Below are 56,586 nucleotides of genomic sequence, written 5' to 3'. Positions count from 1 at the left end.
TCCGGATCGTCGAGGTGACCACGCTGTCGCCGTCGCCGTTCGCCCGGTCGTTGCTGTTCGGCTACGTCGCGCAGTTCCTCTACGAGGGTGATTCGCCGCTCGCCGAGCGGCGGGCCGCGGCGCTGACCGTCGACCCCGCGCTGCTCGCCGAGCTGCTCGGCGGCGGTGACGGGCTGTCGCTCCGGGATCTGCTCGACCCGCAGGCGCTGGCGAGCACCGAGGCGGACCTGCAGCGGCTCAGCGAGAATCGGCGGGCTCGATCTGCCGATGAGATCGCCGACCTGCTGAGGATTCTCGGGCCGCTGACCACCGCCGAGGTGGTGGCCAGATCGGTGGATCTCGACGCCGGCGCCGCGCTCGCAGGACTGGAGGCGACCCGGCGGGCCATCCTGGTGCGGATCGGCGGGGTGGAGCGGTGGGCCGATCCGGCGGATGCCCCGCTGCTGCGTGACGCGCTCGGTACCGCCCTGCCGCCGGGGATCGCGCCGTCCCTGCTCGAGCCGATCGCCGACCCGCTCGGACGGCTGCTGGGCCGGTTCGCGCGCACCAGGGGCCCGTTCGTGCCGCGGGAGGCGGCGGTGGCCTTCGGCCTGGGCGTCGCGGTGGTCACCGATGCCCTTCGCCGACTGGCCGGTTCGGGCCGCGTCGCCGAAGGGGAATTCCGACCGCTGGGACGGTCCGTCGAGGTCGGCCTGGCCGAAGACGCGGGTCCGGGTGGTTATCTGGAGCACGGGTCAGCCGAGGGCACGCGGGAGTTCGTCGACGCCGAGGTGCTGCGGTTGCTCCGCCGCCGTTCGCTGGCGGCCCTGCGCGCCGAGGTCGAGCCGGTGCCGGCCGACGCGCTCGGGCGGTTCCTGCCGGCGTGGAACGGGATCGTGGCTCCGCCGCCGCCGAATCCCCACCAGGGCAACGGATCCAGTGCCGGTAACGCCGGTCGCAACAACACCTATAGCGGTAGCGCCCCGAATCGGCGGCCGCCGGGCGGGATCGACGCCCTGGTGCGGGCCGTCGAGCAACTCGCCGGCGCCGTCCTGCCTGCGTCGGCGATCGAGACCCTCGTTCTCCCGGCCCGCGTCCGCGACTATTCGCCGTCGATGCTCGACGAGCTCACCTCGGCGGGCGAGGTGTTGTGGACCGGGCACGGCGCGCTCGGCGGTGACGACGGCTGGGTCTCGCTGCACCTGGCCGACACCGCCGCCCTGACGATGCCGCTGCCCACCGACGGTCTACTGGGCGGATTGCCGCCGGGTGGTCCGGCCGGCGGCCGGGGTGAGGGCGCCGCCGACTCGCCCGACGGTGAGCTGCACCGGGCGGTGCTGGGTGTGCTGTCCCGTGGTGGGGCGTTCTTCTTCCGGGCGCTGACCGACGCGGTGGCCGACGAGACGGGCAGCTTCCGCGGCGACGACGTGGTGGCAGAAGTGCTGTGGGGCCTGGTGTTCGCCGGGCTGGTCACCGGCGACACGCTCGCGCCGCTGCGGGCCAGGCTGACCGGTGGACGCACCACCCACAAGGCGAAGGCACCGGCCCCGCGGCTGCGTCAGCGCGGCTCGTCAGGACTGGCGCTGCTGTCCGCGGGACGTCAGCAGCGGGTGGGGCCGACAGTGCGGCGCGGCGGGCCGCCGATGGTGGCCGGACGCTGGTCATTGATCCCGGAGGTGGAGACCGACCCCACCATTCGTGCCCACGCAGCGGCCGAGGTGCTGCTCGACCGGTACGGGATCGTCACCCGTGGCTCGGTCGTGGCCGAGGAGACGCCCGGTGGGTTCGCCGCGGTCTACAAGGTGATGTCGGCGTTCGAGGAGTCCGGCCGGGTCCGCCGTGGGTACTTCGTCGAGGGTCTGGGCGCGGCGCAGTTCGCGACGGCGGGTGCCGTCGACCGGGTCCGGGCTTTCGTCAGTTCCGATGCCGAGCGCGTTCCCGGCGGGGGGCTGGTGCTGGCCGCCGCCGACCCGGCCAACCCGTTCGGCGCTGCGCTGCCGTGGCCCGATCGCGGTGGTGACGAGAAGCATCGGCCGGCCCGGCGGGCGGGAGCCCTGGTGGTGCTCGTCGACGGGGCCCCGGTTCTCTTCGCCGAGCGGGGCGGGCGCACGCTGATCTCGTTCTCCGGTGAGGAGAGCGAGTTGCGGGAGGCAGGGCGGGTACTCGCCGAGAAGGTCACCACCGGCGTGATCGGCTCGCTGACGGTGACCAAGGTGGACGGCGTCGATGCGGTGTCGAGTGCCGGGCCGGTGGTCGAAGCGTTGGTGGGCAACGGTTTTGCGCTGACCCCGCAGGGCCTTCGGTTGCGATCTGCCGGGGGTCGTCGTGCCTGAGGGAGATACCGTCCTGCGCACCGCGCGTCGGATGGATGCCGCGTTGGCCGGGCGGCCCCTGGTCCGCGCCGAGTTGCGCTGGCCCGATCTCGGTGACGTCGACCTGGTGGGACTGACGGTCCACGAGGTGACGGCCCACGGCAAACATCTGCTGGTCCGGTTCGAGGAAGGGGCCGGCTCGGTGCCGCTCACCCTGCACTCGCACTTCAAGATGGAGGGTAAGTGGACCATCGCCCCACCGGGGCCCGCGCACTGGCCGCGGGCGACGGGGGTGGCAGTGCGGGCGGTGCTGGCCAATCAGGACTGGACCGCCATCGGGACCTGGCTCGGCCAGCTCGATCTGGTGCCGACCGCGGCCGAGGAGCAGTTGATCGGCCACCTCGGGCCGGACGTCATGAGCGACTCCTTCCCCGAGGTCGGACGCCCGGAGTCCATCGCGCGGTTGCTGAAGGCTCCGGCCCGGGCCATCGGTGCCGGGCTGCTCGATCAGACCGCGGTCGCCGGCATCGGCACCATGTACATGGCCGAAACCCTGTTCGTGTCACGTCTCTCGCCGTGGATGCCGACCTCGGAGGTCGACGTCGGTACCGTGCTGGACACAGCCCGCCGGCTCATGCTGCGCGGTGTCACCTCGGCGGTGCAGAGCACCACCGGGAACACCCGCCAGGGAATGACCAACTACGTCCACGCACGCTCGGGCAAGTCCTGCACCCGGTGTGGCGCCACCGTTCGGGTCGCCATGATCGGCCCGGCGGACAAGGAGCGCACCGCGTTCTACTGCCCGGTCTGCCAGCCGGGTCCGACCCCCACGGACGACGGTCGACGTCAATCCCCGCTCGGTTCCACTGCCGGCACTTCCAAGAACCGGAGGCCGGCGGGTTACCGACGACGGTGACGCCCTCCTGTCCCCGGTCAGCCCTGGCGCCGGGATTCCTTGCGCAGTTGGGAAACCCTGATCCAGCCGATGACGGTGCCCAGCAGCAGCAGGGCGGTGACCGCGACCAGCAGACCGCCTGCTACCCCGGCCGGGGCCACTGCTGCGGCGAGGAGCAGCAACAGGCAGAGCGCGTGGGAGCCCATGGCCACGCTCAGCATCCCGTCGGACCGCACGGCGACCAGCAGCACCTTGAACCCACTGGGGCGCTTGCGCAGCTGGTAGGCCCACGCCGCCAATGTCAGCAAGACCGACACTGGCGCCACGATGTGCGCCAGGCTGCCCGTCGACGGGGTGTTCGACAGGACGGTGAACCGGCCGAGCACGAGGAACGACAGCCACAGCACGATGTGCGCGATCCGGAAAGCATTCCAGGCCGCGGCCAGCAGGTTGTGCCGGGCGACCAAGTCCGTCGGGTCGGCCCGGACCGCCGCCGCGAAGCCCGCCGCAGCGCTGGCCGACCGGCCCTTGGCGATGTCGATGCGAGCGAGTTCGCTGGCCACCGCGCTGTCGGCCGGGTTGAGCGCGGCAGCCTGTCCGAGGACGGCCGTGGCCTCGTCGTAGCGGCGGAGTTCGATCAGGGTGCTGCCGAGCACCCGGTGGGCCACCGGGTCGTGGGGCGCGAGGGCCACGGCGCGGCGGGCCAGGTGCTCGGTCCGGGGCGTGGCGCGGTGACCCTGCAGGTCGAGGGCCGCGGCGATCCGGTATGGCTCGGAATGGTCCGGAGCCAACCTGATCGCGGTGTCGATCGCTTCGGCCGACGCCCCGACCTCCCGCCGCCGTCCGTGAACCACAGCCAGCAGGAGGTGGGCAGCCGGCTGTTCGGGGGCCAGGCTGGTCAGCCGGGCTGCGCAGTAGAGGGCCGGACCGAGTTCGTCGAGTTCGTAGTGGCACCAACCGGCCAGCCGGAGCGCCGTCAGGTCGTTGGGGTAGGACGCCAGGTGGGGGGCGAGCAGCGCGAGCGCCTGACCGGGTCTTCCCGAATCCTTGAGCAGGGCGGCGCGTTCGATCACCGCGGCCTGTTCCGACATGAGAACCAGCGTGCCACGGCCCGTCGCGTTTGATGCGGCCGCATCCCGGGCAACTCGCGTGCAGGACAGGGCGACCGGCGGTGACCGGTCGCGGGAGAGGTGGCGATGACGTGGCAGCACGGGCGAAGAAGGCCGATCCGGGTCCGAGCATCAAGACTGTTCCCAGCATCAAGGACAGGGAGCTCTACGAGACGCTCCGCGAGGAGGGCAACTCCAAGGAGAAGTCCGCGCGCATCGCCAATGCGGCGGCCGCCACCTCCCGGCACGAGGTGGGGCACCGGGGCGGGACCTCACCGTCCTACGAGGAGTGGACGGTCGAGAGGCTCCGCCACCGGGCGGCCGAGATCGGCATCCCCGGCCGGTCCGGCATGAAGAAGGCCGACCTGATCGAGGCGCTGCGCACGCACTGAATTCGTGGCGCGGTAGGTTTCTGGCCATGGCCCGCGCCGCAGTTCCCGCCGTCGAGCTCGAGGTTGCCGGTCGCACGGTGCGGATCAGCAGCCCGACGAAGGTCTACTTCGCCGAGCGCGGCCTCACGAAACTCGATGTGGTGCAGTACTTCCTGTCCGTCGGGGACGGCATCATGCGGGCGCTCCGTGACCGGCCCACCACGCTGGAACGGTGGCCCGGTGGCTTTTTCGATGGTGCCAAGCTGTCCACCCGCGCCGACAACCGCGGCGATGCGTTCTATTCCAAGCGGGTACCCCAGGGCGCGCCGGACTACGTCGAGTCGGTGTCGATCACCTTTCCCAGCGGGCGTCCGGCCGACGAGGTGTGCCCGACGGAACTGGCTGTGGTGGCCTGGGCAGCGAACCTGGGCACGTTGCGTTTCCACCCCTGGCCGGTGACCTCAGCGGACGTCGACCATCCTGATCAGCTCCGGATCGACCTCGACCCCCAGCCCGGCACCGACTTCTCCGACGCCGCGGCGGTCGCGCCGCGGTTGCGAGAGGTGTTGCAGGAGTTGGGCATGGACGGCCATCCGAAGACCTCCGGCGGCCGCGGCCTGCACGTCTACGTGCCGATCGAGCCGACTGCGACGTTCATCGAGGCGAGGCGGGCGGTCATCGCGCTGGGCCGGGAGCTGGAACGCCGGATGCCGGATGCGGTCACCACGAGTTGGTGGAAGGAGGAGCGCGGCGAGCGCATCTTCGTCGACTTCAACCAGATGGCCCGGGATCGGACGATGGCCAGCGCCTACTCCGTCCGGCCGAACGCCAGGGCCACCGTGTCCGCGCCGCTCACCTGGGACGAGGTGCCAGAGGTCGGTCCCGAGGACTTCGACGTCCTGTCCATGCCGGCCCGGTTCGCAGACGTCGGCGACCTGCATGCCGGGCTCGATGCCAAGCAGTACGACATCGCGCCCCTGCTGGAGATGTCGGAGCGGGACGAGCGGGACCACGGTCTGGGCGACATGCCCTATCCCCCTGAGTATCCCAAGATGCCGGGCGAGCCCAAGCGCGTACAACCCAGCCGCGACACCGATCGGCCCCAGACCGCCGACTGAAGGTGGCGGCAGTGATCACGAGGCGTCGGCGACGATCCGGCGGAGCCACCCGGCGATGCTCAGCGTCACCAGGCCGAGTGACAGGGTCGTGATCGTTCGACCTGCTGCTCGACCAATCAATGGCGCGGCTTCAGTAATTCTGGCTCGGTCGCACGGAGATGGCGTAGTCGACGGTGTCGCTTCCGAACTGTGAGAAGGACAGGTTGTAGCTCGCGCCATGGTGGTTCTCTCGGTGCTGGTAGCCGACCTTCGCTGCCGCGAACTGGCCCTGGATCCAGCTTGCGGTGTCGGTTCCGGCCCCGGAGATCGGCAGGGACGCGCAGAAGGCGAGAATCGGATTACCGGACACGGTGAGCGGCGCAGTGGGAGAAGTGCTGGCGCTGCAGGAGACCGAGGTCACGGCGTCGTCGCTCAGCTGGGAGTTGACGATGATCGAACCCCTGCTCCCGGCGCCGTTCGGGAGCTGGATCGTGAAATAGGCCGAACGCCGACCTGAGGACACGGTCGGGTCTAGTTTCGCACCTGGCGAAAGGGTGAGTACAAAGGCTTCGACCGTCGAGCCCTTCAGTCCGGGAATGGTGTTGGAATAACTGCTCGAGGGACTGACCTGCCGGCCCGTCGCGGTGAGCGAATACGCACACGTCAAGGCGACCAGGATCAGGATCCAGCTGTCCCAGTGCAGTGGCCGGCGACTCGACGACGACCGGACGACTCGTCCCGCCATCACGATTCCTCTCCCAGGATCTTCTCGTTGATCGAGCCGACCTCGTCGACCCCGCGGAGCCGGGCCCGGATCTCGTCGACGGCGTCGGACAGCCGCGCCGAGACGTCGGCCCGGACCGAATCCCCGGCGATCACGTGCTCGGCGGCGTCACGTGCCTTGGCCAGATCAGATCGGTGCAGCTGCCGGAGCTGATCCTGCTCGATCGGCTCCCAGGCGGTCTGGAGGTTGGAAGCCGCGGTGCTCAGGTCACGGACGATGGCGCCCTGCCGCTTCTCAAGTTCCCGGGTGTGGTCCTGCAGTTCCTGCCAATCCGAATCCGTCGCCAGGTCGATGTCCGACCCTTCCAAGGACTGTCGCAGTGCGGTTGTCGCCGTGGCGGCGGCGTCGGCCGAACGATCCACGGTCGCGAGATCGTCGAGGGAGGCGTAGATCGCCTTCCGGGCCGTGGCGATCTGGGTCGGATCGAGCAGCCCCGTCAGCGGACCCCGCAACAGGTCGAGGGCGACGAGCACACGGTTTGCCGCGATGTCGGAGTGACTCCGCAGTCCGTCGAGTTCATCGGGTGCTCGGTGGACGGCCCGCGGAGCAGGCGCGCCGCCCCGAGCGGCGTAACGCGCCCGCGTCACTGCGAACCAGACGATGCCGACGACTGCGATGGCCAGGGCACAGAAGCCGACGATCCGGAAGAACGGGTGGGTGTTCGACGTGCCGATCAGCGAGACGGACGACACGCTGATCCACAGCAGCAGAACCATCCGGCCGATTCCCAACGGCGGCTCGGTACCCCGGTCGACCGCTCGCATGTACCGATCCCCCTCGTTCGTTCCCGACGTCCATTGTCGCGGGCGACGCCTGCCGACCCGGATCCGCCCGGACAGCTCTGATGCACGCCACCCGCGTGCGGTTCCCCGCGTCGATCGAGCGGAGACCAAAAAACCCGCTGGTGTCCGATTTACCGTTGTTGTGCTCCCCGCAACTCGGGAGTTCACGCGGTAGCTCGAGCTTGATGCTGCAGATCAGGAGGCAGAGCCGAGGCCCGGCACGATGTCGTCGAGAGCGAAGGTGAGGGGCTGCTCGAGCTGTTCGTAGGTGCACGATCCCGGGGTGCGATCGGTGCGCCAGCGATTGAACTGCGCCATGTGGCGGAACCGCTCGCCCTCCATGTGCTCGTAGCGGACCTCGACGACGAGCTCGGGTCGCAGCGGGGTGAACGAGAGATCCTTGCCGGCGTTCCAGCGCGAGCCCTCGCCCTTTCGCGGAGTTCGTTCGCCGGCCTCGTGGGCGGCCCAGTTCCACGGATGATCCTCGAAATCGGTGACCAGCGGCTGCAACTCGAGGAACAACTCCTTGCGCCGTGCCATCGGGAAAGCGCCGATCACCCCGACGGAGACCAGCGTGCCGGCAAAGTTGTGCAGGCCGAGCATGAGCGAGCCGATGGCGTCCGGCCCGCTCTTGTGCACCCGGTATCCGGCCACCACGCAGTCAGCGGTGCGCGTGTGCTTGATCTTGAACATCACGCGCTTGTCCGGTTGGTAGGTGACCTCGAGCGGTTTGGCCACGACGCCGTCGAGGCCCGCACCCTCGAACTCGACGAACCACCGCTCCGCGAGCTCGCGGTCGGTCGTCGCCGGGGTCAGGTGGATCGGCGGGGCGACCCCGGCCAGTGCCGCTTCGAGCGCGGCCCGGCGCTCGGCGAACGGCCGTCCGGTGTAGTCCTCGTCACCGAGGGCGAGCAGGTCGAAGGCGATGAACGAGGCGGGAGTCTTCTGGCTGAGCATCGTGACGCGCGAAACCGCGGGGTGAATGCGCTGCTGCAGAGCATCGAAGTCCAGGCCGGCGTCGGTGGCGATGACGATCTCCCCGTCGACGACGCAGCGGTCGGGCAGCTCGGCCTTCACGGCCGCCACCAGTTCGGGGAAGTACCGCGTCAACGGCTTCTCGTTACGGCTGCCGAACTCCACGTCGTCGCCGTCCCGGAAGATGATCGACCGGAAGCCGTCCCATTTCGGCTCGTAGGAGGCCCCAGGGGGGATGGTCGGCACCGACTTGGCCAGCATCGGCGAAACCGGCGGCATCACGGGGAGCTTCATCGATGCAGTCTTTCACCGGCGGGATAACTCTGCACTTGCGTCTCCGAAGGCCGGTGACCTGGCGACCTGGTGAGAACCGAACGTAGAATCACCGTGTGCAGACAGACCTGGAAGTGGCGCGGGCGCTCGGAAGGTATCGGGCGTCCTGGTTCACCATTCTTCCCGTCATGATGCTGGGCCTGACCTGGGTGTACCTGCACATCGACCGCATGGTCGAGGTCTTCGAGTGGGCTGACGTCGCGCTGCTGGCGTTCTGGTTCCTGATTCTCGCACTCGTCCTGGTCATCCCCACGACGATCGTCAGCACCGCCGGGATCAGGCTCGTGTGGCGCAGGCGGTTCATCCCGTGGACCGACATCGACCGTGTGTACCAGGCCGGCCCGGGAGACCCCAACGTGCTGGTCGGCATCCGCGGTGGGAAACCACTGAGCATCCCGGGGGTCAAGCACGACAAGCTGCCGGGCATCATCATCCTGGCCGGTCGGACTTCGAAGTCGCGGAAGCCCGGCCACCCGATGGACTTACTTCCGCTGCCCGACGTCCGCCGCCTCATCAGCGGCGCCTGACACAGGCCGCCACCGGGCTTCGGGTCGAACCTGCAGACGCCTGTTCGCGCCGGGCGTCAGCCCACCGGATGCAGGGCCAGGTGGTCGCGGAAGTACTCGATGGTTCTATCCAGGCCTTCGGCCAGTTCGATCTTCGGCGCCCATCCCAGCACGTCACGGGCCTGGTCGATGGTGGGCTGACGCTGGGTCGGATCGTCGGACGGCAGCGGGTGGTACTCGACCCCACCCCCACCGCCCGGAACATCGGTGCCGACCATCGCGATGACCTGCTCGGCCAGCTGCGACATGGTGAACTCGTGCGGGTTGCCGAGGTTGATGGGTCCGGTGACCTCGTGGGGCGTCGCCATCAGGCGGATCAGGCCATCCACCAGATCGTCGACGTAGCAGAACGAACGGGTCTGGGTACCGTCCCCGTAGATGGTCAATGGCTTGCCGGCGAGGGCGGAGACGATGAAGTTGGAGACGACCCGACCGTCGTCGGGCCGCATCCGCGGGCCGTAGGTATTGAAGATCCGCGCGACCTTGATCGGCATGTCGTGCTGACGGCGGTAGTCGAAGAACAGCGTCTCCGCGCAACGCTTGCCCTCGTCGTAGCAGGATCGGATCCCGATGGGATTGACGTGGCCCCAATAGCTTTCGTCCTGCGGATGTACCTCGGGATCCCCGTAGACCTCGGAGGTGGAGGCCAGCAGGATCTTTGCCTTGGTGCGTTTGGCCAGCCCCAGCATGTTGATGGAACCGACCACCGACGTCTTCGTCGTCTGTACCGGGTCGCGCTGGTAGAACACCGGCGAGGCCGGGCAGGCCAGGTGGTAGATCTCGTCGATCTCGACGTAGAGCGGGAACGTCACGTCGTGGCGGACGATCTCCAGGCGTGGATTGTTCAGCACGTCCGAGAGGTTGCCCCGGGTGCCCGAGTAGAAGTTGTCGACGACCAGGACCTCGTCGCCCTCGTCGAGCAGTCGGCGCACCAGGTGGGAACCGATGAACCCGGATCCCCCGGTGACCAGGATCCTGCGATCTGCCATGGATGCGTCCTTGCCTGTCAGCTGCGCCGGCGCGGACCGGATCTCATCAGTGACCGTAGCGCGGCCCGGCGTGACCACGCTGATCTGGGTCGATGTCTGGCTATGATTCCCCGGTGAAGCTCTCGATCCTGATGCCCGTGTACAACGAGTCCGCGACGCTTCAGTCGGCCGTCAAGCGGGTGCTGGACGTCAAGTTCCCGGTGGAGATCGAGTTGGTGATCGTCGACGACGGCAGCACCGACGGCACCCGTGAGCTGTACCCGCAGTGGGCGGACGAGCCCAGAGTGCTGGTCCACGAGAAGGCCACCAATGGCGGGAAAGGCTCGGCCATCCGCAAGGGCGCGGAACTGGCTACCGGCGACTACGTCATCATGTGCGACGCCGACCTGGAGTACGCGCCGGAGGAGATCCCGTCCCTGCTGGCGCCGATTCTCGACGGACAGGCAACGGTCGTCTACGGGACGCGGACGTTCGGAAGCCACAACGCCTATTCCTACCTGTACGTGCTCGGCAACCGCGGAGTCACCACCGTCGCGAACATCCTCTTCAATTGCTACATCAGCGATCTCGAGACCTGTTTCAAGCTGATGCCACTCGCGCTCTACCGGAAGCTGGACGTGAAGTCGGCCGGTTTCGGGATGGAAGCCGAGGTCACCGGCAAGATGCTTCGCGCCGGCGTCCGGCCCTACGAGGTCCCGATCAGCTACAAGGCCCGCAGTCGCGAGGACGGCAAGAAGCTGACCTGGAAAGACGGTGTCGAAGCGATCTGGATCCTGACGAGGGAACGGTTCCGCAAGCGGGTCAGCTGACGTGGCGCAGGACACCCGCACTGCTGGATTCCGTCGGTGGAGGGCCAGCCACCTGGCGGGTCGGCGCGCTTGGCCGGACGTGGTGCTGGCCGGAATCCTCGCCCTGGCCACATTTGTCGTCCACGACGTCGGCTACATGCTGTCGTTCCCGTTCTGGACCGACGAGGCCTGGGTTGCGATCTCCACCCGTCTACCCCTGAGTCAGATCACCACCGTCACGGCCAGCACGCCGACGGGTTGGACGTTCCTGCTGCGGTTGGTGGTCGTCGGTGGCGACGAACGCCTGCGGATCGTCCCGCTGCTGTTCGCTGCTTTGACGGTGATTGCGGCCTACGCCTATGTCCGGACCCTGCCCTGGCCCGGCCTGTTGCTCGGGCGGTTGGCCGCGGCGCTGGCCGGCGTTGCGGCGCTCCTGACCCCCTCGGCGCTGGTTCGCGACGATCTCAAGCAGTACACCGCCGACGCCTTCCTGACGCTGCTGATCCTCTGGTGCGCAGCGCGTCTCGAATCGGATTGGACAAGACGGCGGCTGACCCGGCTGGCCGTCGTGGTGGTGGTCGGGTTCCTGTTCAGCGCGGTCGGCGTGTTCGTCGGAGCGGCCACCTTTGCCGGTCTGGTGCTGGTCGCGCTGGTGGGGCGGCACTGGACAAGGGCGCGCGAGGCCGCGATCGCCGGTGGGGCGGCAGGCGTGCTGCTGATCGTGATCTTCCTGGTGCTCTACCGCCCGGGCATCGTTCCCGGCCTCAACGACTACTGGGCCTCCTACTACCTGCCGATCTCACAGGGCTGGGGTCCGAGCTGGCGGTTCCTGCAGGCCGGCGGCCAGAGCATGGCCGGCTATCTCGGGACCGGGTCCGTCCTGCTCGCGCTGCTGCTGATCGTTGCGGGGGTGATCACGCTGGTCCGGCTGCGGCGGGTCACGCTCGCCGTGATCGTGCCCGCGCTCCTGGTGGAGATGATCGGGCTCAGCGCCGCCCGCCAGTACCCGCTCTTCGACCTCCGCACGTCCCACTTCCTGACGACGGCCCTCGCCGTGACCGCGGCCATCGGGGTGGCCGGGCTCTGCACGCTGCTGGCCAGGGTGCACGTCGGGGTGGCCGCGGCGGCTGCGGCGATCGTGGTGCTGCTGTTCGTCCAGCAGGTCAACGGCGGCATCCGGGCGCAGAACATCAACACCCCGGCGGTGTCGAAGGAGGACCTCCGCACCCCGGCTCTCTACCTGGCCCAGCACCTCGGCGCGCGTGACATCGTGGTGGTGAACATGTTGAGCAGCTGGGGTTTTGCCTACTACTGGCCCAGGGGAACGCCGGCCATCGAGCCCGTGACATCCAACCTCCAACGATTCGTGACGGTCTTCCCGGACCAGCCGAACATCCTGGTGGCCAAGGATCGGACCCCCGGTGCAGTCGTCGAAGTGATGGCAGAGGCGGAGGCCGCAGCGGCGAAAGTCGGTCCAGGGGCGCGTATCTGGTTCCTCCACCAGCACACGATCGAGTCCGAGCTGTCGGCCTACCGGTCGGTGATCACTTCGCAGGGTCTGACGACGCAGAACGTCATCCCCGACGCTCTGGACCTGCTGACCCGGTCCGGCTGACGCGGATGAGACCGGGCCGTACTTCGGCGAGGGCTACTGCGCCGCGAATGTTGTCGATTTCGACGGCACTCGACTCGAGTTCGTGCACAAGAGGTGAAATCCGAAGGTCCCCGCTGAGGTCACGGTGACCTGCCGTGCTGGCTGGTGGTTGGAGATGGGTTCAGCCATCACACTGACAGCTGGTCACGCCGTCGGCACACCCGATCGCCGAGGCACGTCAGAACGGTGGTTCGTGCCACGGCACAGTCGATGTGGAACCGACATCTTGCCGATTGGCACCAGTCGGCGAATCGTGAGCGAGTCCACCGGGGAGTCATGCACGCCTCCGGCAGCCATTCGATCTGCGGCGGCCAGCATCTGAAGGCTCCCGTTGTTCTGGCCGTGAGGTTTTGTACCTGGTTTCGGGCGTCACGCCCCACTCAGCACCAATGAGTCCCGGACAGGCTCGAGCGGCAGGGTTCAGAACGGTGGTTCGTCGGGGTCGGGGTATTGGCGGGCTTTGTCGGCTGCCAGTTGTAGGCCGTAGGCGATGGGGTCGAAGCGTCTGAGGGTGTTGTTGTCCTGGGTGCGGAACCGTTCGTAGGAGCCGGCGGCGGCGATGTCTTCTTCGATGCGGGCGTTGAACTCTTCCTGCGTCTCCTGGTCGTCTTCGTCGTCTTCGTCGGCGGGCCGAGGGTCTGTGTCCGTGCCGAGGCGGTAGATGAAGGTGGTGCGGTGGTCGAGTTTGATCCGTTGCGCCTTCAGCAGGCGGGTGTTCTCGGTTTCGGCGGCGTCGCGGCGTGCGATGAGGATTTTGGTTTGTTCGGCGTGACTCTGTGCGGTGCTGCCGCCGTCGAGGATGACCGGGGACGGGCGCGCGCAGGGGCAGCACTCATGGTCGTCGAGATCCGTTCCGGCGTCGGCGCAGCGGGCGGTCCGGAAGGTGCGGCAGCACTGTCGGGGTCGACCGGTACCGTCGCCATCACAACCCCCTACCAGCCTCACGAATCCGGCCGAGTGCTGGACTCACGTTCGATTATACGGGTTTTGAACGGCCGTGGATAGTAGTTCTGCTCTCAGCGGACCGCGCTGTGAGTTCGTACGAACATCGTCTTTTGGATGGATGAACATTCGAAGAAGCACCGGCCGGGCGTCATGCACCGGCCGGGCGTCATGCACCTGCAGGGCGTCATGCATCTGCAGGGCGTCATGCATCTGCAGGGCGTCATGCATCTGCACGGCGCCCACCATGTGAAGAGCGTCGCCATCTGAAAGGGGTCTCCCTGTGGGGCCGTCATTGACGGCAGGCCTCGGGCTTGGAGTCATCCGATTCAGCCGGGTCCCCATGCGCCGGTCACGTTGCCCATTTCATCAGCGGCCAGGTACACCCGGTCGGGACGACGGGTGGCACTGACGGACGGGCCACGGCCCCCGGGTGCCACGGCCCGAGCGCGAACAACTACTCCTCCGGCCGCCACCACAAGGCTCGATGCCCTGGCCACAGGGAGGCCGACCAGTGCGTCCACGTCCAGGGCGGCGAGGGCGGCGGGCGTCCGGTTGGCCATGCCCGCAACTATGCCCACCACGCGGCGCCCGGCGCGTTACCAGCGTTTGGTCTTCTTCAGGAAGGCCTTGAGCTCGCTGTGCGTACCGTCGTCCTCTCCGTACTGCACAACGGTTCTCGCGGTGTCCAGCCAGGCCGCGGTCGAGGGCCGGACCTGCCCGAGGGCGTGCCGGAGGTCACCCATGCCGATCATCCGGACGTTGCCGGTCCGCACCCCCTCCATCATCGCCCGCTCGGTGGCGAGCTCGCAGACATAGGTGATGTCGGCGCCGGAGAGGCCGTCGGAATGTGTTGCGAGAGCACGGAGATCGACTCCCTCGACTGGACGGTGGGCCAGGTTGAGCCGGAAGATCGCCTCCCGTGCGGGCGCATCGGGGGGCAGTACCAGCACGGTCCGGTCGAGCCGGCCGGGCCGGCGCAACGCCGGGTCGATGTCCCAGGGCTGATTGGTCGCCGCCAGGATGTAGACACCCTCGTTGTCCGAGGCGATGCCGTCGAGTTCGGTGAGCAGCTGGTTGACGACGCTGCGCATCGAGGAATTCCGGGTCTGGGTGCGCTTCTGGCCGAGAGCGTCGATCTCGTCGAGGAAGAGCACGCAGGGCGCGGCGCGCCGGGCCTGCACGAAGAGATCGTGGACATTCCGCTCGCTGGAGCCGATCCACATGTCCAGGATCTCGGACAGGCCGGCGGAGATGAACGCGGCACCGAGCTCACCGGCCAAAGCCTTGGCCAGGAAGGTCTTTCCGCATCCGGGCGGTCCGTAGAGCAGCAGCCCGCCCCGCAGGTTCTTGCCATACAGACGCCGCAGTTCGGGATTGCGCATCGGGGCGAGGAAGGCGCCGTCGAGCCGCTCCTTCACCTGCTCCATGCCGCCGACGTCGGCCAGCGTGACGGTCGGCCGCTGGGTCTCGAACGCCTCCACCGGCTCGCCGTCGTCGGGGTCGCCTTCCTCGGAGTTGCTGACGAACATCGGTGCGGCGATGTCGTCGAGCTGGGATTCCGCTGCGCGCCAGTCGAAACCGGCCGCGGGTGACGCCGGGACGCCGGCCGGCGTGGGGTCCTGGTCGGGGGAGATCGGCACCATCGGCGGCAGCGACACCGGCGGACCGGGCGACACCGGCGGATCGGGCACAGCCGAAGTTGCAGGAGGTGACCCGGGGGACAGGGCGGCGAACATCAGCTCGCGGGCGCCGGGGTGATCGGGTTCGGTGGCCAACAGCGCGCCCAGCTCGACGACGGCCTCGGACGGGCGTCCGGCATCGATCAGCAGCCGGGCGAGATGCAATCGGAGCGCCCCGTCGCCAGGTACCGCAGTGAGTGCGCGCCGGATCGCCTCGATCGCCGGATCGTCCGCCACGAAAGCCTCCCGAACATCGTCGGCCGCTGGATCTCAGGCCCGACCAATTGATCGTACAAACCGTCCGCCGGTGAGTTGGCGGGTACCGGAACACGGCCAGCGGATACTCCACATCATGAAGCCCGTCCAGCGACCTGGCGAGCCGCGTTCGCTTCGGATCGGGGCGTCCGCCGCCGCACGCGAACATGCCCGGGAGTCGGCGAGGGCCCACCTGCGCGCCGTGGCTCGTCGTCATATCGCCGAGCGTGGTCTTGCGGACCTGTCGCTCCGGGCGGTGGCGCGCGAGCTGAACATGACGTCGTCGGCGATCTACCGCTACTACGCGAGTCGCGAGGAGTTGATCGGCTCGCTGATCGCCGAGTCGTACGAGGATCTGGCGCTGATCGCCGAGACCACAGATCGGCAGCAGGCCGGGCAGGGGGTGGATGCCGCCGGACGGTGGCTGGCTATCTGCCGAGAACTGCGGAACTGGGCGGGCCTGCATCCGCACGACTACTCACTGATCCATTCATCCCCGGTCATCGACCAGGCATCGCCGCTGCCGATCCGGGAGGCGACCGTGCGCATCTGGCGCGTGATCGCTGGCATCGTCGACACCGCGGTGACCACCGGCGCTCTGCATCCGCCGGCCCGTCCGTTCGAGGTCGGCGGGCTGATCGCTGATCACGTCCTGGCCTCGGTCAGTCGCCAGGCGCCGCCGTTCACCGATTACATCATCCGGGCGATGGCGCTGTTCTCGTCGTTGCTCGGCGCGATTGCGGCCGAGATGTTCGGCCTGTTCGACGGTCTCGCCCACGATGCGGACCGGGTCTTCGACCTGGTCGTGGCGACCGGAGCCGCCGGGGTCGGCCTCGAACTACCCGTGCACGCCGATCCCCGGCGCGAGTGAGGGGAGAAGCGACGTCAGCTGGAGTAGAAGTCGAAGCACTGGGTGGCGCCGAAGACGACGCCGACGTAGAGGGCCTGGACCTGGTCGATCACCGCGCTGGAGGCCGACCCGGCAGCGTCCGAGGCGGGCAGTGGAGAGTTGACGACCTCGTACACCGCCTTGTTGAGGTCGTTCGGGGACAGTCTCAACTTGTCTGGACCTTGAGTCTTGCGCATCCACGAGGCCCAGCTGCCGGCGTAGCAGAGACCACGCAGCCCGGCCTGGGTGCCCAGTGGCGTCCCGCCGGTGGTGGCCTGCGCGGCGAGTCCGTACCGGCTGACGAGCAGGAGCACGGCGGAGAAGTCACCGTTGATCGACTTGAAACCGGCGGTGGGCGTACCGATCCGCTGGAGTTCCTTGAGGTTGTAGGTGATGGTGTTCGTGGCCTGGCAGTACCCGACCGGGTACAGCGTGGGAGCGCCGTTGCACGCCGGGCCGGAGGTGCCCTCGAACGGGGTGAGGGTGGGTGGCTTGTACCCCTTGACCGTCTGGCCGAAGTAGCTGTTGGCGACGGTGGCGATCTGTCCCAGGAACTTGTCGGAGATGTCGATGTTGCCGAAGTTCTTGGGCAGCACGGTGAATCCCGTTTCGGTGATGCGGGCCTGCACTTCGGCGGTGGTGATCTTGCTGCAGCGGACGGCGCCGTTGCTGAATCCGAGGGTGAAGGCGTAGGACCGGTCGAAACCGCTGCCGTGGGCGCCTTCGGTGGAGGTGGTGGTGCCGACCGGATCGCCGGTTGACATCATCGCGGACAGCACCTGTCGCACCCCTGCGGTCTTGTTGAGGTCGTAGTACTTGGAGTTGCCGTCGGCCACCCAGCGCCAGTAGCCGCCGGCGTAGCAGTCGGCCTGCTGCTCGAGCAGCAGCACGTCGTTGGTCTCGACGCCCAGGCGCGCCTGCACCAGGTGACCCATCTCGTGCGAGAGCACGGTCGGTGCGGCGAGGATGCCGACCTCCTTCGTCAGGTCGGGTAGCAGGACGCCGCGGTCCCAGACGATGGTGTCCGCACAAGGGTTGTAGGAGGCGTTCACCTCTTGGTATAGCGACCGGTTGCAGACCTTCGGGCTGTTCTTGACCTTGGAGTCGTAGGAGATCAGCTGCTTCGCCGGAGTGAACGCCTTGCTGAAATCCTTCTCGAAGATCTGCCCGTAGTAGGTGTACAGATCCTCGATGGTGTTCTTGGCCAGGGTGTCCGACTGGGTGTTCCCATCGTTGACGACCTTGACATCGGCCGGCGCCACGCCCGCCTTTGGGCCGGTCGGGCCGGGCGTCTCCGTCGGCGGCGCTGTCGTCGTCCCCTGCGCTGCGCCGACCTTCACCGCTTGGCCGCCGATCGTGCTGGCACAACCGGCGAGCAGTACCGCGGCAGTGGCGAGTCCGAGCAGTCGCCGGAATCGGGGGGAGGGGGACATGTAGACCCGGGCTCTCTCTTCGTCGCCGGGTTCCCCGGCTACCTGACCGGGGGACAACCCGGTCGGCCGGATTTCGCCGGCCGCACGGGTGTGACGGTACCGGCAGCCGTCAGGACCCGTCCCCGGAATGGGTTTCTCCAGGGGGTGTCGGGGCGAGCGCAGTGTCCGGGGAGTATCCGGGCGAGCCCAGCGACGGGGGAGAGTCGAAGAGAGCCCCGGCCATTCGAGGGTAGGCCGGGGCTCTTCCGAGCGGCGCCGGATCCGGCGGGGAGCGCAACGTTGCACCCAGCCCGCGGATGCCAGGGTGACTACCTGGACCCATCCCCGACACGGGAGGTCGCCGATCGGGATTGCTCCCGCCGTCGAGGCCTCACGTCGTAGGACAGCCGCTCACCGCCCCGAAGGCTGATGCAGGACCTCATCCGGTGTCACTGATCCGGGGGTTGCGGTAGAAACGATGCGTCGTCGCACCGGTATCGACCGTTCGTCCTGCTACTGCCTTCGGTTCACTCGGGGTCCGGTCCTGCAAGGTCAGCGGCGCTGCCGGCGATGAGAGGTGGTGGACCCGTCGTGCCGTCATTCCTACTCGTGGCAACACGGCCGTAACAAGGGGTTCCGGGTACGGAATCGATACACCTCCGAAGATCGGAACCTGATCGTGACCTGGGGGCGGGGTTGAAGCTCGAATGTGGCTTCGGGCAACTTTCGACCGTATCGGCCCCGACGTGAACCGGGTCGGAGATCAGTGGTGCAGGCCGGTCAGTCCGCGCGTGCCGTGCCAGTTGGCACGCATCGCATGTGCGGCAGCCGACACCTGGTGGGCGACGCGCCGTCCGGAGTCGCCGAGCCACCAGCGCATCCCGAAGAAGCGGCCGGCGCCGACCACGGTGTTGACCACGAGGATCGCGATCAGTCCGGAGATGCCGTCGGCGTCGGGCAGCTGGGCCAGCACGACGGACGTGACGAGCAGGCCGACCAGGCAGGTCATCAGGGCTGCGATCTGGTCGGACCGGTTGCTGGCCGTGCCACGGACGTTGAAGGTGAGCGCGCGGTGGGTGGCGTTGGTGACCAGGGTGGAGATCAGCCAGGAAGCGATGGAGGCGATCTGGGCGCCGACCACTCCGGCGGCCACCGCGTAGAGCCCGAGCTGAAGTCCGGTGCCGCCGCTGCCGATGACGAAGAAGCGGACGCCCTGGCCGCGGATGGTTCCGGTGGCGGCCACCGGAATCGTGGTCGTCGGCTCAATGGTGAGCTGCCTGGTCGGCATCGGCTCGAGCACCTGTGTCATGTCGGTTACTTTGCCTTGCTCAATAGTGGCGAAGCTGTCGCTCTGCTGTGTCGTTGCTGTGACCGTGACGGCGATGCTCGGGCTGTGCGGGTTGCTGGTGAGGAGAGTCGCGGCGGCGGTTCCGGCAGTCGAGGAGCCGGCCGAATCCGTGCCGGTGGAAACCTGGTGGTCCGGAAGGGTGCGGCGCGACCGGCAGCCGATCCTGCGCAAAGATGGGCAGGTGCTTCCGCTCATCGATACCCGCGTCAGTTTTCCGTTCGGCGGCTTGACGGCCGATTCCGAGGTACTGACGGTCATCGAGATGCCGACCACCGACTCGACGGTGATGAATTCTTCGCTCACCGGTTTTGTCACCGCCGCCTCGCCGTTCCATCCCGTCGACGACGGCTGGCCGGACCAGGGTCCGGACAGGGGAACGGTGACGATCGCTGGGGTCGTCGTCGACGTCGTCGACGTTGTGCTGGGAGCCACGTCCGGAAACAACTTGCTGACCTCACCTAATATTCCGGTCCGCCGGGGTGAGCCGGGCTGGGCGTTCGTCGTGGTGCACGTGGTGGCGCCCGGCTCGCCGGTTCCGGCGGTGGGGCAGACGGTCCGGCTCGAGGTGGACCCGGTCCACCGGGACGAGTTGAACCACGGGCATACGGCCTGCCACCTCGCCGCGCTCGCCCTGAATGCGGCGCTCGCGGACCGTTGGCGCAAGCCCGTTGCGGTCGATGGACTGGGTCACCCGAACTTCGACCAGCTCGCGTTGGCCAATTCACGCATCCATCCGAACGCGGCGACGGACACCTACCGGATCGGGAAGTCGTTGCGCAAGAAGGGGTTTGACATGGTGGACTGGGATGTCCAGGACGCCGTACAGCGGGCCGACGAGGTGCTGGCAGGCTGGGTTGCAGCGGGGGTCGTCATCCGGATCGAAGCGGAGGGTCCGGGCCTGACGGACCGTCGGTCCTGGGTGTGCGAGCTACCGGAGGGAGAAGAACGCATCGCCTGCGGTGGCACGCACCCGACGTCGCTGGACGGGGTCGCGGCCATCCGGATCGGCCTCACCCTGACCGATGCCGAACTGGTGATGGAGACGAAGGTCACTCGGCGCTGAGGTACCTCGGAGCCCCGTTCCCGGGACCAGTCGTCGCCGGATCTAGCCGTTCGCGACCTCTTCGGCCGCCAGCATGACGCGCAGGATGTTGCCGCTCGTCAGGCCACCGAGTTCGCGGTCGTTCCACCCGCGGTCGGCCAGTTCGGCCAACAGGGCCGGGTAGGTCGACACGTCCTCCAGGCCGGCCGGGAGCGACTCGACGCCGTCGTAGTCGCCGCCGAGACCCACGTGGTCGGCGCCGGCCACCTCACGGGCGTGGTCCACGTGATCGGCCACCTGAGCCAGGGTGGCCGTCGGTGCCGGATGCTCGTCCTCCCACTTCTCGAGCTCCGCGGCCGCGGCCGGGTCCGGGACCTCGGGCGCGTCCTGGGCGTAGACGCTGTTCTCCGGCAGGCCCAGCTCCGCCCGCCGCCGGTCGTGGGCCGCGAAATGGTCGGCGCACTCCTGCGAGACGAAGCCGGGCACGAACGTCACCATCAGCACACCGCCGTTGGCGGCCAGTCGCGTCAGGACGTCGTCCGGGGCGTCGCGCACGTGATCGGTGACCGCCCGACAGGACGAGTGGGAGAAGATGACGGGTGCCGTCGAGGTGTCGAGCGCGTCCCGCATGGTCGACGGCGCGACGTGCGAGAGGTCGACGAGCATGCCGATGCGGTTCATCTCGCGGACGACGTCGCGGCCGAAGTCGGTCAGCCCGCCGGCCGACGGCACGTCGGTGGCGGCATCGGCCCAGGCGCCGCCGTCCTTGAGCGGGTTCTGGTTGTGGGTCAACGTCATGTAACCGACCCCGAGCCTGCGCAGCGTCCGCAGCAGGGCGAGTGAGCCCTCGATGCTGTGACCGCCCTCGGCGCCCATCAGAGCGGCGATCCGGCCGGATGCCATCACCTCCCGGACGTCGGCAGCCGTCACGGCGGCCCCGAAGGTCTCCGGGTAACGCGCGACAATGGCTGCCACGCAGTCGATCTGCTCGAGCACCGCGACGATCGACTGGCCCGGCGGCAGTGTTCCCGGGACGTAGACCGAGAAGAACTGGGCACCGACGCCGCCCTTGCGGAGCCGGGGGATGTCGGTGTGCAGCAACGGCTGCGAGGTGGCGAGGTCGCGTTGGTCCAGGTCGTACCCGACCTGTCGGCGCAGGGCCCACGCGACGTCGTTGTGCCCGTCCAGCACCGGGTGGGCGGCGAGCAGGGCGGCGATGCGGTCGGTGGTCGCTGGGGAGGTCATGCGTTCATTCTCGCAAGGTTAGCCGCTCATCCCCGCCAGACGGGCAGCGGCCTCGTCGATGATCTCGTCGCGTTTGCAGTAGGCGAAACGGACGAAGGGCTTCCCATCGGCCGGGTCGTCGTGGAAGACCTCCTGCGGCACGGCTACCACGCCGGCCAACCGCGGGAGGTCGAGGCAGAAAGCCATGCCGTCGGGCTCGCGGCCCAGAGTCGCCGTCACACTGCGGATGTCGGCGACGACGAAGTAGCCGCCCTGCGGACGGACGATCTGGAACCCGGCGGCCACCAGGCCGGCGCTGAGCCGGTCTCGCTTGTCGGCCAGGCTGGACCGGAGCTGCTCCACCCAGGCCATCTCGTAGGTCAGTGCATAGGCGATGGCCGGCTGGAACGGGGCGCCGCCGACGTAGGTGAGGAACTGCTTGGCCGCCCGGACAGCGGCGATCAGCGGCGCCGGCCCGCAGGCCCAGCCGATCTTCCACCCCGTCGCAGCGAAGGTCTTCCCGCTGCTGGACACCGTCACCGTCCGCTGCGCCATCCCGGGCAGGGTCCCGATCGGGATGTGCTCCGTCTGATCGAACGTCAGGTACTCGTACACCTCGTCGGTGACGACCAGAAGGTCGTGCTCGACAGCGATCTCGGCGATGCCGAGCATCTCCGGCATGGTCAGCACGGTCCCGGTCGGGTTGTGCGGGCTGTTCAGGATGATCATCTTCGTGCGCGGCGTGACGGCCTTGCGGAGATCCTCGACGTCCATGGCGAATCGGCCGTCCTCGACGCGAAGTGGCACCGAGACGTGCCTGGCCCCGGACATCGCCACGACCGCCGGATACGAGTCGTAGTGCGGCTCGAGCATGATCACCTCGTCGCCGGTCTGGACCAGCGCGATCACCGCCGCGGCGATGGCCTCGGTGGCGCCGACGGTGACCAGCACCTCGGTCTCCGGGTCGAACTCCTGGCCGCGGTCGGCCAGCCGGCGTGCGGCGATGGCCTGACGCAGTTCGAGGATTCCCGGGCCCGGTGGGTACTGGTTGTGGCCGTCCCGGATCGCCTGCTGGGCCGCCTCGAGCATGCCGACGGGTCCGTCGGTGTCCGGGAATCCCTGACCGAGGTTGATGGCGCCGGTGGAGACGGCGAGCGCCGACATCTGCGCGAAGATCGTTGTGCGGAACGGCTGGAGCGCCGGGACCAGAGGCATGCCGACAATTCTGCTCTACGGCGGGGCGTGCGCTTGCGGCTTTGCTCGGACAGCGTCCGCGCGGGGCTTGCGGAGTTGCGGGGACCAGAAAGCCGCAGAATGTCCGTTTCGCCGGAATTCAGCTCCCCGCTCGACCCGCATCTGCGCATTCCAACTGATCCTCAGGACGATGACCGCGCCATTGTCGGCGCCGTCGGTCCACTGGCGGACCTCACCTCACACGCACAATGGGCGCATGACGACGTTGCAACTGCTCAATCCGGCCGACGAGGAGAGGCGACGCAGGCTGGTCCAGATGAAGGTCATCGCGACCTCGATGCTGGCTCTGATGGCGATCATCTTCGTCGTCGCGTTCTCGCTGCAGGACCGTCATCCGTGGCTGGGCTACGTGCGCGCCGCCGCCGAAGCAGGCATGGTCGGGGCCATCGCCGACTGGTTCGCCGTCACCGCGCTGTTCCGCCGCCCGCTCGGGCTCCCGATCCCCCACACGGCGATCATCCCGAACCGGAAGGACGCCATCGGGTCGTCGCTCTCGGAGTTCGTCGCCACCAACTTCCTGTCCGAGGAGGTGATCCGCGAGAAGCTGGCCCGGTTCTCCATTGCCTCCAAGCTCGGCGGATTCCTGGCCTCGCCGCAGGGTGCCGGGCGGATCACCGCCGAGTTGGGCACCGCGGTGAAAGGGATCTCCAATGTGCTCAAGGACGACGAGGTCGCCGGCCTGCTGGAAACCCTGGCTCGCCGGAAGATCGCCGCGACGCAGGTCGGGCCACCGCTGGGGCGGATCGCCGGCGACGTGTTCGAGCGTGGCGAGCACCATCCCCTGGTCGACTACATCATCGATCGCGTCCATGCCTGGATCGGCGACAACTACGCGCTGGTGTCCCGGGTCGTCTCGCAGCGGGCTCCGTCCTGGTCGCCGAAGTTCATCGACGGTTATCTGGCCGACAAGGTCTACCGCGAGGTCGAGGCGTTCACCGCGGCTGTCAAGACCGATCCGAACCACCAGCTCCGGGTGGCCTTGGACAAGTTCCTGGCCGACTTCGCGCTGGATCTCCAGAACGATCCGGTGACGATCGCGAAGGCCGAGGCGATCAAGGACCGGATCATGGACAACGACCAGGTCAGGGTGCTCGCCGCTGGCGCCTGGCGGTCGATCAAGGAGACCCTGCTGAGTGCTGCTGACGATCCCGATTCGCCGCTGCGCAAGTCCATCAACGATGGACTGATGTCGTTCGGCCACCGGCTCCAGGAGGACGGGCCCACCGCAGCAAAGGTCGACAACTGGGTGGCCGATGCGGCCGGATACCTCGCCCGCAACCACGCCCGGAGCGTTACCGGCATCATCGACGAGACCATCGCCCGCTGGGACGGCGAGGCCACCAGCCGGAAGATCGAGCTCCAGGTCGGCCGCGATCTGCAGTTCATCCGCATCAACGGGACCGTCGTCGGGGCGCTGGCCGGGCTCGTCATCTACACCGTCGCCACGGCCCTGCTCTGAGTGTTTGCCGCCTCGGCCGATTCAGCGGGTCGCGGGTGACTGCTGTTCGGTTGCGGGTGACTGCTGTTCGGTTTCGGCTGACTGTTGTTCGGCAATCAGCTGTTTCACGGCTGGGACGAGCTCGGTGTCTGTCACGGGACCAAGCCAGATGCGGGCGATTCGGTGTTCCTGGTCGAGAACGATCGTGGACGGAATCGCTCCGCTGGGAAAGCCCCGGATGGACAAGAGCGTGCGCATTCCCGGGTCCTCAATGGACGGATAGGGCATGCCCTTCTGGGTCTGATAGGCAGCACCGGCACCGGCCACGTCCTTGATGTCCAATCCCAGGAACTGCGCTCCGAGCGGCTGCAGAATGTTCGAGGCGACGATCAGGGTGTCCGTTTCCGCGCGGCAGGCCGGGCACCATGCGCCCCAGAAGTTCACCACCACGACTTTCCCCCGATACGCGGAGAGGGCGACGGTGGTCTGGTTCGCTCCGACCTGCGGACCGGACAATTCACCAACGGCACCCCTTTCGCCGGTCGGATAGGCGAAGTCCGTCCTCCCGCCCGGCGACGTGAAGACGAAGCCCCCGTTGCTGACCGTTGCGTCACTCCCGGTCGAGCAGCCGGCGAGGACGAAGGTGAACGTGGCGATCAGAATGGCCCAGCGGTCGCGGCTGATCATGACGGGCTCAGCGGAACCGGGTTGTTGCCGATTCCGATGAGCGGACCGGTCAGACTTCGGGTTCCGAGGGTCGCCACGAGACAGACACGGTCGGGAGGATAGGGCGCTTCACCGGCGGTATCGGGGAGAGTTGAGTACACCCTCAGACGTCCTGTGGCCGTGGGATCGGTCATTCCGGTCAGTTGTCTGACGAATAGCAGGCAAGCGGCGTCCATTCTTCTGACGCTGATTCCCTGGACGAGACTGTAGGCGAACATCTCCGCTTGATGCTCCTGGCTACACGGCACCGGGACTTCCTGCTGAATGTCGGAAGTCGCCAGGCAGAGAGCAGCTTCCGGGGGAAGGATGGTTTGCCGAATGGCGTTGCGCAGCGAACTTGTATAGGAGGCCGAGCGTCCGTCAACGCCATCGATGAATTCGACACAGGCTATCCAGTCCTGCCCCATTGATTGCTGCAGCGGGCTGGGACCGGCAAAGGTCACGCTGATCGGCGCCGCCGATGTCCAATACTGGGAGGCTCCAGGAGCCGTCGATGGATCGCGTGCCCCTGAATAGGCATCGAGATCGTGCCTGCACCGGGCGCGGTTCGGGTCACGAAATCCCGCGTCGTTGGTCACTCCCGGTGCGGTGGCCGGTGCGGCTCTTACCTGGCCGGCCGGGATCAGCGACACCACCTCGCCGAACCGTGCGCCGGTGCAAGGGCCGATCGACAACGGTCGGTACGTCAGTTTGCCGGTGGGCACTTGGTCGATCTGCTGGGCCTGACGGATCGGTTCCAGCAGGCAGTCGCCCACGGCGGGCGGGCCGGGGATCAGTGCCATCTCCGCCTGTCCGACGACCGTTCGCCCGACGATGGAGGGCGTGATGACGGCGGCCAGCAGCACCACGGCCACGACCAGCAGCCCGATCCAGCGCCTGTCCACCATTCCGACACTAAGCGCATCCGACGGTCCGGGCCATGGACGACGTCAGGCTGACCGGATCGGGCTGTGCCGGGACTGAACGGCGAATCGGCAGCGGCTGGAGGCCCGGCCTGGGTCGGTGCCGAGGGTCGTTGACCGTCTCGGCAAGGCCCGCCTGGTCTCGGCAACGGCCCCGGGCCTTGCCAGGTAGGAGCTGGCCTTGCCGGGTTGGCCGGCCCGCATCGCTGTCGGTTCTTCTGTGTGGCCACCGTCGTTGATCTGGTCGGGAGCCACTCTCGCCCAGGAGGACCTTGCCCGGCAGCTCAGGCGAGCCTCCGGCCCGCATCGCTGTCGGTGGGGCGGTGCAGGATGGTCGTCATGACCGAACCAACCTCGCAGACCCCGATCGCCACCTTCGATCTGACGGTGCTCGATGCTCCCGATCCTCGTGCGCTCGCCGAGTTCTACTGCGCAATCCTGGGTTGGGAGATCCAGGACCCGAGCGACTGGCAGGAGGGTGACGGCAGCGACTGGGTGACCATTCGCGGTGCCGGCGGCGGTGGTGGCATCGCGTTCCAACTCGCCCCCGATCACGTTCCGCCGACCTGGCCCGACAACTCGATACCGCAGCAGTTCCACCTGGACCTCAACGTTCCCGATCTCGATGTCGGCGAGCAGCAGGTGATCGCGCTCGGCGCCAGGACTACAGGGCTGCCCGAGGCCCGGAGCGGATTCCGGGTCTTCCTCGACCCGGCCGGCCACCCGTTCTGCCTGTGCAAGGAGTAGCACTGCAGGGTGGGCAGGCTGGATCGGCGAGCAGGGTGGGCAGGGCGGATCAGCGGGCAAGGCGGGCAGGGCGGATCGGCGGGCAAGGCGGGCAGGGCGGATCGACGAGCAGGGTGGGTACGTGAGGAGCGGCAACAAGCAGGCGCGGTTCACCCCGCTCACCCCGGCGCGCCTGGTGACCGAGCTGGCGGCGTGGGTTCGACGGCTGGGAGCTCACGGCGCTGTGATCGGCTTCGACGGGCCCGAGGAAGTCGGGACGACGATGCTGGCCGACGAGGTCGGCGAGGAGCTGCGGGTCGGCGGGCTGACGGTGATCAGGGCGTCCACCCGGTGGTGGTGGCGGCCGTCAGCGCTACGGCTGGAGTTCGGCCGGCAGGACGTCGACATGCGGCTGACCGGCTGGGTGGACGCCGATGCGATCGTCAGGGAGTTGATCGACCCCGTCCGCAGCGGTGACCAGCCGTACATCACCAGGCTCCGGGACCCGGAGACGGATCGGTCGCTCCGGGAGGTGCCGCGGATAGCGCCGCCGGGCAGCGTGCTGCTGCTCGACGGACCGTTCCTGCTGGCCGCGGAGTTGTCGTTGGACGCACTGGTGTCCGTCGGTGTCGGGCGCGGCGCCCTCGATCGGGCGCTGGAGGCGGAGAACAATTGGTGGACAACAGCTTTCGATCGCTACGCCCAGGAGTACCGGCCGGCGGAGGTGGCGGATGTCCTGCTGTCCTACGACCACGCCGCCAGCCCTGCCGCGTCCGGGTTGATCGTTCCCCGGCCGGGCTGAGACTGCTCGTCGTCACGACTTTGCGCGACGGATGGAACACGAACGGAACAAACCGGTGACAGGCTGGTCCGGGCAAGTAACGCTGAACGCGATTTCCCACCCCGCACGATTCTTCGCAGAACTCGACCACCACGGACAGGAGTGATCACGATGACCGTCACGAGTTCCTCGAAGCCGGAGGTGACGTTCCACGTCCCGCTGGTGGACATCTCCCCGTACGTCACCGGTGGCAGCGATTCGGAGAAGGCAGCCACCGCAGCAGCAATCGACGAGGCCTGCCGGACGGTCGGGTTCATCCAGATCGTCGGGCACGGAGTACCCCAATCGGCGATCGACGCGCTCACCGCGGCGATGGACGACTTCTTCGACCTGCCGCTGGACACGAAGAAGGAGTCGGTGATCGCGGGCGTCAACCGGGGCTACAGCGCGCCGAAGACCGAGCAGCTCTCGTTGAGTCTCGGCGTGGAGTCGGCGACCAGGATGAACGATTTTTTCGAGGCCTTCAACATCGGGCAGGGCGTCGATACCTATCCGGACCTGGATCTACCGGCCGAGCACTATGCCGACAACGTCTGGTCCGCAGGGGTTCCCGAGTTTCCGGCGAGGACGACGGCGTGGTTCGCCGAGGCCGGACGGGTGGCCCGCACGCTGACCGCCATCTTCGCCGATGCTCTCGACCTGCCTGCCGGCTACTTCGGCGGGTACACCGACCACTCCCTCGACGTGCTGCGGATGAACAACTACGCGCTCCCGCCGGGAGAGATCGACCTCGACGGCGACCTGACGGGCATGGGTGAACACACCGACTTCGGCATCGTCACCATTCTGTGGGCCGATCGCATCCCAGGGTTACAGGTGCTCGCCGGAGACGGGTCGTGGCACGACGTGCTGCCCGAACCCGGGGCACTGCTGATCAATCTCGGTGACCTGACGGCGCGGTGGACCAACGAGGTCTGGAAGTCGACCCTGCACCGCGTCAAGCCACCGGTGGTGAACGGTCGGATCGAACGGCGCCGGTCGGCCGCCTACTTCCACGACGGCAACGTCGACGCCCTGATCAGCACCCTGCCAGGACTGGTCGGTCCCGGCGAGGTCGAGTTGTACTCACCCGTCACGGTGGCCGAACACATCTCGGCCAAGCTCAACGGATCGCGGAACCTGGTCAGCAACGACCGCGCCGAGCGCGAAGCGCTCCGCGTCACCAGCGCCGCCGGCTGAGAGGCGGAGCCCGCGCACCGGCCCGCACCCACTGCGTCGGGATGAGTAGCCGTCAGAAGAAGTAGCCGTCAGGTAGTAGCCATCAGGAGAAGTAGCCGGAGACGTCGAGGAGAACGTGGGTGGGGGCAGCGCAGTTGTTGCGGATCGCCCACGCCGGGCCGGCGACGACGGCGAGGTTCGCGATGGTCTGCGGGGCGCCGAAGTTGAGGTTGGACGTATTCGGCCTGAGAGTCCCTGCCGCGTAGGCGGTCAGGGATCCGGACTGGGTGGGGGTCACCACGGTTAGGGTGCCGACGACGCCCGAGGCCGTGGGCGGGACGACGGGCGGGGCGACAGTCGATGTTGCCACCGGCCCGATCGGGCCCGACCCGGTTCGGGTGTCGCCACCGTGCTCGACCCCGTGAGGACGGTTCGTGACGGCGGTGCGGTAGCCGTCACCTGCGCGTTGGACGTCAGCCGGGCCGGTGCGCCGGAGGCGCGAGCAGTGCCGTCGAGGATCGATCCGAACAGCAACAGGGCGGCGGTGAGGAGTACGAGAGCGCCCGGGCGTCGCGTGGTTCCGTGTGCAGCCACTGCGGGACCTCCGAACTGCGCTGGGTTCTGGGCCTGACGCGTGCTGGGCCTGGCGGAATCGTCGGCCGTCGACGGACGCAGGGAGATCACCGAGGAGGAGGCGCTGTCCGCCCCGTCGGTTACGTGACGGCCTGATGATTCCTGGTGATGGTGAACGAGTGTGTCCCTGGTCATGAACGTTTGCACGGTGCTTGCAATTGCAAGCACCCGTCGATAACCTGGGGTGATCAGTGGGTACCAGGTTGTTCGTTCAGGCATCAGATTGGTCAAGAACCAGTTTGCTCAGGCACCAGTTTTGCTCAGGCATCAGTTCGTTAGGGCAATAGTTCGTTCAGTGGAACAGGAGAGCGGTGATGGACCTCGGACCCGTGCTCGCACCGGTGAAGGACATCGGAGCGTTCATCCGTGATCAGCGGACGTCTGCCCAGATCTCGCTCCGAGGTCTGGCTGCAAAAGCCGGTGTGTCCAATCCCTATCTGTCGCAGGTGGAACGTGGACTGAGGCGGCCCAGCGCCGAGATCCTGGCCCAGATCGCACACGGGCTGTCGATCTCGGTCGAATCGTTGCTCGCACGCGCCGGGATCCTGGAAACCGCGGAGGCGCCGGATGTCGTACTGGCCATTCGCGCGGACGTGCTCCTGTCGGAGCGGCAGAAGTCCTCGCTGATCGACATCTACGCCGCCTTCTGCAAGGGGGCGGAACGCATCGAATTCGGCAACGGGGCGGAACGCATCAAATTCGGCAAGGGGGCGGAACGCGTCGACGCAGGGCCGGCCCCGGTCGGAGGACCGATCGCGGAGAACGGGTAGTCGCAGCAGTTCCAACCCAGTCGAGCAGTCGCACGGAAGAGCAATCGTCGGACGCCCCGAGAGTCGGCGTTCGGTCAATCACAACTCGGCCGCACCACGTCGGCCGGAAGGAGAACACCATGTCCTTGATCACCGATATCCGTGCCGTGTCCGAGAATGCCGTCGAGCAGATCGCCGCGCGCTTCTCCGATCTGCCCCGTCCGTTGCTGGCCGCCATCGGAGCCGGCGACATGGCGATCGAGCGTCTGGCCGACCTGCGTGAGTCGTTCGCCGGGTCGGTCGGCGAGCACGTCTCGGTCCCGTCGGTCGACGCCGGTGACCTGCGTTCAGCCGTCGGCGACTTCCCCGCCAGGGCCCAGAAGGTGGCCTCCGAGGTGGCCGGGAGCGTCGAGAAGTTCGCCGCCGAGGCGCCGGCCAAGGCTCAGGAGTTCATCGCCCAGCTACCGGAGAAGCTGGCCGAGGTGCAGACCGCGGCCCAGTCGTTGTCGCCGGACGCCGCGAAGGAGACCATCGAGGCCTACACGCAGCTCGCCGGGATGATCTACGGGAGCCTGGCCGATCGCGGTGGCAAGCGCTGGTCGAAGGTGCGTGCAGCCGGGATCCGTCCAGGAGTCGTGATCGACGCCGCTGCCGCCAAGGTGCGGCCGGTCAAGGCGACCACGACGTCCTCGACCCGACCGAATGCCGGACCCGTCGCGACGGCGACCGCCACCAGGCCGTTCAACCCCCGGACCGCGCCGTCCGCGTCCGCTCCCACCAAGGCTGCTCCGACCAACGCCGCTCCGAGGGCTGCGACCAAAGCTGCCACTACCAAGGTCAGGGCTCCCAGGACCCCGCGTGTCCCGGCCGCCAAGGTGGTTCCCCCGAACGTCACCATCGCGAACGTTCCGGCAGCCAATAGCCCTCGGACGACCAGGGTTTCGGCCAAGCCGGCAACTCCGAGGTCGGCTGCCAAGCCCGCCACGCCGAAGTCGACCGCCAAGCCCGCCACTCCTCGCGCGACGGCCGGGCCCGCAACGCCGAAGTCCGCCGCGGCCGAGCCGATCGCCGAGAGCTGAGCGCACAGGCGCGATGTGACGTCCCGCGGGTTCGCCTCCTACCGGGACATCGCTGACGGCGGCGCCAGTACTCTGAAGCCATGGACCCCCTGAACCTCGTCTCGCCGGTGATCGTGGCGGTCACCCTTGCCCTGGGGATCGGTGGAGGTCTGCTGGGCGTGTGGGCTGTGGTCGACGCCGGTTCCAGGCGTCCGGACGCCTTCGCGGCAGCCGACAAGCAGACCAAGGGCACCTGGAGCGGCATCACCGCGGCCTGTGCTGTGGTCGGGGTGCTCGGCGCGCTCTTCCGCTACGGCCCTTTCGGGCCACTCGGCCTGCTGTGGCTGGCCTCGCTCGTCGGCAGCCTCGTCTACCTGCTCGACGTCCGCCCGAAACTGCGAGAGGTCCAGCGCGGATCGCGCTGGTAGTAGACCTCCGGTTGAACCATCCCGCCGGCGGCGATGATGACGTCGATGTATCGGCGCCCGGGTGGGATGCGATCGATGCCGCCCTCACCGGTCTGCACGGGGCCGTCCAGCCCCAGCACGTCGGCTACGACCCGCCGCCCGGCCTGAGCAACAACCTGCAGGGCTGCAGCGCGTACCCGGCGGGCGGTCACTGGCACTACGTCACGTACGGGCTGAGCGAACTGTACGAGGCGGACGAGGCATCGGGCGATGGCGACGAACGCGAGCCCGGTGCCGATCCCCTGGTCTCCGGCTGGGGATTCGAGCTGACCCTGCGGGTGCCGCGCCCGAGTCCGAGGGACCGGATCCCGCCGGACTGGCCGTTCACCATGATCAACGAGGTAGCCAGATTCGTGAACGGCGGAGGCGCCGCTCTGGGCGTCGGAGGCCGGATCGACCTCCGCGCGGCCGTCACCGGACACCCCGGACTTCCGGACGCACCGCCGTCAGGCCTGACGGTCTTCGCGGTCACGCCCGATCCTGCTCTGCCGGCGATCGACACCCCGAACGGCCGGGTCCACTTCCTGCAGCTGGTCGGCGTCAGCGCTGCGGAGAAGGAGCGCATGCTCGCGACCTCGACCGCTCAGGTGTTGGCCGAACTTGCGGCTGCTGACCCATTGCTGATCACCGACCCGGCCCGGGCATGAGTCCGGCCCGGAGGATGTGACATCCGTCCGGGCCGAGCTGTCGAGGACCGTGTGCTGGTTGGAGCGCTGTGAACTGGTCGAACAGCCCTGGTGGCTCGTTGATCAGTGACGAAAGCAGGTCAGTGATCTGCGGGAGTCTCACCGTTCGCAAGCGCTTCGACCTCGGCGGCGAGTCGCTTGGTCTCCCGACCGAAGGAGATGCGGATCTCGGTCTCGGCGTCGCCGCGACCCACCCAGTTGGCGCCCTCGACGCTCTTGCCGGGCTCCAGGTCCTTGTAGACCTCGAAGAAGTGCTGGATCTCCAGACGTTCGAAGATCGACATGTCGCCGATGTCCTGCAGGTTGGCCTGCCGGGGATCGTTGGCCGACACGCACAGGACCTTGTCGTCGGGACCCTTCTCGTCGGTCATCCGGAACATTCCGATCGCCCGGGCCAGGATCAGGCATCCGGGGAAGGTCGGCTCCGACAAGAGCACCAGAGCGTCGAGCGGGTCGCCGTCCTGGCCGAGCGTGTTATCGATGAACCCGTAGTCCGCCGGGTACTGCGTGGCGGTGAAAAGTGTGCGGTCCAAACGGATCCGACCACTGTGGTGGTCGACTTCGTACTTGTTGCGACTGCCCTTCGGGATCTCGATCGTGACGTCGAATTCCACCGTCTGTACCTTCTCTCGCCTCTTTGCGATCGACCTCCGGGGTCGAACACCACCGGTCGGATGATCGTAACTGTCCTGTGACAAGGCGATTGGGGGTGCTGGCCGGTCAACGCACAACAGCCCGGGGCGCCGCTTCACAAACTGCCTACGCGCAGACTCTAGTCTGGAGGCCGGGTGCGGCGGACCGGTGTGACCTGCTCGCACGTCTGGTACTGCGAGTCATCGGTCACACAGGGTGTCGCCGCGGTCGAGCGTATCCAGTGTGAGCGAGCGGTCATCGACGTCCAGCAGTCGTCAATCGGGTCGGACCAACATCAGGAATCCTGTCCAACGGGCAGAACGAGGGAGAGTCGTGGCCGGAAGGCGTTCGGGCGGTCGCAGGGCGATCGTCATCGTGGTGTCGCTGCTGCTGGTGGCCGGGGCGGCGACGGCCGGGCTGCTGTTCTGGAACCAGCGGTCGAAGTCGAACTCCGCGGTGTCCACCTCGACCATCAGTTCCGTGGTCCCGTACCCGACCATCTCCGCGGTCGACCCACCCGTCGCAGCGGTCGCCGCCAAGATCAAGCCGCTCCCGGTCGCGGCGGGCAGGGTACCGACCGTGGCCGGTGTGCTGAAGATCCTCGGTCCGGTGCTGGCGAATCCCGGGATGGCCAGGTATACCGGCGTGGTGGTGGACGCGGCCACCGGCAAGGTGTTGTGGAGCAAGGACTCGGCAACGGCCACCCAGCCGGCCTCGACCATGAAGCTGCTGACCGGCGCCGCGCTGCTCACCAAGGTCGATCCGAACAGCCGATTCACCACCCGGGTGGTGCAGGGCCCGCACGCCGGCGACGTCGTCTTCCTCGGCGGTGGCGACGTCACGCTGTCCGCCAGGTCCGCCGGGGTCACCACCCCGTACGACGGAGCGCCGACGGTCTCGGACCTGGCCGCCCAGGTGAAGGCAAAGGGTTACGCCGTCAAACGGATCCTGCTCGACACGTCCTACTGGACCGGCTCGGATCTGGCTGACGGGTGGGATCCCAACGACATCGCGGCCGGCAACATCACCCGGATGCAGGCCCTGATGGTCGACGGCGACCGCAAGGACCCGGCGACCGAGGACTCGTCACGAACCGGCACGCCGGCCATCACTGCTGGCAAGGCACTGGCTCGCGCGCTCGGCGACCCGAACCTGCCGGTGATCGTCGGCGCCGCGGCCAAGAATGCCAAGTTGCTGGCGTCCGTGCAATCGCAGCCCATGTCCGTGCTGCTCTCGCAGGCCCTGCTCAACTCGGACAACGTGCTGGCCGAGGCCCTGGCCCGTCAGGTGGCGATCGCGCTCGGCGGGGCCCCCAGCTTCACGGGTGCATCGCAGGCGATCGTCATCGCGCTGGGTGATCTGAAGCTGGACACCATCGGCCTGACGATGGTCGACGGCTCCGGGCTGTCGCACAACGACCTGGCCCCGACCGCTTTGCTGGCCTCCGTCATGACCCTCGCCGTCACCGGGAGGGTCCCTGCGCTGCGGGGACTCCTCAACGGTCTTCCGGTCGCCGGTGTCTCGGGCACGCTCAGCAGGGCTTCCGACCGATTCCAGACGGCACAGTCGAAGGCCGGTATCGGGTGGGTGCGGGCCAAGACGGGCTCGGTGGACTTCACCTACGCCCTGGTCGGGTACGTGCCCGATGTCGACGGCCGGCTGCTGGTGTTCGCCCTGAACTCCAACGGGGTGATCTCCAGTGGCCCGAACCAGTCTCGTCCGGCGCAGGACGCCTTCGCCGCAGCCCTCCGCACCTGCGGGTGCAGCTGACCGCTCCCCGGAGCGACCGGGTGGTCGGCGACCGTGTGGTCGCACCTGACGGTGGTCGCGCCTGACGGTGGTCGCGGTTCGCGCCTGACGGTGGTCGAGGGCCGGACGGGGTCGGGCGCGATTGCTCTACCGTTGTGCCATGGCTGCCGAAGCGATCGACTGGGCCGCCGCCGTCCGTTCCGGACAGCGGTTGGCGCCGACCGGCCCCGATGTCTCCGCCGAACAGGCCAGGCAGGCGGTGCAGGATCTGCAGCAATTCTCGGCCAAGGCCGAGCTGATCGTCAGGGACACCACCGGTCTCGGGCACGGTCTGCCGGTGGAGAAGGCCTTCGTCGTCGACCGGCCGCATTGGATCGAGGCCACCGCCCAGGGCATGGCCGAGCTGACGGCTCCGCTGGCGGCCAAGCTGGCCGGCAAATTGGATCAGGCGCCGCGGGCCAAGACCGCTGCCGGGGCGCAACTCGGTGTGGTGCTCAGCTTCCTGTCCAGCCGTGTGCTGGGTCAGTACGACCCGCTGGCGCCGCCCGGACCGGACTCGGTGTCCGGGGCGCCGGGGCGGTTGTTGCTGGTGGCGCCCAACATCATCAAGGTCGAGCGGGAACTGCACGCCGATCCGGTGGATTTCCGGATGTGGGTGTGTCTCCACGAGAGCACCCACCGGCTTCAGTTCACCGCCGTTCCCTGGTTGCGCGAGCACTTCCGTGGGCTGGTCGCCGAATTCGGCGAGGCCGCCGACACCGACGCGAGTGAGTTGCTGGGCCGCATCGTCAAGGCCGTCAAGGGTGGCCGCGGCAGTGCCGGCGGGTCGTCCTGGATCGAGACCGTGCAAACCCCCGAGCAGCGCCTGATCTTCGACAAGCTGATGGCCCTGATGACGCTTCTCGAGGGCCACGCCGACCACGTCATGGACGCCGTCGGGCCGACCGTCATCCCCTCGGTCGGTGAGATCCGGAAGTCGTTCACGTTGCGGCGCAAGAAGGGTCGCGGCCCGTTCGACCGGATTCTGCGTTCGCTGCTGGGCATGGACATGAAGATGGCGCAGTACGTGAAGGGTGCCGCGTTCGTGTCCGCCGTCGTCGACGAGGTCGGGATGGACGCGTTCAACACCATCTGGACCTCGCCCGAGACCTTGCCGACCAGGGCGGAGACCACCGACCCGAAGGGCTGGATCGACCGGGTCCTGACGTGAGGGGGCCTGTTCCGGGTGGGTCGTCGTGAGCGTGGCGGTGGTCCGCGCCGCGGTGGCCGACTGGGTCGATGCCTTCGCCGGGCCCGACACGAAGATCACCGTGGCCTGCTCGGGTGGCGCCGACTCCCTGGCGCTGGCCATCGGATGCTTCGCCGTCCTGGACGAATCAAGGCTCGGCGCCGTCACCGTCGACCACCAGTTGCAGGACGGTTCGGCCCGGCGGGCAGTCGACGTCGCCGAGCAACTGCACGAGATCGGTTACCGCACAGTCCGAATCGATACCGTGACGGTCGAGACCGGTGCGGGATTGGAGGCCGGCGCGCGGGCGGCCCGCTATCGGACGCTGCTGCCGGTGGACGGCGCGGCCGTGCTGCTCGGTCATACCGCGGACGACCAGGCCGAGACCGTCCTGCTGGGTCTGGGGCGCGGCTCGGGCCCGCGTTCCATCGCCGGCATGCGGCCGTGGAACCGTCCTTGGGGGCGGCCGTTCCTCGGCGTTCGGCGCTCCGACACCGAGAGTGCCTGCCGGGAAGCAGGAATCGAATTCTGGGACGACCCGCACAACGTCGATCCCGCCTTCACCAGGGTCCGGTTGCGGCGTGAGGTGCTGCCGCTGATGGAAGAGGTGCTGGGCGGGGGAGTGGCGCCCGCTCTGGCTCGCACCGCCGACCTGCTGGCCGAGGACCTCGAAGCGCTCGACTATCTCGCCGCCCGGGTGTTGGCGGAGGTGTGGCAGAGCGGCGGGGTCGTCGACCTCGAGGCTCTCGCCGGACATCCGGTGGCGCTGCGTCGCCGAGCCCTGCGCGCCTGGGCCGATGCGGTCGGTGCCCGAGCACTGACCGCCGACCACCTGGTGCGGCTCGATTCGCTGGCCATGGGCCCGCGCCGCACCGGCGCCGTCCGGCTGCCGGGCGCCGTCGACGCGGTCCGGACCGGCACCACGCTCCGCGCCGTCCCGGCGGGGTGAACGCGCTCGTCGGGGCTGGGGCCGGATGGACTGTTCGGGGCGTTGGGTGGCAGTGTGACCATGGCCGCCTCCGGGCGGTTTCCAGCTCCCATCGATCTGCCGCGGCGGGCCGATGGGTGGACCAGACTCTGACAGGGAGACCCGTGCCCGGCAGCCAGGTATCGGCCACTGCACTGACCACCGTCCTGACCTCCGCCGACGCCGTCCGGCCGGGTCCGGACGATGCCGATCCGGGCGCCGACCACGGCTACCTCGGGGAGATCGCGGCCACTCTGATCACGGAGAAGGTGCTGCAGGAGAAGATCGTGGCGTTGGCCGCCGCCGTGGCCGCCAACCACTCCGGCGACACCCCGCCGCTGCTGGTCTGCGTGCTCAAGGGTGCGGTGATGTTCGTCACCGACTTCGCCCGAGCCCTGCCGATCCCCTCCGAACTCGAGTTCATGGCGGTCAGCTCCTACGGCTCGGCGACGTCGTCGTCAGGAGTGGTGCGAATCCTGAAGGACCTGGACCGTGACATCACCGGCCGCCGGGTGGTGATCGTCGAGGACATCATCGACTCCGGTCTCACGCTGTCCTGGCTCCAGAAGAACCTGCAGACCCGCGGGCCCGCCTCGATCGAGATCGTGGCACTTCTCCGCAAGCCCGAGGCGGTCAAGGTCGAGGTCGAGGTCGGCTACGTGGGCTTCGACATCCCGACCGACTTCGTCGTCGGCTACGGCCTCGACTTCAACGAGCGCTACCGCGACCTCCCGTTCGTCGGCCTGCTCGGAGAGCACATGTACGCCTGACGGCCGGCCCTGCTCGGCCTCGGGTTGCGCCGGCGGGGTTGCGCCGGCGGGGTTGCGCCGGCGGGGTTGCGCCGGCGGGGTTGCGCCGGCGGGGTTGCGCTGGCGTGGCTGCGCCGGCGGTATGACCGGGCAGACCACCGGTAGCACCCGTGCTGCACCGGTATGACTGCGGGCGGTGCTACCGGTGATGCGCAGGTCATACCGGTCGGCCTCGGGCGGTGCGCAGGTCATACCGGTCGGCCTCGGGCGGTGCGGAGGTCATACCGGTCGGCCACGGGCGGTGCGGAGGCGGCCCGCGGCCCCGTGTTCACGGTCAGGCCGGCCACGTCCGGTCAGATGGCCGATGAGCGTGTGTCGGGGCTGATCACGCCCTGCGCGGAACGCGCGGGGAACCTTTCTGCTGCGCGGTACGCTCAATGTCAAGTGCGCTGATGGCAAATCTGTCAACCAGCAGCACCGACCAGACGTACCAAACAGACCACGCAAGCATGCAGATTGCCGGCCGCGATCAGTCTTCGCCAAGGAGCCTGGATGTCTGATTTCTCAGAGAGGGTGGAGGCCGCCGAGCGGCCGAACGCCACATGGACCGTAAGCGCCTGATCCGCTCGCCTCTGCTGTGGGTCGCAGTCATCTTCGTGGCCTACCTGGTCTACAACTACCTGTCCGACGACACCAAGGACTACAAGGTCGAGCCGACGTCCGTCGTGCTTGCGCAGCTGTCGAACGGGAACGCGAAGAGCGCGATCATCGACGACAAGGAACAGCGCATCCGGCTGACGCTGAAGAATGCGGTCGACGGCTCGAGCCAGATCTATGCGCTCTACCCCGACGGTGCCTCCGACGACGTGTTCGTCGCCGTCCAGAAGTCCAAGGCCGCCACCTACGACACCCAGGTCACCAGCGAGTCGGGCCTGTTCTCGCTGCTCATCTACCTGATCCCGATCGGTTTGATCATCCTGTTCCTGCTCTGGATGATGAACAACGCCCAGGGCGGCGGCAACAAGGTGCTGTCGTTCGGCAAGTCCAAGGCGAAGTTGCTGAACAAGGACATGCCGCAGACCAAGTTCACCGACGTGGCCGGCGCCGACGAGGCGGTCGAGGAGCTCGACGAGATCCGCGACTTCCTGCAGAATCCGGCCCGCTACCAGGCGCTCGGCGCCAAGATCCCCAAGGGCGTGCTGCTGTACGGTCCGCCCGGCACCGGTAAGACGCTGCTGGCCCGGGCCGTGGCCGGCGAGGCCGGCGTGCCGTTCTACACGATCTCCGGTTCGGACTTCGTCGAGATGTTCGTCGGTGTCGGCGCCTCCCGGGTCCGCGACCTGTTCGAGCAGGCCAAGGCCAACGCGCCGGCCATCATCTTCGTCGACGAGATCGACGCCGTCGGCCGTCACCGCGGTGCCGGGATGGGCGGCGGTCACGACGAGCGCGAGCAGACCCTCAACCAGCTGCTCGTCGAGATGGACGGGTTCGAGGCCAAGGGCGGGATCATCCTGATCGCGGCTACCAACCGGCCCGACATCCTGGACCCCGCGCTGCTCCGCCCCGGTCGGTTCGACCGGCAGATCCCGGTCGGCCAGCCCGATCTCCGTGGTCGTCAGGCGATCCTGGCCGTGCACTCCAAGGGCAAGCCGTTTGCTCCTGACGTCGAGTTCCTGCCGCTGGCCAAGCGCACCGTCGGCATGTCCGGCGCAGACCTGGCCAACGTCATCAACGAGGCCGCACTGCTGACCGCCCGCACGCACGGCACCGTCATCACCAACGCGGCGCTCGAGGAATCGGTCGACCGGGTCGTCGGCGGGCCGGCCCGCAAGGGGAAGGTCATCTCCGAGAAGGAACGCAAGATCACCGCGTACCACGAGGGTGGCCACGCGCTCGCGGCCTGGGCGATGCCTGATCTCGAGCCGGTCTACAAGGTGACGATCATGCCGCGTGGCCGCACCGGCGGGCACGCGCTGGTGGTGCCCGAGGACGACAAGGGCCTGATGACGCGGACCGAGATGATCGCCCGCCTGGTGATGGCGATGGGTGGCCGGGCCGCGGAGGAACTGGTCTTCGCCGAGCCCACCACCGGCGCGTCCTCCGACATCGCCCAGGCGACGAAGATCGCCAGGGCGATGGTCACCGAGTACGGCATGTCGGCCAAGCTCGGAGCCGTGAAGTACGGCACCGGCGACGACGAGCCGTTCCTCGGTCGCACCTACGGCCACTCGGCCGACTACTCGCTCGAGGTCGGAGCGGAGATCGACGGCGAGGTACGCGCGCTGATCGAGGCCGCCCACACCGAGGCCTGGGCCGTGCTGAACGAGTACCGCGACGTGCTGGACGACCTGGCCACCAAGCTGCTCGAGCGAGAGACGTTGGAGCGCAAGGACTTGGAGATCATCTTCTCCACCGTCGTGAAGCGACCGCGGATCACCACGTTCGACGACTGGGGCCAGCGTGTCCCGTCCGACCGTCCGCCCATCAAGACCCCCGGCGAGCTGGCCGTCGAACGTGGCGAGCAGTGGCCGCCGCCGCAGCCGCCCCAGCTGTTGAAGTCTCCGGTTCCGGTCGGTGCCCCGGCGGCTTTCGCCGGTCCGCCCGCCACCAACGGTCAACCGGCGGTGCCCGGATTCGGGCAGCCGGGTTCCGGCCAGCCGGGGTACGGGCAGCCCGGCTACGGCCAGCCGGGGTACGGGCAGTCCGGCTACGGCCAGCCGGGGTACGGGCAGCCCGGTGTTCCGGGTTACGGACAGAGTTTTCCTGCCCCGCAGGGCGTACCGGCCGGATACCCCTACCCGGCGCCCAACCCGTACCTGACGCCCCCGACCGGTGTCGGGCAGTCGCCGAACTGGACCGGTGGCGTGCTCCCCGGTCCGCTGGCGCCATTGCCCGGAAGTGACGCCGGAGTGCCACCGCTCGGAGGCAACGGTGGAGTTCCCACTGCGAACGCGTGGAACGGCAACGGCTATGGCCCGGCTCATCAGACCGGCGCACACCCGAACGGCACGGGTGTCCCCACCAGCAACGGTTACCCGAACAGCAACGGCCACAACGGCAACGGGTCGGCGCGCAATGGTGCTGCCGGAAACGGCGCGGCGGGCGACGCTTCGAGCCAGACCGGCGGACATCGTGCACCGGAGCAGAGTGACGAGAACGGACCGATCGATCCCTGGGCGCCGCCTCCCGGAGATCAGCGCCGATGACGGTCGAGACCCGGCCGCCGTTCGACCAGATCCGCGCCGAAGCGGCCGTCCGTGAGCTGTTGATCGCGGTGGGCGAGGACGTCGACCGCGATGGTCTCAAGGAGACGCCGGGTCGGGTGGCGCGGGCCTTCGCCGAGCAGTTCGGCGGACTGCATGTCGACCCGGACCTGGTGCTGGACACCGTTTTCGAGGAGCACCACTCCGAGATGGTGCTGATGCGGGACATTCCGATGTACTCGACCTGCGAGCACCATCTGGTCCCCTTCTTCGGGCATGCACACGTGGGTTACATCCCGGGCCGGAACGGTCAGGTCACCGGGCTGTCCAAACTGGCCAGGGTGGTCGACGGGTACTCGCGGCGCCCGCAGGTACAGGAGCGCCTGACCACGCAGATCGCCGAGGCGCTGGTGCGGCGGCTGGAGCCGGCCGGCGTCATCGTCGTCATCGAGGCAGAGCACCTGTGCATGGCGATGCGGGGGATTCGCAAGCCCGGCGCGGTCACCACCACGTCGGCGGTGCGCGGGATCTTCCAGACCAGGGCCAGCACCCGCGCCGAGGCGATGAGCCTGATCACGGGCCGGTGACTCCCACGAGCAACCGGTTCCCGGTGTTCGGTTCCCGGGCCTTCCTCTTCGGGGTCCTCAACGTCACGCCCGATTCGTTCTCCGACGGAGGACGCTGGGACCACACCGACGCTGCCATCGCCCACGGGATCGAGCTGGTCCGTCAGGGGGCGGACGTCGTCGACGTCGGCGGCGAGTCGACCCGGCCCGGCGCTCACCGCATCGATGGCCCCACGGAGTCGGAACGGGTGATCCCGGTGATCGGCGCCCTGACGGCGCAGGGCATCGTCTGCTCCGTGGATACCACCAGATCTGGGGTGGCGCGAGCGGCGGTGCAGGCCGGCGCGAGCATCATCAACGACGTCTCGGGGGGGCTGGCCGACCCGGCCATGGCCGCCGTCGCGGCCGAGACGGGTGTGCCGTGGATCCTCATGCACTGGCGAGGTCACAGCGCCTCCATGCAGCAGCAGGCCACCTATGCCGATGTGGTCGCCGAGGTACGCGAGGAACTGCTGGTCCAGGTGGATCGCGCCCTGGCGGCCGGGGTCGACGAGCGTAGCGTCATCCTGGATCCCGGACTCGGCTTCGCCAAGGACGCCCGGCACAACTGGGCACTGCTGGAGAAGTTGGCCTCGCTGGTGGACATCGGGTTGCCAGTCCTGGTGGGAGCGTCGCGGAAACGTTTTCTCGGAGAGCTCCTCCTGGACGAGTCCGGAACCCAGCGGCCGCCGGCGGGACGCGAGGCGGCGACCGCGGCTGTGTCACTGCTGGCTGCGCAACGGGGCGCCTGGGGGATCAGGGTGCACGAGCCGCAGCCAACGCGGGACGCCCTGGCCGTGCTGGCCGCTGCCGGCGCCTCGGTACACCCGGCGGCAACGATGCGGACCGGGACGGCGCCCGACGGGCCGTTGGCCGACGCCACGGCGCCGCCGGAGTTCTTCGGACACCGGAAAGGACAGCGTCGTGGCTGACCGGATCACCCTGACCGGCCTCAAGATCTTCGGCTACCACGGGGTTTTCGAACACGAACGTCGTGACGGCCAGGACTTCGTCGTCGACCTCACGCTCTGGCTCGACCTGACGGTGGCCGCCCGAACCGACAACCTGACCACCACCGTTCACTACGGCGAGTTGGCCGAACTGGCGGCCGGGATCATCGGTGGGCCGCCGCGGGACCTGATCGAAGCGGTGGCCGGCGAGATCGCCGACAAGGTGATCGCCACCTATCCCGTGCACGCGGTGGAAGTGACCCTGCACAAGCCGTCTGCCCCGATCCCGCTGGACTTCGTGGACGTCGCCGTGACGATCCGCCGTTCCGTCCGACGGACCGGTGCCTGAGATGTCGCGTGCCGTTCTGTCGTTGGGCTCGAATCTGGGCGATCGGCGTCAACATCTGGCCGATGCCGTTGCCGCGCTGGCGAAGTGGCTGCCTGGCGGGGTGATCGCCGTGTCGTCCGTCTACCGGACGCCGCCCTGGGGTCCGGTTCCGCAGGACGACTACTACAACCTTGCGATGATCGCCTCCTCGCCCGATCTGGACGCCTACGGATGGCTGGACCTGTGCCGGGAGCTCGAGAGTGACGCCGGCCGTGTGCGAGATATCCGTTGGGGCCCGAGAACTCTCGATGCCGATGTGGTGGTCGTGGACGACGTCGTCTCGCAGGACCCGGATCTCACCCTCCCGCACCCGCGCGCCCACGAACGGGCGTTCGTCCTGCTGCCGTGGGCCGAGATCGACCCGGACGCAGTCCTTCCCGACCGCGGGCCGGTCCTGACCCTGCTGGCGGGCCTGGACTCCGCCGACATCAGTGCGGTCGGCCATGTCGGCTGATCGCACTCCCGCCTTCCGGATGGGACCGACCCGACCGCGCGATCTGATGGCCGTCGGGCTCGTCGCGGCCATCGTCGGCTACCTCGTCGTCCGCCTGAACTACGGCAGCATCCCGCCGATCCCGCGGTTGGCCGGGTTGGCGCCGGCGATCCTCGGGATCGCGGAGGCGATCTTCGGGCACGGACTGCGGCAGCGGATCCAGGTCCGCCGGGACGAGGGTCGTCAGGACCTCAGACCTCCGGTCCCGCCGTTGACCGCCGCTCGAGCGGTGATGACGGCCAAGGCCTCGGCCCTGGCGGGAGCTGCGCTGGGCGGGCTCTGGGTTGGCCTGCTCGCCTATGTCCTGCCGGACTCAGGCGTGATCACCGCAGCCCGATCGGATTCGGTGAGCGCCGGTGTCGGGCTGGCCGGCTCGGCTCTGATGGTCTTCGGGGCGTTGTATCTCGAATACTGCTGCCGGGCGCCCGAAGATCCGCGTGACGGGCGTTCGTCCACTCGGTGAGGTGGTCCGGTCTGCGCGCCGGAGGAGCAACGGGCTCGTGAACACACCCGGCCCCGGTAACCTGTGGGCCATGACCCGAGCCGGAAATCGCCCCCGCCGTGGGGTGACGCCCGTGCTCATGCGTGGCTTGTTGGTGCTGGGATTTCTGCTGGCCGTCGGTGCGATCGCGCTGGCGGTCTTCTCCGAGGAGGTGCGCTGGCTGAAGCTGGCCGCGCTGCTCGGAGTGTGGGCGGCCTTCACCGCAGCCTTCCCCGTCGTCTACTTCCGCCGGACCGCGCGTTCGGCCGAACTCAAGACCGAGGAGAGCAAGCGCACCTACGAACTCGAACTCCATCGCGAGATCACCGCGCGCCGGGAGTACGAGATCGGAGTTTCGGAAGCGGCTCGGGAGGACGCGGAGTCGCGGCATCGCGAGGAGCTGGCGGGTCTGCGCGAGCAACTCGACCGACTGAACACGACGTTGTCCGGTCTGCTCGACGGTGACCTGCTCTTCGAACGCCTGACGTTGTCCGCAGAGTCGACCAGGGTGCGACAGGTCGGCGATGCGGGCCGGAATCGGCTCGCGAACACGTCCCGCCCCGGCCAGATCGAGCACGCCCCCGAACCGACCGGGCCGTATGTCGGTCACCAGTCGAGCGCTCCTTCGGCGGTCCCCGGGTCGTCGGGCTTCGGCTCGTCCGGTCTAGGTGGTCCGTACCCGATGCGCGAGGACGACACCATCCAGTTCCCCCGGGCGATGTTCGGACCCGGTGCCCAGCCGGTGCCCGGTGCGCCGGTTGCGCCCGGCGTGGTCGATGAGCACGCCCACGCCCAGCCGGCGCACCCGCCCGCACCGTCGCCTGTTGCCGAGGTGGGGCCCGAGGTGGTGGTCGAGGCGGAGCCAGTCACGGAGCCGGAGCTGATCGTCGAGCCGGAGCTGATCGTTGAGCCCGAGCCGGCGGCTGAGGCCGAGCCGGAGTTGATTGTCGAGCCGGAGCCGGAGCCGGAAGCCGAGCCCGGCGTCGAGCCGGCGCCGGAGGCCGAGCCCGAGGCGGAGGCGGAGGCGGAGGCCGACACTGCGCCGGAGGCGCAAGAAGAAGCCGCAGCCTTCAGCGAACCCGAGCCAGCGCCGGAATCAGAGCCAGCGCCGGAATCAGAGCCGACGCCGGAATCAGAGCCGACGCCGGAATCAGAGCCCGCATCGGAACCGGAGCCGGCATCGGGGGCATTCGTCGACCCGGCAGCGCAGCCCGAAGACGGTGACACGCCGCCGGAGCATGCACTCGCCGGTACCGGCCACTCGGCTGGCATCTCGGTGGCCGACCTGCTGGCCGCCTACGGCAGCTCCGACGCCGCCCCTCGCCGTCGGCGACGGGCAGAGGACTGATCCGGGCTCTGCAGGCTCAACGAACGCCCAGGTCGCCGAATGCGCTGTCGACGGCCGACAGCAGCCGGTCGCGCAGCTCTTGGCCCCTGTCGGCGAAGCTGCGCTGGGCGGTGACGTACTCCGTCTTGCCGGAAGGGGTCTCGATCGGGATCGGTGGATAACCGAGTTCCGTGAGGTCGTAGGGCGATGCCCGCATGTCGATCTCCCTGATCTCCCGCGCGAGCAGGAAACAATCGAGCAGCAACTCGCTGGAGACGATCGGGACCAGGCGGTAGGCCCACTTGTAGAGGTCCATCGACGCATGCAGGCACCCGGGCTGTTCCATCCGGTCCCGGCTCCACAGATCCGGGGCCAGCAGGTTCCGCCCCCGGGCGGCCGGGGTGAAGAACCGGAAGGCGTCGTAGTGCGAGCACTTGATCTGGTGGTCGCGGACCACCTCGTCCGTCCCGTCCGCCCCGAGCCGCAGCGGCCAGTCCAGGTGCCGCCGGTCCTGGACCTGGTAGACCATCGCCCACTCGTGCAGGCCGAAACAACCGAACGAGGGCGTCGCCGCCCGGGTCCGACCGAGCAACTCGTGGATGAACCGCACACTCTTGCCCCGTGCGTCGAGGAAGTAGGCCGGGTCGACCACCACGGCGTCGGTGACGTCGCCGACCGGACGGGCGCCGCCCGAGACATCGCCCATCGCGACGCCAACGGGGAGGGCTCGATGGAACCGCCACTGGGCCCGGTCGCCGGCATCGAGCAGTCCGAATCGGGCTCCGGCGTGCCAGCGTCGGAGCTGGGCCGGCCGGTGCGAGTAGTAGGTGAAGAGGAAGTCCTCGACCGGATGGGTGCGATTCTCCGCGATCCGTGATCTGTGCGACGCCGTCAGTTCGTCGACCAGTTCGACGTGCCGTTCTTCCCGCTGGGTCCAGTCGTCGTGCGCGAGCAGTTCGACGGTGACGGATTCTTCACGACCGACGATCACCGGATCATTCTCCACCCATCACCCGGCTCGGAAATACCTCGGCGAAATCTCCGAACCGCGGCTGTGAAGGGGAGTGCGATCGCGGGCACGTACCCTTTGGAGTCGTGAGCTCCCGACCTGACGATCCAGAAGATGGCGTCAACCCAGAAGATCCGATCCATTCTGAACGATCCGGCCCGTCCGCGTCCGGCGAGCGCCCGGGAAAGTCCGGTGGCAAGCACGAGGTGTCGGGTGGGGACGACGATCTGCCGGAGCAGATGCGGGTCAGACGGGACAAGCGCGCCCGACTGTTGAATGCCGGAATTGATCCCTACCCGGTCGGTGTGGCCAGGACGACCGACCTCGCCGAGTTGCGGGCCCAGTTTCCGGACCTGGACCCGGACGTGCACACCGGCCGGACCGTCGGCGTCACCGGGCGGGTCATCTTCCTGCGCAATTCCGGAAAACTGTGTTTTGTGACACTCCGCGAAGGTGGAGCCGGGGAAACCGGCACAGAACTACAGGTGATGATCTCCCTGGCCTCGGTCGGTGCCGAGTCGCTGGCCTCCTTCAAATCGGACATCGATCTGGGCGACCATCTTTTTGCCGAGGGCGAGGTCATCACCTCCCAACGAGGCGAGTTGAGCGTTCTGGCCGATTCCTGGCAGCTCACCGCGAAGTCCCTTCGCCCGCTGCCCGTCGCCCACAAGCCATTGTCGGAGGAGATTCGCGTACGGCAGCGTTACGTCGACCTCATCGTCCGGCCGCAGGCCCGGCGCAATGCGGAGGTCAGGGCGCTGGCCAATCGCTCACTCCGGGAGACGCTGCACAACCGGGGCTACCTGGAGGTGGAAACTCCGATGCTCCAGGTGCTCCACGGAGGTGCAGCGGCCCGCCCGTTCGCCACCCACATGAATGCCATGGACATGGATCTCTTCCTGCGAATTGCGCCGGAGTTGTACCTGAAGCGTTGTGTGGTGGGGGGTATCGACCGGGTCTTCGAGATCAACCGCAACTTCCGGAACGAGGGTGCGGACTCTTCGCACTCGCCGGAATTCGCAATGCTGGAAGCGTATGAGGCCTACTCCGACTACAACGGCATGGCCGACCTGACCCGCGACCTGATCCAGAACGCGGCAACGGAGATCTTCGGTTCGACGACCGCCGTGCACGCCGACGGATCGGACTTCGATCTCGGCGGCGAATGGAAGTCCATTACGCTGTACGGCGCATTGTCCGAGGCGACGGGCGAGGACGTCGACGTGAACACCCCGATGGACCGCCTCGTCGAGTTGGCGAAGAAGTTCGGGGTGGCGGTCGCGCCACACTACGGGCCGGGCAAACTCGCCGAGGAACTCTTCGAGGAGCTGGTTGTCGAGTCACTGGTGCTGCCGACGTTCGTCCGCGATTTCCCGGCCGAAACGTCCCCGCTGACACGCGAGCACCGGGAGCGTCCGGGACTGACCGAGAAGTGGGATCTCTACATCCGTGGTGTGGAAACGGCAACGGCCTATTCTGAACTCGTCGACCCCGTCGTGCAGCGTGAGCGATTCGTCGACCAGGCCCGGTTTGCCGGATTGGGTGACGTCGAGGCCATGCTGCTGGACGAGGACTTCCTCCGGGCCATGGAATACGGCATGCCGCCCTCCGGCGGGATGGGCATGGGCGTCGACCGGCTGCTGATGGCGCTGACCGGATTGGGAATCCGCGAGACGATCCTCTTCCCGTTTGTGCGCCCGGGTGACTGACCGATCACAGCTCTTAGTTCGCTAACCCGACACTTAACCTGTGGCCCGGGCGGGAGTTCTTCGGGTGGCGCCTGTGGACAAGAATGAGGTTCGCGCGGGCGTACGCATAGTTCTCCGCCCAGATCTCCGGCCGAACGCATAGCGCAATGGCGGGTCGTGGTGGTTGTTTACGCATTTGTGATCTACTCTTGCAAGAGAACACATAACGGCCGACATGGCCCTATCAGGAGGAAAATCCATGGCCACCATGACCACCGTCAGTCTTGTTGATGACCTTGACGGAACCGTCGCCGCCGAGACCGTTGCATTTTCGCTCGATGGAGCGAACTACGAGATCGATCTGACCGACAAGAACGCGAAGAAGCTCCGCGACGCGCTGGCCAACTTCACGGCCCACGCGCGTCGGATCGATGGCGGGCGTCGGGTTTCCGCCGCCCGTGGTGCCAAGGCCAAGCCGGCCAAGGCCACCAAGTCCGCCGCTCGCACCGCTCCTGATCGTGAGCAGACCGCTGCCATCCGCGAATGGGCCCGCGCCGCGGGGTACGAGGTCTCAGAGCGTGGCCGTCTGTCGGCCGCCGTCCTCGACGCGTTCGAGTCGGCTCACTGACCGGACCGACGGCCTTCCGACCGATTGCGGTCGTCCGCCCACCGCCCCACCCACGACCCCCGACCGCGACCGCGGTGCGGGGGTCGTCGGCCTCTCGGGCCGAGCGCGAAATTGTCTACCCGCGCCTGTTCGCCCTCGGCGTAGGGCAGGTCCCTGGCGGAACGTCGCGACCAGGGGGAGCGTTAGACCCATCGTGGGGGTTCTGGTGCGCAGGACTCTCCGTCAAGAGTGGTTGAGCGAAGAGTGGATGAAGGACAGGGCTCCCCGGCCCGGCCCGACTAGACTCGAGCGATCCGGTCCGTGAGGGCTTCTGCTGCGAATGACTCACAGTCGTTCGCAGTGGACGTCAACACGGAATGGACCACCTCCCTGCCGCGCACGCTCGTAAGGAGTGCACATGTTCGAGAGATTTACCGACAGAGCGCGACGCGTGGTTGTCCTGGCGCAAGAAGAGGCCCGGATGTTGAACCACAACTACATCGGGACCGAGCACATCCTGCTCGGCCTGATCCACGAGGGCGAGGGTGTCGCCGCCAAGGCGCTCGAATCGCTGGGCATCGCGCTGGAAGGCGTTCGTGCCCAGGTCGAGGAGATCATCGGCCAGGGCCAGCAGGCCCCGTCCGGTCACATTCCCTTCACCCCCCGTGCCAAGAAGGTGCTGGAGCTCTCGCTGCGCGAGGCGCTGCAGCTCGGCCACAACTACATCGGGACCGAGCACATCCTGCTCGGCCTGATCCGAGAGGGCGAGGGCGTCGCCGCCCAGGTCCTGCAGAAGCTCGGCGCCGACCTGAACCGGGTCCGCCAGCAGGTCCTGCAGCTGCTCTCGGGATACCAGGGCAAGGAAACCGCCGCTGCCGAAGGAGGACGGTCCGAAGGCACCCCGTCGACCTCGCTGGTCCTCGACCAGTTCGGCCGCAACCTGACCCAGTCGGCCCGCGAGGGCAAGCTGGACCCGGTCATCGGCCGCGAGAAGGAGATCGAGCGGGTGATGCAGGTGCTGTCGCGCCGCACCAAGAACAACCCGTGTCTCGTCGGTGAGCCCGGCGTCGGCAAGACCGCTGTCGTCGAGGGCCTTGCCCAGGCGATCATCCGCGGCGATGTTCCGCAGACGCTCAAGGACAAGCAGCTCTACACGCTGGATCTCGGTTCGCTGGTCGCCGGCTCGCGCTACCGCGGTGACTTCGAGGAGCGCCTGAAGAAGGTGCTCAAGGAGATCCGCACCCGCGGCGACATCATCCTGTTCATCGACGAGCTGCACACGCTCGTCGGAGCGGGTGCCGCCGAGGGTGCGATCGACGCTGCCTCGATCCTCAAGCCGATGTTGGCCCGTGGTGAGCTGCAGACGATCGGTGCCACCACGCTCGACGAGTACCGCAAGCACATCGAGAAGGACGCCGCCCTCGAGCGTCGTTTCCAGCCGATCCAGGTCGGCGAGCCGACGGTGGCCCACACCATCGAGATCCTCAAGGGTCTGCGCGACCGGTACGAGGCCCACCACCGCATCACCATCACCGACGACGCGCTGGTTGCGGCGGCCACCCTGGCCGACCGCTACATCAACGACCGGTTCCTGCCGGACAAGGCGATCGACCTGATCGACGAGGCCGGCGCCCGGATGCGCATCCGTCGGATGACGGCGCCGCCGGACCTCCGCGACTTCGACGAGAAGCTCGCGAACGTCCGTCGGGACAAGGAGTCGGCGATCGACTCGCAGGACTTCGAGAAGGCCGCTGCGCTGCGCGATTCGGAGAAGCAGCTGCTGACCAAGAAGTCTGAGCGCGAGAAGGCTTGGAAGGACGGCGATCTCGACGTCGTCTCCGAGGTCGACGACGAGCAGATCGCAGAGGTGCTGGCCAACTGGACCGGCATCCCGGTGTTCAAGCTGACCGAGGAGGAGACCTCACGTCTGCTCCGCATGGAAGATGAACTGCACAAGCGGATCATCGGCCAGGACCAGGCGGTCAAGGCTGTCTCGCAGGCGATCCGTCGTACGCGTGCCGGTCTGAAGGACCCGAAGCGTCCGTCCGGTTCGTTCATCTTCGCCGGCCCGTCCGGTGTCGGCAAGACGGAGTTGACCAAGGCGCTCGCCGAGTTCCTCTTCGGCGACGAGGATGCCCTGATCCAGGTCGACATGGGTGAGTTCCACGACCGGTACACCGCGTCGCGGCTCTTCGGTGCCCCTCCCGGATACGTCGGGTACGAAGAGGGCGGTCAGCTGACGGAGAAGGTGCGTCGCAAGCCGTTCTCGGTGGTCCTGTTCGACGAGATCGAGAAGGCCCACCCGGACATCTACAACACGCTGCTGCAGGTGCTGGAGGACGGCCGGCTCACCGATGGTCAGGGCCGGACGGTCGACTTCAAGAACACGGTCATCGTCTTCACCTCCAACCTCGGCACGCAGGACATCTCCAAAGCCGTCAGCATGGGCTTTTCCGCCGGCGGCGACGAGTCGAACTACGAGCGGATGAAGTCCAAGGTCAACGACGAGCTCAAGCGTCACTTCCGGCCTGAGTTCCTCAACCGCATCGACGACGTGGTGGTCTTCCACCAGCTGACGCCCGAGCAGATCATGACCATGGTCGACCTCATGCTGAAGCGCGTCGAAGGTGCGCTGAAGAACAAGGACATGGGTCTGGAGGTCACCGATGCGGCGAAGCGGCTGCTCGGCGATCGCGGGTTCGATCCGGTTCTCGGTGCCCGGCCGCTGCGTCGGACCATCCAGCGGGAGATCGAGGACAAGCTGTCCGAGAAGATCCTGTTCGACGAGATCAAGCCCGGCCAGATCGTCCTGGTCGACGTGAAGGACGGCGAAGGCAGCACCGCCGATGTCGACAAGATCTTCACGTTCGTCGGTGTGCCGCGCCCGTCGGAGATCCCGGATTCGGTCGAGGCGGCCCTGGCCGTCGAAGGCCCCGGCATCAGCTTCGAGAAGGAGTGACCCGGGAATTTCCCCGGTGCTGAACTGAACTGATCGGCGAGCGGGCCGGACGAGCAATCGTCCGGCCCGCTCTGCTGTCCTGGCCCGGGTGCTGCGGGAACCGCGATGGTCGGAGCTCCGTCGGACGGGTAGCCGGCTTTCCCGGGCACCGGACAGGAGGGCACATGGACCTACGGCAAAGGATCTCCGACACCCCCGGCGGCATGAAGATCGGCGTGGTGTGCGCGGCACTGGCCTTCGTCATCAGCTTCAGCGAGAGCAGCTACAGCAACATCGACGGTGTGGTGACCTGGTTCTACTACGACTACGCCGCCATGGGCTTTGCCGCCATCATCCTGATCGGTGTGGTGGCCGGTTTCCGCCAGAATCACTCTGCTCATCCGGCCCGACGGGCTCCGGCCGGCTATCTCCTCGGTCTCGCTGCCGTTCTCGTACTGTTCGCCGCACTCCACGCCCTGCGCGGACTCGGCGTGATCCTCGCGTTCTGAGGGTGCGTCGAGCACGTTCAGGTGGGCAGCATCAGCCCGCCGTCGGCGGACACGACGGCAAGCCCGTCCGCGATCAGGGACAGCACGCAGCGCGTTCGCTGGTCGGCGTCCGGCCACACCACGTCGATCGCCGACGACGGCACCGGTTCGGTGGCTTCCCGGAGCACCGCCATGATGCGTCCGCGCACTTGTCGATCGGTGCCCGCCCAGGTCTGGACCGGGCGGGCTGCGGTCGATGTGGGATAGCCGGCGGCCCGCCAGGCGCAGCGGCCGGCGAGCGGGCAGTCTGCGCATCGCGGGTTCGCCGCACTGCACACCAAGGCCCCTAGCTCCATCACCGCTGCCGAGAAACGAGCCGCGACAGCGGGTTCGGGAGGTAACAGGACCTCGAGCTCGCGCCGGTCCGCCGGTGTTGCCGCCTCCCGGATGCTGTCCAGCCCGCGCACCGCCCGCGACAGCACCCGCCGCACATTGGTGTCCACCACCGGCGTCCGCTCGCCGAAGGCAAATGCCGCAACGGCTCTCGCCGTGTACTCGCCGACGCCCGGCAGGGTGATGAGCTCGGCAACGGTCGACGGAACCTGCCCGCCGAACTCGTGGGTGACGGCCGTGGCTGCTGCGTGCAGCCGTAGCGCCCGTCTCGGATAGCCGAGCCGTCCCCAGGCCCGGACCGCGTCGCCGGTGGAATCAGCGGCGAGATCGGCGGGGTGGGGCCAGAGTTGCATCCAGGCCTCGAAGACGGGCAGCACCCGCACGACCGGTGTCTGCTGCAGCATGAACTCGCTGACCAGGACTGCCCATGGTCCGGCGTCTGGTCGGCGCCACGGCAGATCCCGGCCGTAGTCGGCGAAGAACGTCAGCAGCCGTGCGGGGTCCAGTGCCCCGGGTCCACCGACGGCATCCTGCGGGCCGCGGTCGCCCGGTCGTTCGGTTGCCGTCATCACGTCCCTCGTTCGTCGGAACCCCTGCGTCCGTGGGCACCGGTGACCTCGTTCGAGATCGTCACGGACCGGCCCTGCTTCACCGGATTCCGTGCTCGTCGAGGTTACCGTCGAGGTCGTGATGCATCCTGTCGGTCCCCGCTCGCCCAGGGTCTACTGGGTCCGCCGGGTCGCCTTCGTGGTCGCCGTCGTCGCGGTGGTGGTCGGGGTCATCTTCCTCGTTCTCGGCAGGTCGTCTGGATCGGCCGGCGGCACGGCGGTTGGACCGGCGGCAGTGAGCGGGACTCAGACCAAGCTGACCGGAGTGCTCGCCTCGTCCGGTGGTTCGGCCACCGGAGCGGCGAAGACCTCCGATGGTGCGAAGGCCTCGGCCGGCGCCGCCGGGTCGACCACGCTCACGCCGAGTACGAAGTCTGCGGCATCCTCGAGCAAGGCCGTGACCTCGCGGGCCACCACCAAGCCGCCGGTGACCCCGACAACCAAACCCGTGACGACCAAGCCCGTCACGACCAAGCCTGTGACGACCAAGCCTGTGACGACCAAGCCTGTGACGACCAAGCCCGTGGCGCCGCCGGCTGTGACGACTCCCGCAACCAAGGCGACCATCGCGAAGACCACGCCGGCGACCACGACACCGACCGGCACCACGCCCGGGACGACGCCGGCCACCACCACAGCCCCACCGGCGCCGAGCAGCGACGCGCAGGGTCGGCTGCTGTGCCCCGATTCGGGTCTGAAGGTGGTGGCGACCACCGGCACCACGACCTATCCGCTCGGGGTTCAACCGACCCTGGGGGTCTTGATCACCAATGCCGGATCGGTGACCTGCACCCGCGATCTGTCGGGCAGTCTGCAGGTGTTCTCGGTCTACACCGCCGCCGGCGCGCGTGTCTGGTCGACGACCGATTGTTTCCCGGGCACCGGCACCGACATCCGGACGCTGACGCCGGGAGAATCGGTGCAGTACAACATCAAGTGGTCGGGCACGACGTCCAGCCCCGGTTGCCCGGCCGACCGGGTGCCGGTGCCGGCTGGTCAGTACCAGCTCCGCGCTGCCGTGGGCTCATTGGCGGCGGCGCCCGCGGCGCTGACCATCAGCTGACCCCGCCACGGCCCGTCGGCTGACGCGATCCTGATCGTCAGCTGATGCAACCGTGCACCGGCTGCGAGGTATCCGACGATCCGATCTACCCGCCTTCCCGGATCAGAGCGGGGCACCGTACCGGTCGACGATTGAGGACTCGGCGAGGCGTGACAGACCCTCGCGGACCACACGGGCGCGGCCCTCGCCGACACCATCGACCAGCTGCAGGTCCGCGGCAGTGGCGGCAAGGAGGCCCTGAAGGTTGCCGAAGTGGGCGATCAGGCGGTCCAGGATCACGGGCGGGACCCGCGGAATGCCGGCAAGGAGCCGATATCCGCGGGGGCTGGTCGGCGACTCCAATGAATCCAGCTGCCCCGGGTATCCGAGCACGCGGGACACGGCCGTCAGGTCCAGGATCTCGGTTTCGTCGAGCCGGCGCAACCCGGCGATCACCAGCTGGACGTCGAAGCCGACGGCCTCCGGTGGGAGGTAGTCACGGATCAGCAGCTCGCGCATTTCCTCCGTGCCGCTGACCAGCTCGTCGAGTTGCAGACCGAGCAGCCGGCCGTCGGTACCGAGTTCGATGACGCTGCTGGTGAGCTCGTCGGCGATCCGGCGGACCATCAGCAACCTCTGCAGTACCGTCATCGCGTCGCGGAGGGTGGCAAAGTCCTCGATCTCCAGGGCCGACAACGAGGCCGTCACCTCGTCGAGGCGGAATTTGTACCGCTGCAGGGTGGCCAACGCCTGGTTGGCGCGACCGAGAATGGTCGACGGATCGGCGACCACGTGCCGCATGCCGCCGAAATAGAGACTGATGATGGCCATCGAATGGCTGACCGCGATGACCGGCAGATCGGTCTGCAATGCGGCCCGCTCCGCCGTTCGGTGGCGGGTGCCGGATTCGACCGTAGGAATCGACGCATCCGGCATCAGCTGGACGTTGGCCCGGAGAATCCTGGTGGCGCCGTCGTCGAGTACGACGGCGCCGTCCATCTTGGACAGCTCGCGGAGCCGGGTAGGGGAGAACTCGACGTCCAGCCGAAATCCACCGTCGCACATGGCCTCGACCACCGGGTCGTACCCGAGAACGATCAGGGCTCCGGTGCGACCCCGGAGAATGCGCTCCAGACCCTCTCGCAGGGGGGTTCCCGGGGCGATCCGGGCGAGTACTTCACGCTGGGCCTCGACGGCGGCGCGCTCGTCGATCACCAGCTTCCCCTCATCAGCTCTGCCGTCATCTGATTTCCCCCGTCGCATCCCACAGCGGAAACGGCTGCGAATGGCAGTCTAGTTGTTCCCGGGTGCATCAAAGGGAATCGATCTCGCCACAGATCGACGTCGAACCGTCATTTCCGTCGCCGCTCCAACCATCTGACAACACCATTGTCGTTGCCGAGCGCACGCATCGCGTCACCAAGATTCTCGGCCTCGTCGACCCTCATCCCCTTGGGCCGCGAGCTGTCGCTTCCCGCCGGGACGACGGCGTGGTCGAATCCCAGACGCGCGGCCTCGGCCAGGCGACGCTCCATGTGCTGGACCGGCCTGACCTCGGCGGAGAGGCCCAGCTCGCCGAACATGATCAGCCCGGGAGCCAGCGGGATGTCCCGTGCCGAGGACCAGACCGCCATGGCCAGCGGCAGATCCGCCGCCGGCTCGATCACCTTGACGCCGCCCACGGTGGCCGCGAGCACCTCCCGCTTGGCGACGTCCACGCCGCCGAGACGGTGCAGGATGGCCAGCACCATGGCCGCACGGGCCGCGTCCAGACCGGAGAGCGTGCGACGCGGCGGACCCTCCGAGTCGGCCGGCCCGACGAGCGCCTGCAGTTCGACCGGAATCGCCCGACGACCCTGCATGGTGACGGTGGAACAGGTCCCCGGGATGTGTAGCTTGCGTCCGGACAGGAACAGGCCGGACGCGTCGGACAGGCCGACGATGCCGTTCTCGACCATCTTGAAACATCCGACCTCGTCGGCCGGACCGAATCGGTTCTTGACGCCGCGGATCAGCCGGAGCGGCGAGTTGCGGTCGCCCTCGAAGTGCAGGACGACGTCCACCAGGTGCTCCAATACCCGGGGACCGGCAATGGCTCCGTCCTTGGTCACGTGACCGACCAGGACGCAAGCGATCCCGCGCTCCTTCGCGATGGCCGTCAGGGTGGCTGCGACCGCCCGGACCTGCGTGACACCACCGGCGGTGCCGTCGACCTCCGCCATGGAGACGGTCTGCACCGAGTCGACGATCAGCAGGCCGGGGCCGACCGCGTCGATGTGGGCCAGCACGGCGGACATCTCGGTCTCGGCCGCCAGGTAGAGGTTGGGATGGATGGTCCCCATCCGGTCCGCGCGCATGCGCACCTGTGCGGCCGACTCCTCACCGGTGACGATGAGTGCCGGCGTCCGGTGGGTCTTCGCCCAGGCATGCGCGGCCGACAGCAGCAGGGTCGACTTGCCGACCCCTGGTTCACCCGCCAGCAGGACTACGCCGCCGGGCACGAGGCCACCACCGAGTACCCGGTCGAGCTCGGCCACGCCGCTCGGCTTGGCCGCGACCTGGCTGGCGTCGATCTCGCCGATCGGTCGCGCCGGCGCCGTCACGGGGCCGGCGGTGACCTTGCGAAGCATCGTCTTGACCGCCCCGACCTCGGCCAGCGATCCCCAGGCCTGACAGTTGGGGCACCGCCCGGCCCATTTGGGGACGGAGGCACCGCACTCCGTGCAGTGGAAGGCGGGTTTCGCCGCTTTCGTTGCCTTGGCCGACGATCGCGCCGATGACAGACCTGACCCGCCGGAGCTCGAAGAACCGAACCCGGAACGGGGGGAGAACGAAGAGGTTCCTGACATGGATCGAACACTAGTTCAAGCCACCGACAGCGTCGGTGACGCGGGCCGAAGGCTCGCCGGAGCAGTCGCGGGTGCTGCTGCTGGGTGAGGGTGGCTGCCGACCGGCCCACCACGGCGAATCCCAC

General features: G+C 68.1%; 54 protein-coding genes (1 of these 54 only partly in view). 34 read left to right on the top strand and 20 right to left on the bottom strand.

What is annotated here, in order from left to right; genetic code table 11:
• Both ABIB25_RS15945 and ABIB25_RS15940 read left to right on the top strand, forming a co-directional pair.
• Positions 1-2,312 carry the 3' end of an ATP-dependent helicase gene (locus ABIB25_RS15945; RefSeq protein ID WP_502919824.1) on the top strand. The gene continues 2,620 nt to the left of window position 1, outside the view, so the window shows 2,312 of its 4,932 coding nt (coding positions 2,621-4,932); the start codon falls outside the window, past its left edge; it ends in the stop codon at positions 2,310-2,312.
• Positions 2,305-3,207 (top strand): DNA-formamidopyrimidine glycosylase family protein, encoded by a 903-nt coding sequence (locus ABIB25_RS15940; RefSeq protein WP_354529454.1) that lies wholly within the window; start codon positions 2,305-2,307, stop codon positions 3,205-3,207. Before ABIB25_RS15945 ends, ABIB25_RS15940 begins: the two co-directional genes overlap by 8 nt.
• A 17-nt stretch (positions 3,208-3,224) precedes the next feature.
• Here the strand turns inward: ABIB25_RS15940 and ABIB25_RS15935 are convergent, their stop codons facing one another.
• Positions 3,225-4,277, bottom strand: a complete 1,053-nt coding sequence (locus ABIB25_RS15935) for a tetratricopeptide repeat protein (RefSeq protein WP_354529453.1) — start codon at positions 4,275-4,277, stop codon at positions 3,225-3,227.
• 110 nt (positions 4,278-4,387) lie between these two features.
• On the opposite strand from ABIB25_RS15935, the gene ABIB25_RS15930 reads away from it, so the two are divergent.
• Complete coding sequence (locus tag ABIB25_RS15930; protein ID WP_354529452.1) at positions 4,388-4,687, top strand: DUF7218 family protein; 300 nt, start codon at positions 4,388-4,390, stop codon at positions 4,685-4,687.
• Positions 4,688-4,713: 26 nt separating this feature from the next.
• The gene (locus ABIB25_RS15925) at positions 4,714-5,784 is read left to right on the top strand and encodes a DNA polymerase domain-containing protein (protein ID WP_354529451.1); all 1,071 of its coding nucleotides are present in this window, start codon (positions 4,714-4,716) and stop codon (positions 5,782-5,784) included.
• Positions 5,785-5,914: 130 nt separating this feature from the next.
• On the opposite strand, the gene ABIB25_RS15920 is transcribed toward ABIB25_RS15925, so the two are convergent.
• From ABIB25_RS15920 to ABIB25_RS15910, 3 genes are all read right to left on the bottom strand, one after another.
• Entirely contained in the window at positions 5,915-6,508 is a 594-nt protein-coding gene (locus ABIB25_RS15920; protein ID WP_354529450.1) for a hypothetical protein, read from the bottom strand.
• A complete protein-coding gene (locus ABIB25_RS15915; protein WP_354529449.1) occupies positions 6,508-7,311 on the bottom strand; it encodes a hypothetical protein in 804 nt (267 codons plus the stop codon). The genes ABIB25_RS15920 and ABIB25_RS15915 overlap by 1 nt, the downstream gene beginning before the upstream one ends.
• 213 nt (positions 7,312-7,524) lie before the next feature.
• Positions 7,525-8,598: an ATP-dependent DNA ligase gene (locus ABIB25_RS15910; protein ID WP_354529448.1), complete on the bottom strand. Its 1,074-nt coding sequence runs from the start codon at positions 8,596-8,598 to the stop codon at positions 7,525-7,527.
• Positions 8,599-8,693: 95 nt separating this feature from the next.
• Here ABIB25_RS15910 and ABIB25_RS15905 point away from each other — a divergent pair, with 95 nt between their 5' ends.
• Complete coding sequence (locus ABIB25_RS15905) at positions 8,694-9,164, top strand: hypothetical protein (RefSeq protein ID WP_354529447.1); 471 nt, start codon at positions 8,694-8,696, stop codon at positions 9,162-9,164.
• Between the two features lie 56 nt (positions 9,165-9,220).
• On the opposite strand, the gene ABIB25_RS15900 is transcribed toward ABIB25_RS15905, so the two are convergent.
• Positions 9,221-10,192: a UDP-glucuronic acid decarboxylase family protein gene (locus tag ABIB25_RS15900; RefSeq protein WP_354529446.1), complete on the bottom strand. Its 972-nt coding sequence runs from the start codon at positions 10,190-10,192 to the stop codon at positions 9,221-9,223.
• A 113-nt stretch (positions 10,193-10,305) separates the two neighbouring features.
• Between ABIB25_RS15900 and ABIB25_RS15895 the strand changes: the two genes are divergently transcribed.
• Together ABIB25_RS15895 and ABIB25_RS15890 are read left to right on the top strand one after the other, a co-directional pair.
• The gene (locus ABIB25_RS15895; RefSeq protein ID WP_354529445.1) at positions 10,306-11,001 is read left to right on the top strand and encodes a glycosyltransferase family 2 protein; all 696 of its coding nucleotides are present in this window, start codon (positions 10,306-10,308) and stop codon (positions 10,999-11,001) included.
• 1 nt (position 11,002) lies between these two features.
• Positions 11,003-12,595, top strand: coding sequence for a hypothetical protein (locus tag ABIB25_RS15890; RefSeq protein ID WP_354529444.1), 1,593 nt, complete (start codon positions 11,003-11,005; stop codon positions 12,593-12,595).
• 459 nt (positions 12,596-13,054) lie between these two features.
• Here ABIB25_RS15890 and ABIB25_RS15885 read toward each other — a convergent pair whose 3' ends face one another.
• Positions 13,055-13,579 (bottom strand): hypothetical protein, encoded by a 525-nt coding sequence (locus ABIB25_RS15885; protein ID WP_354529443.1) that lies wholly within the window; start codon positions 13,577-13,579, stop codon positions 13,055-13,057.
• A gap of 114 nt (positions 13,580-13,693) precedes the next feature.
• Between ABIB25_RS15885 and ABIB25_RS15880 the strand changes: the two genes are divergently transcribed.
• Positions 13,694-13,846, top strand: coding sequence for a hypothetical protein (locus tag ABIB25_RS15880; RefSeq protein ID WP_354529442.1), 153 nt, complete (start codon positions 13,694-13,696; stop codon positions 13,844-13,846).
• A 59-nt stretch (positions 13,847-13,905) separates the two neighbouring features.
• Here the strand turns inward: ABIB25_RS15880 and ABIB25_RS15875 are convergent, their stop codons facing one another.
• Together ABIB25_RS15875 and ABIB25_RS15870 are read right to left on the bottom strand one after the other, a co-directional pair.
• On the bottom strand, positions 13,906-14,139 hold the full coding sequence (locus ABIB25_RS15875; RefSeq protein ID WP_354529441.1) for a hypothetical protein: 234 nt from the start codon (positions 14,137-14,139) through the stop codon (positions 13,906-13,908).
• Between the two features lie 36 nt (positions 14,140-14,175).
• Positions 14,176-15,495 (bottom strand): ATP-binding protein, encoded by a 1,320-nt coding sequence (locus tag ABIB25_RS15870; RefSeq protein WP_354529440.1) that lies wholly within the window; start codon positions 15,493-15,495, stop codon positions 14,176-14,178.
• A 115-nt stretch (positions 15,496-15,610) separates the two neighbouring features.
• Between ABIB25_RS15870 and ABIB25_RS15865 the strand changes: the two genes are divergently transcribed.
• Positions 15,611-16,384 carry a TetR/AcrR family transcriptional regulator gene (locus tag ABIB25_RS15865; RefSeq protein WP_354529439.1) on the top strand — a complete coding sequence of 258 codons (774 nt, stop codon included), beginning with the start codon at positions 15,611-15,613 and terminating at the stop codon, positions 16,382-16,384.
• Between the two features lie 14 nt (positions 16,385-16,398).
• On the opposite strand, the gene ABIB25_RS15860 is transcribed toward ABIB25_RS15865, so the two are convergent.
• Together ABIB25_RS15860 and ABIB25_RS15855 are read right to left on the bottom strand one after the other, a co-directional pair.
• Positions 16,399-17,835: a neutral zinc metallopeptidase gene (locus ABIB25_RS15860; protein WP_354529438.1), complete on the bottom strand. Its 1,437-nt coding sequence runs from the start codon at positions 17,833-17,835 to the stop codon at positions 16,399-16,401.
• Positions 17,836-18,577: 742 nt separating this feature from the next.
• Positions 18,578-19,123: a GtrA family protein gene (locus ABIB25_RS15855; RefSeq protein ID WP_354529437.1), complete on the bottom strand. Its 546-nt coding sequence runs from the start codon at positions 19,121-19,123 to the stop codon at positions 18,578-18,580.
• Between the two features lie 73 nt (positions 19,124-19,196).
• On the opposite strand from ABIB25_RS15855, the gene ABIB25_RS15850 reads away from it, so the two are divergent.
• Positions 19,197-20,225, top strand: coding sequence for an alanyl-tRNA editing protein (locus tag ABIB25_RS15850; RefSeq protein WP_354529562.1), 1,029 nt, complete (start codon positions 19,197-19,199; stop codon positions 20,223-20,225).
• A 42-nt stretch (positions 20,226-20,267) separates the two neighbouring features.
• Here ABIB25_RS15850 and ABIB25_RS15845 read toward each other — a convergent pair whose 3' ends face one another.
• On the bottom strand, positions 20,268-21,449 hold the full coding sequence (locus tag ABIB25_RS15845) for a dipeptidase (RefSeq protein WP_354529436.1): 1,182 nt from the start codon (positions 21,447-21,449) through the stop codon (positions 20,268-20,270).
• A gap of 18 nt (positions 21,450-21,467) precedes the next feature.
• Positions 21,468-22,643 (bottom strand): pyridoxal phosphate-dependent aminotransferase, encoded by a 1,176-nt coding sequence (locus ABIB25_RS15840; RefSeq protein ID WP_354529435.1) that lies wholly within the window; start codon positions 22,641-22,643, stop codon positions 21,468-21,470.
• Positions 22,644-22,878: 235 nt separating this feature from the next.
• On the opposite strand from ABIB25_RS15840, the gene ABIB25_RS15835 reads away from it, so the two are divergent.
• Entirely contained in the window at positions 22,879-24,141 is a 1,263-nt protein-coding gene (locus ABIB25_RS15835; RefSeq protein ID WP_354529434.1) for a DUF445 domain-containing protein, read from the top strand.
• A 21-nt stretch (positions 24,142-24,162) separates the two neighbouring features.
• Here the strand turns inward: ABIB25_RS15835 and ABIB25_RS15830 are convergent, their stop codons facing one another.
• Positions 24,163-24,636 carry a TlpA family protein disulfide reductase gene (locus ABIB25_RS15830; protein ID WP_354529433.1) on the bottom strand — a complete coding sequence of 158 codons (474 nt, stop codon included), beginning with the start codon at positions 24,634-24,636 and terminating at the stop codon, positions 24,163-24,165.
• A 167-nt stretch (positions 24,637-24,803) separates the two neighbouring features.
• A complete protein-coding gene (locus ABIB25_RS15825) occupies positions 24,804-25,700 on the bottom strand; it encodes a hypothetical protein (RefSeq protein ID WP_354529432.1) in 897 nt (298 codons plus the stop codon).
• 387 nt (positions 25,701-26,087) lie between these two features.
• On the opposite strand from ABIB25_RS15825, the gene ABIB25_RS15820 reads away from it, so the two are divergent.
• From ABIB25_RS15820 to ABIB25_RS15810, 3 genes are all read left to right on the top strand, one after another.
• The gene (locus tag ABIB25_RS15820) at positions 26,088-26,495 is read left to right on the top strand and encodes a VOC family protein (RefSeq protein ID WP_354529431.1); all 408 of its coding nucleotides are present in this window, start codon (positions 26,088-26,090) and stop codon (positions 26,493-26,495) included.
• Between the two features lie 121 nt (positions 26,496-26,616).
• Complete coding sequence (locus ABIB25_RS15815) at positions 26,617-27,276, top strand: nucleoside/nucleotide kinase family protein (protein ID WP_354529430.1); 660 nt, start codon at positions 26,617-26,619, stop codon at positions 27,274-27,276.
• A gap of 150 nt (positions 27,277-27,426) precedes the next feature.
• The gene (locus ABIB25_RS15810) at positions 27,427-28,494 is read left to right on the top strand and encodes an isopenicillin N synthase family dioxygenase (RefSeq protein WP_354529429.1); all 1,068 of its coding nucleotides are present in this window, start codon (positions 27,427-27,429) and stop codon (positions 28,492-28,494) included.
• An 82-nt stretch (positions 28,495-28,576) separates the two neighbouring features.
• On the opposite strand, the gene ABIB25_RS15805 is transcribed toward ABIB25_RS15810, so the two are convergent.
• Entirely contained in the window at positions 28,577-28,843 is a 267-nt protein-coding gene (locus tag ABIB25_RS15805) for a hypothetical protein (protein ID WP_354529428.1), read from the bottom strand.
• A gap of 577 nt (positions 28,844-29,420) precedes the next feature.
• On the opposite strand from ABIB25_RS15805, the gene ABIB25_RS15800 reads away from it, so the two are divergent.
• The 4 genes from ABIB25_RS15800 (at position 29,421) to ABIB25_RS15785 (ending at position 32,027) form a co-directional block, all read left to right on the top strand.
• The gene (locus tag ABIB25_RS15800) at positions 29,421-29,876 is read left to right on the top strand and encodes a helix-turn-helix domain-containing protein (protein ID WP_354529427.1); all 456 of its coding nucleotides are present in this window, start codon (positions 29,421-29,423) and stop codon (positions 29,874-29,876) included.
• A 119-nt stretch (positions 29,877-29,995) separates the two neighbouring features.
• On the top strand, positions 29,996-30,934 hold the full coding sequence (locus ABIB25_RS15795; RefSeq protein WP_354529426.1) for a hypothetical protein: 939 nt from the start codon (positions 29,996-29,998) through the stop codon (positions 30,932-30,934).
• An 80-nt stretch (positions 30,935-31,014) separates the two neighbouring features.
• Positions 31,015-31,341: a DUF2516 family protein gene (locus ABIB25_RS15790; RefSeq protein ID WP_354529425.1), complete on the top strand. Its 327-nt coding sequence runs from the start codon at positions 31,015-31,017 to the stop codon at positions 31,339-31,341.
• Between the two features lie 11 nt (positions 31,342-31,352).
• Positions 31,353-32,027: a suppressor of fused domain protein gene (locus ABIB25_RS15785; protein ID WP_354529424.1), complete on the top strand. Its 675-nt coding sequence runs from the start codon at positions 31,353-31,355 to the stop codon at positions 32,025-32,027.
• Between the two features lie 119 nt (positions 32,028-32,146).
• On the opposite strand, the gene ABIB25_RS15780 is transcribed toward ABIB25_RS15785, so the two are convergent.
• A complete protein-coding gene (locus tag ABIB25_RS15780; protein WP_354529423.1) occupies positions 32,147-32,680 on the bottom strand; it encodes an inorganic diphosphatase in 534 nt (177 codons plus the stop codon).
• A 352-nt stretch (positions 32,681-33,032) separates the two neighbouring features.
• Here ABIB25_RS15780 and dacB point away from each other — a divergent pair, with 352 nt between their 5' ends.
• The 11 genes from dacB (at position 33,033) to ABIB25_RS15725 (ending at position 44,860) form a co-directional block, all read left to right on the top strand.
• Positions 33,033-34,469 carry a D-alanyl-D-alanine carboxypeptidase/D-alanyl-D-alanine endopeptidase gene (dacB, locus tag ABIB25_RS15775; protein WP_354529422.1) on the top strand — a complete coding sequence of 479 codons (1,437 nt, stop codon included), beginning with the start codon at positions 33,033-33,035 and terminating at the stop codon, positions 34,467-34,469.
• A 139-nt stretch (positions 34,470-34,608) separates the two neighbouring features.
• Positions 34,609-35,658: an Rv3626c family coenzyme F420 biosynthesis-associated protein gene (locus ABIB25_RS15770; RefSeq protein WP_354529421.1), complete on the top strand. Its 1,050-nt coding sequence runs from the start codon at positions 34,609-34,611 to the stop codon at positions 35,656-35,658.
• 25 nt (positions 35,659-35,683) lie between these two features.
• Positions 35,684-36,625, top strand: coding sequence for a tRNA lysidine(34) synthetase TilS (tilS, locus tag ABIB25_RS15765; protein ID WP_354529420.1), 942 nt, complete (start codon positions 35,684-35,686; stop codon positions 36,623-36,625).
• Positions 36,626-36,885: 260 nt separating this feature from the next.
• On the top strand, positions 36,886-37,413 hold the full coding sequence (gene hpt / locus ABIB25_RS15760) for a hypoxanthine phosphoribosyltransferase (RefSeq protein ID WP_354529561.1): 528 nt from the start codon (positions 36,886-36,888) through the stop codon (positions 37,411-37,413).
• Positions 37,414-37,994: 581 nt separating this feature from the next.
• A complete protein-coding gene (gene ftsH, locus ABIB25_RS15755) occupies positions 37,995-40,598 on the top strand; it encodes an ATP-dependent zinc metalloprotease FtsH (RefSeq protein WP_354529419.1) in 2,604 nt (867 codons plus the stop codon).
• Positions 40,595-41,182: a GTP cyclohydrolase I FolE gene (folE, locus tag ABIB25_RS15750; protein ID WP_354529418.1), complete on the top strand. Its 588-nt coding sequence runs from the start codon at positions 40,595-40,597 to the stop codon at positions 41,180-41,182. Before ftsH ends, folE begins: the two co-directional genes overlap by 4 nt.
• On the top strand, positions 41,179-42,132 hold the full coding sequence (gene folP / locus ABIB25_RS15745; protein WP_354529417.1) for a dihydropteroate synthase: 954 nt from the start codon (positions 41,179-41,181) through the stop codon (positions 42,130-42,132). Before folE ends, folP begins: the two co-directional genes overlap by 4 nt.
• A complete protein-coding gene (gene folB, locus ABIB25_RS15740) occupies positions 42,125-42,499 on the top strand; it encodes a dihydroneopterin aldolase (protein WP_354529416.1) in 375 nt (124 codons plus the stop codon). The genes folP and folB overlap by 8 nt, the downstream gene beginning before the upstream one ends.
• A 1-nt stretch (position 42,500) precedes the next feature.
• Positions 42,501-42,992 (top strand): 2-amino-4-hydroxy-6-hydroxymethyldihydropteridine diphosphokinase, encoded by a 492-nt coding sequence (gene folK / locus ABIB25_RS15735; protein WP_354529415.1) that lies wholly within the window; start codon positions 42,501-42,503, stop codon positions 42,990-42,992.
• Positions 42,982-43,494, top strand: a complete 513-nt coding sequence (locus ABIB25_RS15730; RefSeq protein WP_354529414.1) for a DUF3180 domain-containing protein — start codon at positions 42,982-42,984, stop codon at positions 43,492-43,494. The genes folK and ABIB25_RS15730 overlap by 11 nt, the downstream gene beginning before the upstream one ends.
• Before the next feature lie 70 nt (positions 43,495-43,564).
• The gene (locus tag ABIB25_RS15725) at positions 43,565-44,860 is read left to right on the top strand and encodes a DUF6779 domain-containing protein (RefSeq protein WP_354529413.1); all 1,296 of its coding nucleotides are present in this window, start codon (positions 43,565-43,567) and stop codon (positions 44,858-44,860) included.
• Positions 44,861-44,876: 16 nt separating this feature from the next.
• On the opposite strand, the gene ABIB25_RS15720 is transcribed toward ABIB25_RS15725, so the two are convergent.
• The gene (locus tag ABIB25_RS15720) at positions 44,877-45,830 is read right to left on the bottom strand and encodes a 3-methyladenine DNA glycosylase (RefSeq protein WP_354529412.1); all 954 of its coding nucleotides are present in this window, start codon (positions 45,828-45,830) and stop codon (positions 44,877-44,879) included.
• A 257-nt stretch (positions 45,831-46,087) separates the two neighbouring features.
• On the opposite strand from ABIB25_RS15720, the gene lysS reads away from it, so the two are divergent.
• The 4 genes from lysS to ABIB25_RS15700 all read left to right on the top strand — a co-directional run bounded on the left by lysS (position 46,088) and on the right by ABIB25_RS15700 (position 51,590).
• Entirely contained in the window at positions 46,088-47,557 is a 1,470-nt protein-coding gene (gene lysS / locus ABIB25_RS15715; RefSeq protein ID WP_354529560.1) for a lysine--tRNA ligase, read from the top strand.
• 238 nt (positions 47,558-47,795) lie between these two features.
• Positions 47,796-48,164, top strand: coding sequence for a histone-like nucleoid-structuring protein Lsr2 (locus ABIB25_RS15710; RefSeq protein ID WP_354529411.1), 369 nt, complete (start codon positions 47,796-47,798; stop codon positions 48,162-48,164).
• Between the two features lie 397 nt (positions 48,165-48,561).
• Entirely contained in the window at positions 48,562-51,102 is a 2,541-nt protein-coding gene (locus tag ABIB25_RS15705) for an ATP-dependent Clp protease ATP-binding subunit (RefSeq protein ID WP_354529410.1), read from the top strand.
• A 164-nt stretch (positions 51,103-51,266) separates the two neighbouring features.
• Positions 51,267-51,590 carry a hypothetical protein gene (locus tag ABIB25_RS15700; protein ID WP_354529409.1) on the top strand — a complete coding sequence of 108 codons (324 nt, stop codon included), beginning with the start codon at positions 51,267-51,269 and terminating at the stop codon, positions 51,588-51,590.
• Between the two features lie 17 nt (positions 51,591-51,607).
• On the opposite strand, the gene ABIB25_RS15695 is transcribed toward ABIB25_RS15700, so the two are convergent.
• Complete coding sequence (locus ABIB25_RS15695) at positions 51,608-52,531, bottom strand: HhH-GPD family protein (RefSeq protein ID WP_354529408.1); 924 nt, start codon at positions 52,529-52,531, stop codon at positions 51,608-51,610.
• A gap of 118 nt (positions 52,532-52,649) precedes the next feature.
• Between ABIB25_RS15695 and ABIB25_RS15690 the strand changes: the two genes are divergently transcribed.
• The gene (locus ABIB25_RS15690; protein ID WP_354529407.1) at positions 52,650-53,633 is read left to right on the top strand and encodes a hypothetical protein; all 984 of its coding nucleotides are present in this window, start codon (positions 52,650-52,652) and stop codon (positions 53,631-53,633) included.
• 102 nt (positions 53,634-53,735) lie between these two features.
• Here the strand turns inward: ABIB25_RS15690 and disA are convergent, their stop codons facing one another.
• Positions 53,736-54,827, bottom strand: a complete 1,092-nt coding sequence (disA, locus tag ABIB25_RS15685) for a DNA integrity scanning diadenylate cyclase DisA (protein ID WP_502919823.1) — start codon at positions 54,825-54,827, stop codon at positions 53,736-53,738.
• 137 nt (positions 54,828-54,964) lie between these two features.
• Complete coding sequence (gene radA / locus ABIB25_RS15680) at positions 54,965-56,461, bottom strand: DNA repair protein RadA (protein WP_354529406.1); 1,497 nt, start codon at positions 56,459-56,461, stop codon at positions 54,965-54,967.
• Positions 56,462-56,586: the final 125 nt, after the last annotated feature.

The organism is Nakamurella sp. UYEF19, from assembly GCF_040546275.1.
In the GTDB taxonomy this organism is placed as follows: domain Bacteria; phylum Actinomycetota; class Actinomycetes; order Mycobacteriales; family Nakamurellaceae; genus Nakamurella.
Note: the sequence above shows the minus strand (reverse complement) of the source record. Positions and strands in the feature narration are given on the sequence as shown.

Coding starts and splice junctions, on each gene's coding strand:
- ABIB25_RS15710 (WP_354529411.1), top strand. CDS start 47,796: ATGGCCACCATGACCACCGTCAGTCTTGTTGATGACCTTGACGGAACC.
- ABIB25_RS15920 (WP_354529450.1), bottom strand. CDS start 6,508: ATGGCGGGACGAGTCGTCCGGTCGTCGTCGAGTCGCCGGCCACTGCAC.
- ABIB25_RS15800 (WP_354529427.1), top strand. CDS start 29,421: ATGGACCTCGGACCCGTGCTCGCACCGGTGAAGGACATCGGAGCGTTC.
- ABIB25_RS15860 (WP_354529438.1), bottom strand. CDS start 17,835: ATGTCCCCCTCCCCCCGATTCCGGCGACTGCTCGGACTCGCCACTGCC.
- ABIB25_RS15820 (WP_354529431.1), top strand. CDS start 26,088: ATGACCGAACCAACCTCGCAGACCCCGATCGCCACCTTCGATCTGACG.
- ABIB25_RS15730 (WP_354529414.1), top strand. CDS start 42,982: ATGTCGGCTGATCGCACTCCCGCCTTCCGGATGGGACCGACCCGACCG.
- ABIB25_RS15725 (WP_354529413.1), top strand. CDS start 43,565: ATGACCCGAGCCGGAAATCGCCCCCGCCGTGGGGTGACGCCCGTGCTC.
- lysS (WP_354529560.1), top strand. CDS start 46,088: ATGCGGGTCAGACGGGACAAGCGCGCCCGACTGTTGAATGCCGGAATT.
- ABIB25_RS15705 (WP_354529410.1), top strand. CDS start 48,562: ATGTTCGAGAGATTTACCGACAGAGCGCGACGCGTGGTTGTCCTGGCG.
- ABIB25_RS15700 (WP_354529409.1), top strand. CDS start 51,267: ATGGACCTACGGCAAAGGATCTCCGACACCCCCGGCGGCATGAAGATC.
- ABIB25_RS15770 (WP_354529421.1), top strand. CDS start 34,609: ATGGCTGCCGAAGCGATCGACTGGGCCGCCGCCGTCCGTTCCGGACAG.
- ABIB25_RS15915 (WP_354529449.1), bottom strand. CDS start 7,311: ATGCGAGCGGTCGACCGGGGTACCGAGCCGCCGTTGGGAATCGGCCGG.
- radA (WP_354529406.1), bottom strand. CDS start 56,461: ATGTCAGGAACCTCTTCGTTCTCCCCCCGTTCCGGGTTCGGTTCTTCG.
- ABIB25_RS15875 (WP_354529441.1), bottom strand. CDS start 14,139: ATGGCCAACCGGACGCCCGCCGCCCTCGCCGCCCTGGACGTGGACGCA.
- ABIB25_RS15910 (WP_354529448.1), bottom strand. CDS start 8,598: ATGAAGCTCCCCGTGATGCCGCCGGTTTCGCCGATGCTGGCCAAGTCG.
- ABIB25_RS15790 (WP_354529425.1), top strand. CDS start 31,015: ATGGACCCCCTGAACCTCGTCTCGCCGGTGATCGTGGCGGTCACCCTT.
- ABIB25_RS15900 (WP_354529446.1), bottom strand. CDS start 10,192: ATGGCAGATCGCAGGATCCTGGTCACCGGGGGATCCGGGTTCATCGGT.
- ABIB25_RS15880 (WP_354529442.1), top strand. CDS start 13,694: ATGGATGAACATTCGAAGAAGCACCGGCCGGGCGTCATGCACCGGCCG.
- ABIB25_RS15865 (WP_354529439.1), top strand. CDS start 15,611: ATGAAGCCCGTCCAGCGACCTGGCGAGCCGCGTTCGCTTCGGATCGGG.
- ABIB25_RS15935 (WP_354529453.1), bottom strand. CDS start 4,277: ATGTCGGAACAGGCCGCGGTGATCGAACGCGCCGCCCTGCTCAAGGAT.
- folE (WP_354529418.1), top strand. CDS start 40,595: ATGACGGTCGAGACCCGGCCGCCGTTCGACCAGATCCGCGCCGAAGCG.
- folK (WP_354529415.1), top strand. CDS start 42,501: ATGTCGCGTGCCGTTCTGTCGTTGGGCTCGAATCTGGGCGATCGGCGT.
- ABIB25_RS15695 (WP_354529408.1), bottom strand. CDS start 52,531: ATGACGGCAACCGAACGACCGGGCGACCGCGGCCCGCAGGATGCCGTC.
- ftsH (WP_354529419.1), top strand. CDS start 37,995: ATGGACCGTAAGCGCCTGATCCGCTCGCCTCTGCTGTGGGTCGCAGTC.
- ABIB25_RS15850 (WP_354529562.1), top strand. CDS start 19,197: ATGCTCGGGCTGTGCGGGTTGCTGGTGAGGAGAGTCGCGGCGGCGGTT.
- ABIB25_RS15835 (WP_354529434.1), top strand. CDS start 22,879: ATGACGACGTTGCAACTGCTCAATCCGGCCGACGAGGAGAGGCGACGC.
- ABIB25_RS15810 (WP_354529429.1), top strand. CDS start 27,427: ATGACCGTCACGAGTTCCTCGAAGCCGGAGGTGACGTTCCACGTCCCG.
- ABIB25_RS15795 (WP_354529426.1), top strand. CDS start 29,996: ATGTCCTTGATCACCGATATCCGTGCCGTGTCCGAGAATGCCGTCGAG.
- ABIB25_RS15845 (WP_354529436.1), bottom strand. CDS start 21,449: ATGACCTCCCCAGCGACCACCGACCGCATCGCCGCCCTGCTCGCCGCC.
- ABIB25_RS15840 (WP_354529435.1), bottom strand. CDS start 22,643: ATGCCTCTGGTCCCGGCGCTCCAGCCGTTCCGCACAACGATCTTCGCG.
- ABIB25_RS15855 (WP_354529437.1), bottom strand. CDS start 19,123: ATGACACAGGTGCTCGAGCCGATGCCGACCAGGCAGCTCACCATTGAG.
- ABIB25_RS15925 (WP_354529451.1), top strand. CDS start 4,714: ATGGCCCGCGCCGCAGTTCCCGCCGTCGAGCTCGAGGTTGCCGGTCGC.